Genomic DNA, 52,409 nt, shown 5'->3' with positions numbered 1-52,409 from the left:
GAGCTCACCACCGGGGCTGTACTGATAGCGCCGATGGATCAGGGTGGACGGATGCTCCGGCGAACCCAGCAGCCGGCTGCCCTGCTCCTGCAACTCAGCCAACGCCTCGTGTGGCAAGCGGACCGCCCCTTGCCACTGCTTGCGACCGATGGCGTCATAACCGAAGCGGCTGGTGAGCGCACCTTGGCTGCGCAGGGTTTCCCGGTGCAACGCGTCGCGTTCGAAGTCGCTGACCAGCAGGCCATCCAGGTTGATCTGGTGCAGGTGACCGCTGCCGTAGTACAGGTGATTGAGCTGGCGGCCGTCGGGCAAGGTCAGGGTGGTCAGGTTGCCCAACGCGTCGTACTGGTAGCCGAGTATGCCTTGCGCACTGTGCTCTTCGGTCAGGCGACCGCTTGCGTCATAAGCAAACGCCAGGCGCTCGGGCTCGATGCCCAAAGCTTTGCCGGCCGTGCTGGGCCGGCGCTCGATGGCCGTGAGGCGATCGGCTTCGTCGTAGTGATACGCCAGATGGCTGTCCGCCGTGGTGCGGCTCACCAGGCGACCGACCGCGTCATGCTCGAACTGCTGGGTTCGACTGAGCGCTTGCAGGCCCTGCTCGGCAGTTTCCTCCAGTTCGGCCAGGGTACCGCTGACGCTATAGCGGTAACGAAGGCGCAGGCCATCGACGCGCACTTCTTCCTGCAAGCGGTCACTGGCGTCGTAGCTGAAGCGATAGGCAGCCTGGTTCTCGTTGACCAGCCGTATCAGGCGCTGGGCGTCGTCATACTGGTAGTGCACCTGCTGCCCGCGTGCATCCTTGCGCCGTTTCGGCAGGCCGCGGGCGGTACGCTCCAGGTATGTGGTGCGGCCATCGCCATTGGTATGGCTGGTGACCTGGCCCAGGGCATTGTAGCCATAGACATCGCAGCTGCCATCGGGCTGTTCGATGCGCAGAATCTCACCGCCGGGCTGGCGAATCAGGCGCAGGGTCTGCTCCAGGGCATCGGTGATGCCGACCAGATGCAGGCGCTCATCGTAGTCGTAGCGCGTGCGCTGTCCGGAACAATCCTGATGCTGTAGCACCTGGCCCAACGCGCTCCAGGTCAGGTGCGTGATGTTGCCTTGGGGGTCGTAACGGGTGTGCGGCAGGCCGTCGTCGGTATTGAGGTAGCGGGTGGTCTGGCCCAGCGGATCGATGCTTTCCAATAAAATGCCGCTACGGTCGTAGATCCATTGCTCGCGGCTGCCGTCCGGGCGCTCGATGGCGGTCAACAGGCTGGTATCAAGGTGATAGGCGTAGCGTGTGGAACGGCCCAACGGATCGGTTTCTTCCACCAGGCGGGACAGGTCGTCATAGACCAGCTTGAGTGTATTGCCATCGGGCAACGTCACCCCGGTCGTGTTCCCCGCGTCGTCCAGTTCGGTCCGATAGTGCTCGCCACCGAAGTCTTGACTGGCGATAACGCGACGCTGGTCGTTGTAGTGAACCTTCGCGCGCCGGCCGAGGGCATCGACGATGGTGGTTTCGCGCTTTTCGAGATCATAGAAAAAGCGGTAGCGCTCGCCGTCGCTGGTCCAGTGCTCAGCCACACGCAGAACACCGTCGGATAACGTCGCCCAGCGGTACTCGCAGGTTAGGCCCAAGGCGTTCTCATGAGCGGTCATCACCCCCTGTTGGTAGGTGAAGCGCCGGATGTGTGCGCCATTGCGGTCGGTAACCTGCGCCAGTTGGCCATGGCCGTCGTACCGATAATGCACCAAGGTCTCCACCGGGGAGTTGGCCACCACCCGTTCGACACGGCTCAGACGGTCGTCGCGGTGGTCGTAGCACAGGTGCAGGCGAATGCCGCCCGTGGCGCAGATGTCATTCAAGCGCTGTTGGCGGTCGTAACAAAAATTGAGGTAGTGGCCTAGAGCGTTTTCCACCCGACGCAACGGCGCAGGGTCGCCGTCTACAGGCACTTCGCCAAAGTAGAAGAAATGGTTGTCCAGGGTTTGCAGCAGGAAATGGCCACCCTCCGTGCACACCAGGAAGAACTGCTGATCGGTGAGGTACAGGCGCTCGCCCGGCGCAAGGGTTGGCAGCGGCAGTTCGCGGCCCTGGTTGTCGCGCAGCAGCAGTTGCTCACCCTCCAGGCGCAGGCTTTGCTCCCAAGGCAAGACCCAACCGCGACCGAGTAGGCCTTCGTGGTTCAGGTCGCTGGCGTAGAAACGCGACCACACCACCGGCATCAGCCCCGGCAGGGTGAAGTCGGTTTCGTTTTCTTCCAGCAGCAGCTTGCGCCCGCTCACCGCATCGACCGGGTTGCCGAACAAGCCGCCAAAGGCACGACTGATTGCTGGGCCGACGACAAAGCGACCCGCCACTTCGCCAGCGGCAAACCCGGCAGCGAACTTCAAGGCACAGGGCGTGAACACCTTGAGGCCGGACTTACCAGCCATCAATGCCAGCTTGGCTATTCCCACGGCAGATCCCGCCAGCGCCATGAGGATGTCCACCGTGGTGCGCAGCCATTCCGGCACCTCGTCCTGGATCTCGAGATATTGCTCGCGCTCTGCGCCAATGAAGGTGTTTGCCGAACCGCTGTCGATGACCCCGCCACAGGTCAGCTTGTCGCCCTTACGGGCAGCCGGCAGACCGTTATAGAACACCTTTGCCGAACCTTCGGCCACCAGCGGCCTGGGGTTCGGGTGCTTTTTGCAATCAGCCTCGCTGCCCTCGACTTGTGCGGCTTTAAAACCATTGATGAAGACGTTGGGTGAGCCTGTCTCGATACCACCGGCGGGCGTGCTGAACATCTTGCCTGCGGCTTCGCCGAAGGAGGTCAGTACCATCCCCCCTACCCCGGCCAACAGCCCTGCGATCAACGCCACGCCCAAGCCACAGGTGGCCGTGGCGAATGCCACCGCGACGATCAGTGCCAACCCAAGTGCCGCGCCTACCAGAAAGCCTGCCAAGGCGCTGGTGTGAGCAATTTCATCGTGCAGCCGCGCCGCTTCGAACATGCGAACGCCTCCCTGTGCGTCTGCCACGCGGGACAGTTGAGTTTCCTTTAGGGTGTGGTCGGTGCCGACGAGTGCGGCTGAAAGCTGGCCAACACATCTGCCCAAAGCTGGTTCAGTTGATCGTCAAACGGGCTTTTGCTGGTACCGGAAAACACCAGGGCCCGATCCGTCGATATCAGGAACACTGCCTGGCGTTGGTAGATGGTCTGGCCATCGCTCTGGTAGTGGGCATCAACCTGCAGACCGGGCAGTGCTGATTGCGCACCCAACAGGGCGTCGCGGGTACTTTGCCGCTTGAACTTGCGCAACTTGGCGGCGATCAGACCGACCTGGCGGTCGATGTAGTCAGACAGCACTTCACCTGGCAGGGTCGTGTCACGCGCAACGGTCAGGCTGAATGAGGCAGGCACGGTGCTACCAGGGATGAACATATTGACGCTGCGGTCTTGAAAAGTGGCCGGCAGGGTGACCCGGCCTTCCTGGAGTAGGTAGTCCATAACAAATGAATTTCCTGGGGTGTTTACGTTTCTAGTCAGGTTGCCGGCTTGGGCGGATCGGTGAAGATGGCGTTGACGTTGGACTCTATGGTGCCCTTGATGCCGTCTGCTCCCGGCGCGGTGGCTGCGGCACCGCCGGGCATGTTGAGATTCAGATCACCGCCGGTATTGATCTCGCCATCGCCGCTGACGGTGAGGTTGAACTGAACGCCAGAGAGATTGATGCGGCCGTCAGCATGCATTTCCAGAACGCTCTGCCCGCAAACCAGCCTAATCTGCTCGCCGGCTTCCATGAGATAGCCGGTACCAACGCTATCGAGCTTGGCGCCACCAACACGCAAGGTGTCATCTACCTTCACCGCACATGCGCGGTTCTGGCCGATCATGATGGTTTCGTCCTGGCCTATGTTGTGCAGGCGGTTCACGCCAACGCAGTGAGTCTCGTTGTTCTCGACCACACAGTCCTGATCGCGCTGGGCATGGATGTAGATTTGCTCCTGGCCGGCGCGATCCTCGATGCGCAGTTCGTTGAAACCGCCCCCGCCTGGCGTGCTGCTGGTCTTGAACACCGTGCGGGTCTTGTTGGCAGGCAGGTCATAGGGCACGAGGTGCTCGGCATGATGCAGGCAGCCGCTAATGATGGGCTGGTCTGGATCGCCCTCGAGAAAGCTGACGACCACTTCCATTCCCACTCGGGGGACAGCGATAGCCCCATAGCGGCTACCAGCCCAGGAGGAGGCAACACGGACCCAACAACTGCTGTTGTCGTTGTACTGGTCACTGCGATCCCAGAAGAACTGCACCTTCACCCGCCCATACTGGTCGCAATAGATTTCTTCCCCTGGCGGGCCAGTGACCACGGCGGTCTGTGTTGCCAGGGCCAAGGGTTTGCGATGACAAGCCGGTGGTCGATAGAACACATCCCAGGGTGTGGCAGTGAACCAGTTGCGGTAACCCTGCTGGAAGCCGTCACCCACCTCGACCTGGCTGCTGATGGACTCTTCGAGCACTTGCGGCTGCCGCCCTTCATGGCGAACGCTGCCAAGCAGCCACAGATCGTTCCACTCCTGCCGAGGGTGATCGGACAGCTCCAAGAAATAGCCGCTGCGCAAGGTCGGCTGATCGCCATCGCCTTCTGCCAAGGCGTAATCGGCTCGGTCTCGTTCCAGGATGCGCTTGGACAGGTGCTTGCCGCGAAGTCGATCAGCGAACCGTCCTGGGTACTCATAACGCTCCAGAACTGCAGCTGCTTCGCTGCCGGTCTGCGCTTGCATCTGTAAACGCGGCTTCTCGAAGTTGTAATCCCTGTGAGCCACATGGCTGATGCGTGCTGCTATGCGCTTGCCGAAGCGTTTGATGACTGGCTCGTCGGCTACCAACCCGGTGTCCTGGGCGTAAGCCGTTGGCCGGCCGAGCTTGGTGAAGACGGTCTGGTCATCGCCGAAAATCAGATGATGGCCATCTGCATGGTGCTGGAAATGGTAATGGATGCCTTCCTCTTCGCAGAGGCGATGCAGGAAGTGCAGATCGGACTCTCCGTACTGCACACAGTAATTCCGCTCAGGGTAAGGGGTCGGCCCAAAGTGGAAATGGCAAACATCAGCGAGAATGCCATGCTCCTTCAGCACCTGCACAATGATCTGCTGCACCGTCATCGCCTGGAAAATCCGGTGATTAGTGCGCAAATCCAGATAGGCAATACAGGGCACTAGGGTCAATGAATAGCGCGTCAGCCGCTTACCGGATTCACCCTGGCCTACCTGATGAATCAATCCGTGAATCCCTTCACCAGCGAACCCGAAGCTCAGGAAAGCCGGCTGATCGAGCAGAGCCTCCAAATCCAGATCTGCACGTCGGCTGACGCAATCGACGTGGAAACTGTACGGCGTACTGATTGCCTCCTCACCGGTGAAGGCCAGCACCTGCAGGTCATGGCTGGCAGCAGGAATAGTCAAGGTGAACTGAGCGGCGTTGGCAGGCTTGAACATCCACTGTCCTCGAACGGAAGCTTTGAGGTCGCGGACTCTAACCCGATTTCTACTGCGCAAAAATTTGCTCACTCGACCTACAGGCCTTACGCCGTAAGGGGTGAAGCCATATTGTAAGAATTTATCTCGAAGCCGCCGGCGCCGTCAGTTTGATTGAAAACACACCTTTTGCCACTGTTTAAGATCAGTTACGTCTGGGCGCTGCGCGGCCTTTGCGCATGTCTGACTCACTGGGCCTGTCCCGTGACAAGGGACGCCAAGAAGCGATACTTACATCGCTATCTTGCAGGTTGCCATGTACCCGACCACTCGCCGCAACTACACCGATGAGTTCAAGAGCCGTTCGATCGGCTCCAGCGTGCTTTGCCGCCCCCGTTTGAGGCTCAATGCCCTCAAGGCTCCCAGTCGTTGAAAACAGAACGAAAGGAGTTCTCGGACGCCGAACAGGCAGCCAGGCGAGCCTCACGGGGTCGGCGCGAGGATCGACACCCGGGGAAACCAGCGCACGCGCTTGGTCCTGCGCCTCCCTCGCCTCCTTGAGGCTGAAGGCTGGATAGACGCCCATTGATATCCGGGCTTGCTTGCCCGACCAATAGAAACGGAAGTGCCACTGCTTGGCACCTATGGCACCGACGAACAGTGCACGGCCAGCAGTGTCTTTGAGGGTGAAGTTCTTGCCGGTCGGCTTTGCTTGGCGGACGGCAGTGTCGGACAAGGGCATGTGTACATCTCCCGGTCTCGTAAGGTCGAGGAGATGTATATCGATGCCCAAGCCCCAGCTCAGCCATCAACCCGCCACGCCAACTACCCGGAATCGCTGTACTTAAAAATGTACTGGAATTTCGTGGCTGCTGGTGGATTCAGGCAGACTGCGCTGGAACGAAAAAAGGCCCCGAAGGGCCTTTTTTCAACGATTTACAGAGTTCGAGTTAAACCTGTAGATCTTTATTTGGAGCGGGAAACGAGACTCGAACTCGCGACCCCGACCTTGGCAAGGTCGTGCTCTACCAACTGAGCTATTCCCGCGTCGTGATGGGTGCCATTCTAGCGATTTCTAAAACAGCGTCAACCCCTTGATTCAAAAAAAGTTTATTTCTGTTCAGAGCCTTCGCGCAGGTGCGGCCAGGCGGCCAACAGGTAGTGCACCATCGACCACAGCGTCAGCCCCGCAGCCACCAGCAGCAGCCCGTAGCCCAGGATTACCCAGAAGGTCACCGCCGGCGGGTTGCCCAGCAGGATCACCAGCGCCAGCATCTGCGCCGCAGTCTTCCACTTACCGAGGTTGGACACCGCCACATGCGCCCGCGCGCCCAGCTCGGCCATCCACTCGCGCAACGCCGACACCACGATTTCGCGGCCGATGATGACCGCCGCCGGCAGGGTCAGCCAGAAATTGGCGTGGGTCTGCACCAGCAGCACCAGGGCGACCGCCACCATCAGCTTGTCGGCCACCGGGTCCAGGAAGGCGCCGAACGGCGTGCTCTGCTGCAGGCGTCGCGCCAGGTAGCCGTCCAGCCAGTCGGTGGCGGCGGCAACGGCAAACACGCTGCTGGCGGCCATGTAGCTCCACTGATAGGGCATATAGAACAGCAGAATGAAGCACGGAATGAGCAGGACGCGTAGAACGGTGAGCAGGTTTGGAATATTCATCGGTACGACTGGCTGCAAGTTGAGCCCGGCATTCTACTCGCTATGCAGGCTGGCATAAATCGACTCGGCAAGCTTTTTACTGATGCCGGGGGCTTTGGCGATTTCATCGATACTGGCGCGGTTGAGCTCCTGCAGGCCGCCGAAATGTTTCAGCAGGTCGCGCCGACGCTTGGGCCCGACCCCGGCCACATCCTCCAGGCTGGACACCCGGCGGGCCTTGCCGCGACGAGCGCGGTGCCCGGTAATGGCAAATCGGTGGGCTTCGTCGCGGATCTGCTGAATCAGGTGCAGGGCCGGTGAATCACCTTTCAGTGTGAACTCGTGGTGCACGTCATTCAGGTACAGGGTTTCAAAGCCGGCCTTGCGGGTCACACCCTTGGCCACGCCAAGCAGGGTCAGGTCGGTGAAGCCCAGTTCCTGCATCACATCGCGGGCCATGTTCAGCTGCCCCTTGCCGCCGTCCACCAGCAACACGTCGGGCAGCTTGCCCTCACCGTCCTTGATACGCCCGTACCGGCGGGTCAGGGCCTGGTGCATGGCGGCGTAGTCATCGCCGGCTGTGACACCTTCGATGTTGAAGCGGCGATAGTCGGACTTCAGCGCGCCTTCAGGGCCGAATACCACGCAACTGGCCACGGTGGCTTCGCCACTGGAATGACTGATGTCATAGCATTCAAGCCGCTGCGGCACCTCGTCCAGGCCCAGCACTTCGGCCAAAGCCTCGAAACGCGCGGCCATGTGCTGGCGGTTGGCCAGGCGCGCATTCAACGCCTGCTCGGCATTGGTCACTGCCAACTGCTGCCAGCGGGCGCGTGTACCACGTACCCGGTGGCTGATGGTCAGCTCACGGCCACGCAGCGTGTGCAGCGCTTCGGTAATGGCATCGAAGTCTTCGTGAACGACGTTGACGATCAACTCGCCGGGCAGTTCGCGTTCTGCGTTACCCAGGTAGTACTGGGAAAGGAATGCGGCCATCACCTCGGCCACCTCCTCCTCGATGCCCACCTGCGGGAAGAAGTTCTTGCTGCCCAGCACCCGGCCGCCGCGCACGCTGATCAGGTGCACGCAGGCACCACCTGGGTTGACGAAGGCGGCGATGACATCGACCTCACCACTGCCGCCCTCGATGTACTGCTGGTCCTGCACGCGGCGCAACAAGGCGATCTGGTCGCGCAACTCGGCTGCCTTTTCGAAGTTGAGGGCCATGGCGGCCTTCTCCATTTCGGCGTTCAACTCGTTGCCCAATTGCTGGCTGCGGCCTTCGAGGAACATGACCGAGTGGCGCACGTCGTCGGCGTATTCTTCGGCGGTGACCAGGTCGGTGCACGGCCCTTTGCAGCGTTTGATCTGGTACTGCAGGCACGGCCGGGTGCGGTTGGCGTAGTAGCTGTCTTCGCACTGGCGCACCGAGAAGGCCTTTTGCAGCAAGCTGAGGCTTTCGCGGATGGCCCCGGCGCTGGGGTAAGGGCCAAAGTAGCGGCCCTTGGCCTTCTTCGCCCCACGGTGAATGCCCAGCCGCGGGAACTCGCCATCGGACAGGAACACATAGGGGTAAGATTTATCGTCGCGCAGCAGGATGTTGTAGGGTGGCCGCCATTCCTTGATCAGGTTCTGCTCCAGCAGCAACGCCTCGGTTTCGTTGGCGGTGATGGTGGTTTCGACCTGGGCGATACGCGCTACCAACGCAGCGGTCTTGGGCGCCAGGCCAGTCTTGCGGAAATAACTGGCCAGGCGTTTCTTCAGGTTCTTGGCCTTGCCCACATAAAGCAGCCGGGCTTCGGCGTCGAACATCCGGTAAACGCCCGGGCGACCGCTGCAGGTCGCCAGGAATGCGCTGGCATCAAAGACTTGGGACATGAGGTTTTACAGGCTTGCGTCAACCATACCGTGGCGAACGGCCAGCAACGTCAGTTCAACGTCGCTGGTGACCGAGAGTTTTTCAAAGATCCGATAACGGTAAGTATTGACGGTCTTGGGCGAGAGGCACAACTTGTCGGAGATGATCTGCACTTTCTGGCAGCCGACAATCATCAGGGCAATCTGGATTTCCCGCTCGGACAGCGCGTCGAACGGCGAGCCCTGTGGCTGGAACGGTTTCAGCGCCAGCTGCTGGGCAATCTGCGGGCTGATGTAGCGCTGGCCGGCAAACGCCAGGCGGATGGCCTGGACCATTTCATCGAGGCCTGCGCCCTTGGTCAGGTAGCCGGCAGCGCCGGCCTGCAACAAGCGGGTGGGGAATGGGTCTTCCTCGCACACAGTCACGGCGACCACCTTGATGTCCGGATGGCTGCGCAGCAGTTTGCGGGTGGCCTCCAGGCCGCCGATGCCGGGCATTTTCACGTCCATCAGCACCACATCCGGCTTCAGCTCGCGGGCCAGCTTCAGTGCCGACTCGCCTGAATCACCCTCACCCACCACCTGCAGGCCATCAATGTCGGCCAGCATGCGGGTAATACCGGTTCGTACCAGATCGTGATCGTCGACCACTAAGACCCTAATCAAGCACACACCTCGTCAGCAGGGCGATTGGATCCCGCCACCTTAACAAAATTTTTCACAGTGGGCCTAACGCATTACTTCCGTAAGAAAGGTCTTACGCTCCACGGCGAGGGGCCGCACTGTTTGCCGGTGGTTATCACGGCCAGCCAGGCGCCGCAGCAAGTGCCAGAGCGCCGCCTGGTCGTCAGGCGACAATTGCCGGAATGCCCCAAGCAAACCGGACTCATCCGTATTCGAGCCTTCGACCGGTACCGGGGTGCGGATACCGCTGAGCACGTACAGCGCATCTACGCCCTTGGCCGCCAGGGCTGCCAGGTAATCAGCCCGCGGCGTGCGCTCGCCACTTTCGTATTTACCTTGTGCGTTGGGTTCTACACCACCGATATCGCCAAACACACGCTGAGTCATGCCCAGCCGCTCACGCTCTTCCCGCAGCCGCGGACCGATTCCATTCATGGGGGCTTCTCCTCTACCCTGATATCCCTCAGGCACGGGTTGGCACCTTGCCGCCAGCCGGAGCATATGGATCCACTATGCCCATGCGCAAAAGCCGGGGCAAGCCACTATTTAGCCATTATTGATCACGCGCTGCATCCGCACAAAGCAATCGTCTTCGCCCATTTCGACGAAGCTGTGGCGCTGATACAGCAGGCGTGCCGGGTTGCTGCGAAATACCATCAGCCTCAGCAACGGCAACCGCCGCTGCCCCGCCCACAGCGCCAACGTTTCCAATACCCAGCTGCCGACACCGCGCCCGCGATGCTCGGGCAACAGGTGCAACTCGCGGATAAACAGCGCCTCACGATCCTGGCTGAGGCTGCAGAAACCCAGCAGGCTATCGCCTTCGCAGATCAACCACTGCTCGCGCCACGCCCAGGCCTGGTCGAATGCCTCTTCGATCCAGAGCAGATCATATTCCCGGTAGTACGGCAGCATGGCGCGCCGGGTAAGGTCGCGGGCAAACGTACGGTGGCTGTCGTTGGCGGCAATCAGTTGCAGGGGCATCAGCACGCTACTCACTGCAGACGGCACAAGTCATTCGAGGGTGCCACTTCGCGCAACCACTGCCCTTGCGAGTTTTCGTTGTGGAGTTGTGCGGCCACAGGCGGTCTACCAGCACACGCTGGCCATCATCGTCGGTGACCGTAAGGTAGACACGCTTGCAGCGGATCATGGCTTTCTCCTGCATATACCGTCCGTCTTGAGCCTAGATAATTCATTGATCGAGGTCACGGTCGGGCGCCGAATTGTTCCTATGCTCAAGGCCTTCGGCAACTCGCCCAATGCCCACCGGAGCCATCATGGCAACCCCGCTACTGGCCCGCCAGCCGCACCTGGCGCAACGCGACGCCCGACCGCAGCTTGCCCACAAGCCCGGGTGGGCCACCCTCGTGTTGTTCTGCGGCCTGCTGCTGGCGGGTATCGCCTACACCGCCTGGAGCCTGAAACAGGATGTCAGCGCCAGCGGCACGGTGATCACCACGGTCACGCCGTTTCTGCTGCTGGGCCTGGCACTGTTGATTGCCTTGGGCTTCGAATTCGTCAATGGCTTCCACGACACCGCCAACGCGGTGGCTACCGTGATCTACACCCATGCGCTGCCGGCACCGGTCGCGGTGGTGTGGTCCGGGCTGTGCAACTTCCTGGGTGTGCTGCTTTCCAGTGGCGCAGTGGCTTTCGGCATCATCGCCCTGCTGCCGGTGGAACTGATTCTACAGGTAGGTTCCTCGGCCGGCTTCGCGATGGTTTTTGCCCTGCTGTTGGCGGCGATCATCTGGAACCTCGGCACCTGGTGGCTGGGGCTGCCGGCGTCATCCTCGCACACCCTGATCGGTTCGATCATCGGTGTGGGTGTGGCCAATGCCCTGATGCATGGCCGTGACGGCACCAGCGGCGTGGACTGGGCCCAGGCCAGCAAGGTGGGTTACGCCCTGTTGCTCTCCCCGCTGATCGGCTTTGCCTGCGCCGCCCTGTTGCTGCTCGCCTTGCGTGCGCTGGTCAAGCGTCAGGCTTTGTATCAGGCGCCACAAGGCCAGACACCGCCGCCTTGGTGGATTCGTGGCGTACTGATCCTCACGTGTACCGGGGTGTCGTTCGCCCACGGCTCCAACGATGGCCAGAAAGGCATGGGCCTGATCATGTTGATTCTGGTCGGCACCCTGCCAATGGCGTATGCGCTGAACAAGACCATGCCCAACGAGCAAGCTTTGCAGTTTTCCGCCGTCGCCGAAGTGACCCGCCAGGCACTGGTGCGCAGCGACCCGCAAGCGGCCCTGGGCGATCCGCGCCAGACCCTGACTGCGTTCATTGGCGAGCCCAAGGCCGGCCCGCAATTGGTACCGGCGCTGGCGGCGCTGACCGGGATGATCGGTGCAGAGGTCAAAGGCTACGGCTCGCTCAAGCGCATACCGGCAGAAGCCATGGCCAACGTGCGCAATGACATGTACCTGACCAGCGAAGCCATTCGCCTGATCGAGAAGTACCGCTTGGTGGCATTCGATGCCGACACCCGCAGCCATGTGCAGCTGTTCAAGGCTCAGCTGGACGACGCCACCCGCTATATTCCGCTGTGGGTGAAGGTGGCGGTAGCCATCGCGCTCGGGCTGGGGACCATGGTTGGCTGGCGGCGTATTGTGGTCACCGTTGGCGAGAAGATCGGCAAGACCCACCTCAGCTATGCACAGGGCGCATCAGCCGAAGTGGTGGCGATGTGCACCATCGGCGCGGCGGATATGTTCGGGCTGCCGGTCTCGACCACCCACGTGCTGAGCTCGGGGGTGGCCGGGACCATGGTGGCCAATGGCTCGGGTATTCAGACGCGTACTTTGTTCAACCTGCTGATGGCCTGGGTGCTGACCTTGCCGGCAGCGATGCTGTTGGCCGGCAGCCTGTACTGGTTGCTGAACCACATCTTCTGAACCCGTACCCCGTCTTGATCAGCCCGGGATTTTCAGGCCACGCTGCACGGCTGGCCGCTCGAGGAAATTCGCCAAAACCCGCTGCACTTCCTTGAACTGGTCGAAGCCCACCAGTTCACGGGCGTTGTAGCGCTCGACCAGGTTACGCACCCACGGGAAGATGGCGATGTCGGCGATGCTGTATTCCTCTGCCATCCACTGCCGACCTTTCAAATGCCGATCCAGCACACCCAGCAGCCGTTTGGACTCGTTGACATAGCGGTCGCGCGGGCGCTTGTCTTCATATTCCTTGCCAGCAAAGAAATGGAAAAACCCGACCTGGCCGAACATCGGCCCGATGCCGCCCATCTGGAACATCAGCCACTGCAGCGTCTGGTAACGCTGGGCAGGGTCCTGGCTGAGCAGCTGTCCACTTTTTTCGGCCAGGTACTGCAAGATCGCCCCTGATTCGAACAGCGGCAACGGCTGGCCGCCCGGGCCGTCTGGGTCGAGGATTGCGGGGATCTTGTTGTTGGCGCTGAGCGAAATGAACTCGGGGCTCAACTGGTCATCGTTGTCGAAGCTGACCTTGTGTGCCTCGTAGGCCAGGCCGATTTCTTCGAGCATGATCGACACCTTGACGCCGTTGGGCGTCGGCAACGAATACAGTTGCAGGCGTTCAGGGTGTTTGGCGGGCCACTTGCGGGTAACAGGGAAAGCGCTGAGATCGGTCATGTTCAACCTTGCCTGGGGAATGAACCTGTCACTCTAGAGACATCCCCGGCCGCTGACCATCACCGACCACTTATCAGCGCTGGCAACTCAAGCCTGGCCGTGGGCCTTGAGCTTGAGCTTTTCGGTATCGACACGGACGAACACGGAGTCGGCGGTCACGGTCAGCACATCCTCGGCCCAGACTTCGCAAATCACCCGGCTCTTGCGCCCCACTTCCCCTTCCACGCGGGCTTTGAGCAAAAGCTCGACACCCATTGGCGTAGGCTTGAGGTAGGTCAAGTTGAGTGTGCCGGTCACGCAATCGATACGCGGCAGGCTGCCCGGCTCGCGTCCTTCGTTGCGGTAGTGGTAGGCCATGGCCGTCCAATTGGAATGGCAATCCACCAACATCGCCAGCAGGCCGCCGTAGACCAGGCCCGGCCAGCCGATGAAGGTGGCGTCGGGGGCGTGCCGGCATACCAGGTGGATGCCGTCGGTGTCCCAGTGACTTTGCAGGTGCAGGCCACTGGGGTGGGAGCAGCCGCAGCCGTAGCAGGTGCCTTCAGGCGCCGCCAGGGCCTGAAGCGAAAGTGGGTGATCAGTCATACGCTTCCTGTACTTGTTGAAATGGGGGCGCGCAACGCCCCCATTAAAGCAGATACGTCAGGCCGGCTGGGCAACTGCCTTGGCACGGCGCTGGGTCAGCGAAACCAGCAGGATGAACGTGGTCACCCCAGCGGTCATAAGGGTTTCATAGCGGTAGGCATCGCTGAACAGCATGTAGCCCAGGACCATGACGATGGTGCCGATGACCAGCCAGGTGAGCCACGGGAACAGCCACATCTTCAGCTCCAGCGGCCGCCCTTCACGTTCGGCGCGGGCCCGCATGCGCAGCTGGGACACGGCGATCACCAGATACACCAGCAAGGCAATGGCGCCGGTGGTAGACAGCAAGAAGCCGAAGACCTTACCCGGGAACGCATAGTTGACCAGACACCCGGCAAAACCGGCCAGCGTCGAGAAAATGACCGCCACAGTCGGCACACCCGAGCCGGAGATACGCTTGGTCACGCTCAGGGCCTGGCCGCGAGCGCCCAGCGAGTAGAGCATGCGCGACGCGGTATACAGGCCCGAGTTCATGCAACTGGTCACTGCCACCAGTACCACCAGGTCGACCAGCAACTTGGCGCCTGGCACGTTCAGTACTTCCAGCACGCGCTGGAACGAACCGACGGCTTTCAGCCCGGGGTCGTTCCAGGCCACCAGCGATACCACCAGGAAGATCGACGCCAGGTAGAAGATGGCGATGCGGTACACCACCAGGTTGGTCGCACGGCGAATCTTGTCTTTCGGGTTTGCAGTTTCGTCAGCGGCAATGGTGACGATTTCGGCGCCGAAGAACGAGAAGATCGTGATCAGCACGCCACCGAGCACAGTGCCAAAACCGTTGGGCATGAAGCCGCCGCTGTCCCACAGCCGGGTGACCCCGGACACTTCGGCCAGCGGCCAGAAGCCGAATACCGCCAGGCTGCAGACCACGATGAAGGCAATGATCGCCACCACCTTGACCAGTGCGAACCAGTACTCGAAGGCGCCAAAGTTCTTCACGCTGATCAGGTTGGTACCCGACAGCACCAGCATGATCAGGAAGGCGAACAACCAGGACGGTATCCCAGGGAAGTAAGCATGCAGGATGTCGGCGCCAGCAATGGCCTCGACCGGAATGATCAGCACCCAGAACCACCAGTACAACCAGCCGATGGTGAAGCCCGCCCACGGGCCGATGGCCTCGGAGGCATAGGTGGAGAACGAGCCGCTGTTAGGGTTGGCGATGGCCATTTCGCCCAGCATGCGCATCACCAGCAATACCAGCAGGCCGGTCATGGCGTAGGAAATGAGAATGGCCGGGCCGGCGGTGGCGATGGCGTTTGACGAACCGATGAACAAGCCCGCGCCTATGATGCCGGCAATGGAGATCATCGAAACCTGACGGGAGGTCAGGCCGTGCTGCAGGGAACGCTGTTTCTTGTTGTCTTGGGAAGCCATGAATAACCCTCGAATGGGTCGGCCGCTTTGAGGCGGCTGAAGGTCGGAGCAGAATTCTTGTAAATTTCTGATAGTCGTTGTTGTTGTTTTGCAGATGCTGGAAGCGGCTACTGACCTCCTCTTCACATGACCGGTTGTAATCGTTGATCCAGGTCAGTATTAATCTATAGGCGGGGGTCAACAAACGACCTTTTCGAACCACATGATTCCACTTTGGAATGAACTTCATCTTTTTTTTGCTCGGTATTCGCCCGTCATGTCCAAACGCCTGATGCCTTCGACCACCGCCCTTCAGTGCTTCGAAGCGGCCGCCCGCCACCTCAGCTTCACCCGCGCGGCACAGGAACTGCACCTGACCCAGAGCGCCGTCAGCAAGCAGGTGGCGCAGCTCGAAGACATGCTTTCGCACTCGCTGTTCCAGCGTATTCGTCGGCGCCTGCACCTGACCCCGGCCGGCGCGCTGTACCTCACCGAAGTGAACAAGATCCTTACCCAGATCGACATTTCCAGCCGCTACATCCTCAGTTACGGCGACGAAACCGAAGTGCTGCGCATCGCCACCCAGCCGACCTTCGGCGCGCGCTGGCTAGTGCCGAAACTCAAGGGTTTCGGCGACCGTTACCCACGCATTCACCTGGACGTGCGCAACGAACTGGAGCCATTCGACCTGGTGCAGGCCAAGGCCGACGTGGCCTTTTTCTTCGGCCAGGGCACATGGCCTGGGGCAACCTGCATCGAGCTGTTCAGCGAAGAAGTGGTACCGGTGTGCAGCCCGCAGTTGCTGGCCAACCACCCTTTCCACAGCGCCCAGGCGCTGACCGAGCACCGCCTGCTGCAGTGCGTGTCGCGGCCGGAGGCCTGGCATGAATGGTTCCTGGGGCTGGGGCTGCACAGCCAGAACAGCTACCACGGGCCGCGTTTCGACACGTTCTACCTGTGCATTCGAGCAGCCATCGCCGGCTGCGGTATTGCCCTGATTCCGCGCTACCTGGTGGCCGAGGAGCTGAGCGAAGGCAAGCTGGTGGTGGCCTGGGACCACCCGGTGGCGAGCAATGGCAAGCACTTCATCGCGCATGCCGAGCATGCGGCCGAAGTACCCAAAATCAGGGCCTTCGTGCAGTGGATTCGGGAGCGGGTGGCTGAGGGGGACTGATTTGGCCTATACCGGCCAAGATCACGAATTCAGGGAATGACCGCAATCGAATAATTCGTTTGCGGAATAACCCCCCAACACGCTTGGATAATAAGAAACTTGAACAAGGTCCCGCGTGCCCATGAACCAGGAAAGTATCAGCCAATCCATTGCCATCGTTCACCCGATCACACTTTCCCATGGCCGTAATGCCGAAGTCTGGGACACCGACGGCAAACGTTACATCGACTTTGTCGGCGGTATCGGCGTGCTCAACCTGGGCCACTGCAACCCCGCCGTGGTCGAAGCGATACAGGCTCAAGCCACCCGTTTGACCCACTATGCCTTCAACGCCGCGCCCCACGGCCCGTACATGGCGTTGATGGACCAGTTGAGCCAGTTCGTACCGGTCAGCTACCCGTTGGCCGGCATGCTCACCAACAGCGGCGCAGAAGCGGCAGAAAACGCCCTTAAAGTAGCCCGCGGTGCGACAGGCAAGCGCGCCATCATCGCCTTCGATGGGGCCTTCCACGGCCGCACGCTGGCCACCCTGAACCTGAACGGCAAAGTGGCCCCTTACAAGCAACGGGTCGGCGAGTTGCCCGGGCCGGTGTATCACCTGCCCTACCCTAGCGTGGATACCGGGGTTACCTGCGAGCAGGCGCTCAAGGCCATGGAGCGCCTGTTCAGCGTGGAACTGGCCGTGGAAGATGTGGCGGCGTTCATCCTTGAACCGGTGCAGGGCGAAGGCGGCTTCCTTGCCCTCGACCCGGTTTTCGCCCAAGCCCTGCGCCGCTTCTGCGACGAACACGGGATCCTGATCATCATCGACGAGATCCAGTCCGGCTTCGGCCGTACGGGCCAGCGCTTCGCTTTCCCGCGCCTTGGCATCGAGCCCGACCTGCTGCTGCTGGCCAAGAGCATCGCTGGCGGCATGCCGCTGGGGGCGGTGGTAGGGCGCAAGGCATTGATGGCAGCGCTGCCCAAGGGCGGCTTGGGTGGCACCTATTCAGGCAACCCGATTGCCTGTGCGGCGGCTTTGGCCAGCCTGGCGCAGATGACCGACCACAACGTCGCCACCTGGGGGGAGCGCCAGGAACAGGCAATCGTCAGCCGCTACGAGCGCTGGAAGGCCTCTGGCCTGAGCCCGTACATCGGCCGCCTGACTGGCGTGGGTGCCATGCGCGGTATCGAATTCGTCAATGACGACGGCAGCCCGGCACCGGCGCAGTTGGCCAAGGTGATGGAGACGGCACGGGCCAAGGGGTTGCTGCTGATGCCCAGTGGCAAGGCGCGGCACATCATTCGCCTGCTGGCTCCGTTGACCATCGAGGCCGAGGTGCTCGAGGAAGGGCTGGATATCCTCGAGCAGTGCCTGGCAGAACTCAACTGAGGCTTACAGGCCGAGTTCTTCCGGGGTAAGCATGTCGGACTCGAAGGCGATCCAGCCGCCTTCCAGTTCGGCATGGCCGTTGACGATAGGGCCGTAATAGGTCAGGCCGTTCTCCAGGGTCACGCAAATGTGCGTGGCCGGTTTTTCAGGCGCCGCGAGCGTACCGACGAAATGCACCTTCTTCAGGGTTTCGGTCACCGCTTCCAGACCCACGCGCATGCTGGGGTTTTCCGAAGCCTCGGTATCTCCGCCGCGGTCTTCAGCGCTGATGGTCACGGTGGCGGTGTACGGGTACTTGGTGCTCAAACGGGGTTACCTCGGTGGGTGTGTGGGCGTACGGGCGCGTAGAGTACGGCAGGCCGTCTCAGTTGTCTCTACTGGCCGCTTCGCGGGCCTGCAACAGGTGATCTGAATGCCCCGATCTGTTAGGGTGCCCGCCGATGCACGCCACACCACACGAGGATCCCGAGTGAGCGCCGAAGAACCCCTGATCGCCGACCTGTTCGATGTCGACAAACGCCTGTCCCTCAAGCCCGTCGTGGACTTCAACAGCTACCTGCGCAACGCCTTCGGCGAAGGCCCGTGCCGCTGCCACCGCTGTGCCGAAGGCGCCGAGCAAAGCAGCTACAGCCACGCACACAATTTCACCTTCGAGGGCCGCGAGTGGCACCGCCGCTTCGCCAGCACCGCCGGCAGCGATGTCGCACAGGTGCTGAAGAAAGCGTGGCTGTCGTACACCAAGGCCGACCTGAACCTGATCGGCGCACTGGACCTGGCCACCGCCAAGACCTTCACCGAAGCCGACCTGCACCCGCGCCTGCTGGCCCTGCTGGCGGCCAGTGGTCTGGCCCGTGAAGTGGATGGCCAATGGATGCTGCAAGCCCAGGCCGACTGACGGCCCGGCGGCAGGGCAGGATTCTACCGGTCTGCTAACGTGGTGGAATCCGTCCATCCGCAGGTAGTCCGCCATGGCCCGTACAACCCCCATCGAGCTATACCGCAATATCGGCATCGTCGCCCACGTGGACGCCGGCAAGACGACCACTACCGAGCGGATCCTGTTCTACACCGGGGTCAATCACAAGATGGGCGAGGTTCACGACGGCGCCGCGACCATGGACTGGATGGCCCAGGAGCAGGAACGCGGCATTACCATTACGTCGGCGGCGACCACGGCATTCTGGCAAGGCTCGACCAAACAGTTCGCGCACAAATACCGCTTCAACATCATCGACACCCCGGGCCACGTCGATTTCACCATCGAGGTGGAGCGTTCGCTGCGCGTGCTCGATGGCGCGGTGGTGGTGTTCAGCGGTGCTGACGGGGTAGAACCGCAGTCCGAGACGGTCTGGCGCCAGGCCAACAAGTACCATGTGCCACGCCTGGCCTACATCAACAAGATGGACCGCCAGGGTGCCGACTTCCTGCGTGTGGTCAAGCAGATCGACCAGCGCCTGGGGCACCACCCGGTGCCGATTCAGCTGGCCATCGGCAGCGAAGAGCACTTCATCGGCCAGATCGATCTGGTGAAGATGAAGGCCATCTATTGGAACGACGCCGACCAAGGCACCAGCTACCGCGAAGAAGACATACCCGCCGAGCTGCAGGAGCTTGCCGACGAATGGCGCGCGCACATGATAGAAGCAGCCGCCGAGGCCAATGACGAACTGCTCAACAAGTTTCTCGAAGGCGAAGAGCTGAGCATCGAAGAGATCAAGGCCGGACTGCGCAAACGCACCATCGCTAACGAAATCGTGCCGACCATCCTCGGCTCCTCTTTCAAGAACAAGGGCGTACCGCTGATGCTCGATGCGGTAATCGATTACCTGCCCGCCCCCTCGGAAATTCCTGCCATCCGCGGCACCGACCCGGACGATGAAGACAAGCACCTGGAGCGGCACGCCGACGACAAAGAGCCGTTCTCGGCACTGGCGTTCAAGATCGCCACCGACCCGTTCGTCGGCACCCTCACCTTCGCCCGCGTTTATTCCGGCGTGCTCAGTTCAGGCAATGCGGTACTCAACTCGGTCAAAGGCAAGAAGGAACGCATCGGCCGCATGGTGCAGATGCATGCCAACCAGCGTGCCGAAATCAAGGACGTGTGCGCAGGCGACATCGCCGCACTGATCGGCATGAAGGACGTGACCACCGGCGATACCCTGTGCGACATGGACAAACCGATCATCCTCGAACGCATGGACTTCCCTGACCCGGTGATTTCCGTGGCCGTGGAGCCGAAGACCAAAGCCGACCAGGAAAAAATGGGCATCGCCCTTGGCAAGCTGGCCCAGGAGGATCCGTCATTCCGCGTGCGTACCGACGAAGAGACCGGCCAGACCATCATCTCGGGCATGGGCGAGTTGCACCTGGACATCATCGTCGACCGCATGCGCCGCGAGTTCAACGTCGAGGCCAACATTGGCAAGCCGCAGGTGGCCTACCGGGAAAAAATCCGCAATACCTGCGAGATCGAGGGGCGTTTCGTACGCCAGTCCGGCGGCCGTGGCCAATACGGCCATTGCTGGATCCGTTTCGCCCCCGGCGACGAAGGCAAGGAAGGCCTGGAGTTCATCAACGAGATCGTTGGCGGCGTTGTACCCCGCGAGTACATCCCGGCGATCCAGAAGGGTATCGAAGAGCAGATGAAGAACGGCGTGCTTGCCGGCTACCCGCTGATCAACCTCAAGGCCGCCGTGTTCGACGGTTCGTACCACGATGTCGACTCCAACGAGATGGCCTACAAGATCGCGGCTTCAATGGCCACCAAGCAGCTGTCGCAGAAAGGCGGTGCAGTGTTGCTGGAACCGGTGATGAAGGTAGAGGTGGTGACGCCGGAGGAATATCAGGGTGACATTCTGGGCGACCTCAGCCGGCGCCGCGGGATGATCCAGGACGGTGACGAAACACCCGCCGGCAAGGTGATCCGTGCCGAAGTGCCGCTGGGCGAAATGTTCGGCTACGCCACCTCGATGCGGTCGATGACCCAGGGCCGGGCCAGCTTCTCGATGGAGTTCACCCGCTATGCCGAGGCCCCGGCGAGCATTGCCGATGGCATCGTCAAGAAGAACCGGGGAGAGTAAGCGCCTGACTCGTACCAGCCCTTCCCGGCTACAGCCATTCCCACAAGGGATCGCATACCCCTGTGGGAGCGGCTGTAGCCGCGAAGCGGCCGGTACAGGCCGCCACAATGTTCAATGTTGCTCGCCTGCCCGCTTCAACAGTTTCTTGCACCGTTCTGACAAATGCACCACGCGCAAATGCTTGCCCGCCTTGGCATACCGCTCGCGCAGGGTCTTGAGCGCTGCAATTGCCGAATAATCCACAAAGCTCAAATGCTGGCAATCCAGCGTGACCTCTGCCGGGTCGTGGGCCGGGTCGAACTGATTGAGGAACGAGGCGGTCGAGGCAAAGAACAGCGTGCCATGAACCTGGTAACGCTTGCCGCCTCCGGCGTCCTCCTGGCTGTCGGCATACAGCTCCCGCGCATGCTGCCAGGCAAAGTTGAGCGCCGCGATGATGATGCCGAACAGCACCGCCATGGCCAGGTCGGTAAACACCGTTACAACGGTCACCGCAATGATCGCCAGCACATCGTTCACCGGCACCTTGTGCAGCACCCGCAGCGACGCCCAGGCGAAGGTCTGCTGGGCCACCACGAACATCACCCCGACCAGCGCCGCCAGCGGTATCCGTTCGATCAGCGGCGACAGGAACAACACGAACAGCAAAATCATTACCCCGGCGACCACCCCGGACAGCCGGCCGCGGCCATTGGAGCTGAGGTTGATCACTGTCTGGCCGATCATCGCGCAACCGCCCATCCCCCCACACAGGCCCGACACCATGTTCGCCGCACCCAGCGCCACGCACTCGCGGTCCGGGAAGCCCCGGCTCTCGGTGACTTCATCGGTCAGGTTGAGGGTGAGCAAGGTTTCCAGCAGGCCGACCATGGCCATCAGCACCGCGTAGGGGGCAATGATCTTCAGGGTTTCCAGGTTCCAGGGTACATCCGGCAGCGCCAGCACCGGCAGGCCGCCGGCGATGTGCGCCATGTCGCCCAAGGTGCGAGTGGGCAGGCCGAGCAGGTACACCAGCAGGCCAACGCCCAGGATCGCCACCAGCGCCGGCGGAACCGCACGGGTCAGTTTCGGCAGCACATAGACCACCGCCATGGTCAGTGCCACCAAGCCGATCATCAGGTACAGCGGCGCACCGCTGAGCCATTGCTCACCCGCCTTGAAGTGCTCGAGCTGCGCCATGGCGATGACGATAGCCAGGCCGTTGACGAAGCCGAGCATGACCGGGTACGGCACCAGGCGCACCAGCTTGCCCAGGCGCAACAGGCCGAACAGGATCATGACCACGCCACCCAGCAGCACCGTGGCCAGCAGATACTGCGCGCCGTGCTGTACCACCAGCGCGACGATCACCACTGCCATCGAGCCGGCAGCGCCGGAAATCATCCCCGGCCGACCGCCAAACAGTGCGGTAAGGGTACAAATGATGAAAGCGCCATACAGGCCCATCAGCGGGTTGAGGTGAGCCACCAGGGCAAAGGCGATGCACTCGGGCACCAGGGCGAACGAGGTGGTCAGGCCGGCGAGCAGGTCGGCGCGTAGTCGGGCGGGCTTCATGGGCTTCCTGTGGTGCAGTCCGGACGGACGTTACAAAAAACGAGGGGCGCGATGTTACGGAATTTGTCTGGCAGCGGCCACCGTTCAGCGCACCCGCTCCCGGCTTTGCACTGCCAGGTCCAGCGCGCGCTGCATGTCCAGGCGCGCCGAGCGCCCCAGGTCGGGGTGGTCAAGGCGCCCACCACGCTCCGATGGCAGGATCGGCGCCGTCAGGTCTTCGGCATCCATCGCCTCGAAATCCTGCTCGGTGCCCATGGTCAAGGCACTGCGCCGCAACAGCATGCGCACCTGTTCCGGGGTAAGGGCCGGGTTGATCGACAGCATCGCTGCCACGGTGGCGGCCACCAGGGGGGTGGCGTACGATGTACCACAATGCGCAGCAGCGGCAGCCGCTGGGCGTATGCAGGCAGCGGCACTCACATCCACCCGCATGTCGATGTTCGAACTGTGGCGCTTGCGCACATGATCGGGGGCTTCGACCGCCGTCACCTTGTCGCTGCGCTGGTGCCCGCCCACCACCAGCAGCTGCTCGGTAATGAACGACGACGGCAGGCGATATTCATCGGTGCCTGACCAGGATGCACCGTTACCCGCCGAATTCACCACCACCACATCAGGGTGCTCTTGGCGCAGCCAGAGGAAGAACTCCTCGAGCAACTCCTCGTAGCCACTCATCGCCAGCCCGGAACGCACCAGCGAATCGACCTCATCACCGTTGACATCGCGCGCGCCGACCCGGTGGATGCCCCAGCTCCAGTTCAGCACCCGCACGCCATCCTCGACCAGGTTCACCGATGCAGCGATGTTGGCGGTGATCCCCGCATCCGAGTTGCGCTCCACAATCACATCGAAGCCAGGGCTATGCTTGCCCAGCCCCGGTAAAAATCCCTCACCCTGCGCCGCGAGAATGCCGGCGACATGGCTGCCGTGGCTGGACGGGCGATCGCCGTCGCGAGCGTACAGGCACGTCTGGCCCGCCTCGCAGCCGCCTCGGTATTGACTGAGCCCTGGGGCATCGAAGTCCACTTCACGCTCGATTACCCCAACCCGAACCGGCTGCACTGGCAAGTGCGAAGCGGCAATCCGTCGCTGGTAGAAATACAGCGCGTCCATGAAACGATTGGCGGCCCATTCGTCCGCCTGGTCGATCGCCCCGGTGTCGCGGCCACTGCCCTCCTCCCCACGCTCCGGGGCGGACTCCTCGACAACCACGGCATCCACGCTGACTTCACTGCCCATGCGCAGGATCATCGCGTCACGCTGCACCAGGTCGGCTACCGGCAGGCGCAGCTGGTAGACATTCAGCGGCGGTATCGCACCGACAACCTTGGCGCCGTATTTATCGGCGATGCGCCGGGCCTCGCCACGGCCGTCGTATTTCTCTTCGATCAACACGCTGACCAGGTCGACGTAGGTGGTCAGGCCATCCATGTTCTTCGCCACTTCATCAGGCCTTGCGGCGACCACATGACTGCCCTGGTGGGTCAGCCATACAGGGTTGCTGGTACTCCCGCCATATTCCAGCCAAAGCGGCGCGCTGCGCTGGGCTTGCTTGGCCAGTTTCAGCGTGAGGCGGTCACCCTGACGCTCGATATCGCCTGTTGGCAGCTGCGCACCGCCCAGCCAGACCTTTGGCACACCTGCCCCCAGCCCCTCGGCACGCAGGCACCATTGCTGCCCACCTTCGCCGAGCAGGTCGCCACAACGCTGCAGTTGCTTGATGCGCAGCGCGTCCGCTGCAGCCTGTGCACCAAGGCTGCAAAGCCACAACAGCAGGATCAGACCACCCTTCATGCAATCACCCCACGCGTTCCCTGTGAGTGCGACTGGCGGGACAACTCAAAGGTTCATCTACGGCCAGCAACTGCCTTGTCGCGGGCAAGCCATTCAGCCATGGAAGCATCCTCCAGCGCGTACTCACCACGATTGGCCTTCCATACCAGCTCCTTGTCGCGCAGGGCATCGAGGGCCTTCTGCACGTTAGGCGTATTGGCGTTGACTTCTGCCTGGGCCTGCTCCAGCTTGCGTCTGATGTCGATCAAGGTCTGCTCTGTGAACGGCGAAAACGGATGTCGGCCCAGCGTGCGCTCGGCCATTACCTCAAGCACCGCCTGCTGCAACGGCGAAAGCTCGTTCCAGGCACTTTCGTAGTCACTCCACACACCAGCCTGATGGTTGAGTGCGCCAGTGCGCAGCAGATCGCCCAAGTTGCCCGCCTCACCCAGGCCGACGCTGACTTCGGCCAACAGCTTGTTGAGCATTTCCGGGCGACGGCCGACCAGATCGAAAGCATACGCCAGGTCCTCTACCTTGAACTGATTGCTATCGGCCAGGCGCTGGTTCCACAAGCCCGTGATAAATTCGACATATTCACGCCCCAGTAACGGGAATGGCGTGATGGTGGCCCCAAAAAACGGCTGCTTGCTCTTGAGTACCAGGTTGGCCAGCTTGTCGCGGCTGGAGCCTGTGAACACCAGGCGCAAGCCGTCCGGACGGTCGCCACGGTTGAGATGGTCACGCGCTGCTTTCAGCGCGAACATCGCATTGAGGCCATCTTCGCTGTTAAGGGCGTGCTGAGCCTCGTCGATGATCAGCACTACCATCTGCCCTGACACTTGATGCAACACGGAAAGTGCCTGCGCCAAGGTAGTACCCGCGGGCAGTTGCGGGCGGGTGAAATCCCAGCTCAGGGTGCGCAGCAGGTTTATTTTTTCGATACCGGCTTTTTTCGCAGTCCTGGCCAGCGCACCTTCGAAACTGGCCAGCGCAGTGCCGATGGCGCCGCTGATGAGCTGCGCCGGGGCGGCGTCGCGGTCCGACCACAGATCCACGTAAACCGGTCGCCAGCCGCGCCGTATGCATTCCGGTATCAAGTCGTTGTTGAGGAAGGTGCTCTTGCCCGTGCGCCGGGGCGCGGCCAGGAACATGCCAGCGCTGTAATCGATCAGCGACTCGCCTGCCAGGTCCTGGGCTAGCGCGTTGGCCAGTTGATCACGGCGAAGAAGCGGGCGAACGGGAGCCATCTTATTATCCTGGATTATCCTGCATACTATAATTTATAGCCTAAAGGATAAATTAGGATAATACGACCCTCTGAACACCGCCGGCGTGATCCAGACCCGGCAGGAAGCCGGCAAATTTGCCATCATGTTCATTCCACCTGCGGAGATCATGGACATGCCGCTACGCCCCCTTTTCGCTTCTTTGCTGCTGGTTGCCAGCCTCGCCGCCCAGGCCGCTACCGAAGTGGTGCCGCTGCAGCACCGCACCAGTGCCGAATTACTGCCCGCCGCACAGGCCTTCATCGGCAAGGACGGCACGGTCAGCGCCTTCGAGAACAAACTGATCGTCAACGCCAGCCCCGAACGCATCGGCGACCTGCGCGCCTTGCTGCAACAGCTGGACACCGCACCCAAGCGCCTGCTGATCAGCGTTGACAACAACGACAGCAACTTCCAGGACAACCGCGGCAACGCACGCGTCATCCGCTACGGCACCAGCAACCGTGAGGGCGGCATGCAGCAGGTTCAGGCCAGCGAGGGCCAGCCTGCGCTCATTCAGGTTGGCCAGAGCATCCCGATTACCAGCACCAGTACCGACGGCTATGGGCGCATACAGAGCAACACCGAATACCGCAATGTCACCCAGGGTTTCTATGTCACGCCAAGCTTGAGCGGTGACAGGGTTCGTCTGCAAATCAGCACCAATAATGACCGTATCAGCCAGGAACGTGCGGATGTAGTGAAAGTGCAAAGCACCGACACGACAGTCACCGGCAAGCTCGGCGAATGGATCACTTTGGCAGGCCACAACCAGCAGAGCCAAGCCGACGGCAGCACGTCAAGCCGTACTTACAGCACCCAGCGCGGTGAAAACATGACTTTGCGTGTAAAAGTCGACCTCCTCGACTGATCCCAGGCAATTCAAGGCCTCGACCAAAGGCCTTGAAACTGACTGACAGGTCGCATTAGACCAAAGATGTAGTAAGCACAAAAATCCACTACAAAACATTTGACAGGGTCTTTTTCCCAAGGGCATGATGGCCTCGCTCCCGCTAATCAGGGGCCCTGGCAAGGGCCTTCGAGGCGTACTCCTCCCACCCCTGGAGGCGCCTCGTGTCTATACGGCCCACAAGGCGGTTCGACGGGATTGCGACTGCAACGAAGAAGTTGTCCCGAGGGACGGAAGCGCATCACCGCAGCACTGGCAATCGCGTAGCACCGCAGCAAGGCAACCACGAGCCGACCTGCCGGAGCACACCTTCGCCTGGCCTGCCCCCCTTCCCCTTCGAGCCTTCGCGTTCGCCGCCGCATTCCTGCGAACAGGACAGCCGCCAGGCACCCTGATCTGCTCCGAGCATCAGCACAATTAACCCAAGATCGATGCGACGAGGTTTATTTCCATGGCACTGACACGCGAACAGCAAATTGCAGCCCTCGAGAAAGACTGGGCCGAAAACCCGCGCTGGAAAGGCGTGACCCGTACCTACACCGCCGCTGATGTCGTTCGCCTGCGTGGCTCCGTGCAACCTGAGCACACCTTTGCCCGCCAGGGTGCAGAGAAACTGTGGAAGCTGGTCACCGAGGGTGCCCACCCATCCTTCCGCCCAGAAAAAGATTTCGTCAACTGCATGGGCGCCCTGACCGGCGGCCAGGCAGTGCAGCAGGTAAAAGCGGGCATCCAGGCCATTTACCTGTCCGGCTGGCAGGTTGCCGCCGACAACAACTCGGCCGAGTCCATGTACCCTGACCAGTCGCTGTACCCGGTCGACTCGGTACCCACCGTGGTCAAACGCATCAACAACGCCTTCCGCCGCGCCGACCAGATCCAGTGGAAAGCTGGCAAGAACCCGGGCGACGACGGCTACATCGACTACTTCGCGCCCATCGTGGCTGACGCCGAGGCCGGTTTCGGCGGCGTGCTGAACGCCTACGAGCTGATGAAGAACATGATCGAGGCGGGCGCCGCTGGCGTGCACTTCGAAGACCAGCTGGCCTCGGTGAAAAAATGCGGCCACATGGGCGGCAAGGTGCTGGTGCCGACTCAGGAAGCCGTACAGAAGCTGGTAGCAGCGCGCCTGGCAGCTGACGTGTCGGGTGTACCGACCATCATTCTGGCCCGTACCGATGCCAACGCCGCCGACCTGCTGACCAGCGACTGCGACCCGTACGACCAACCATTCGTGATTGGCGAGCGCACCCGTGAAGGCTTCTACAAGGTACGCGCCGGCCTCGACCAGGCCATTGCCCGCGGCCTGGCGTACGCCCCTTACGCCGACCTGATCTGGTGCGAAACCGCCAAGCCGGACCTGGACGAAGCCCGCCGCTTTGCCGAAGCGATCAAGAAGGAGTACCCGGACCAGATCCTGTCGTACAACTGCTCGCCTTCCTTCAACTGGAAGAAGAACCTGGACGACGCCACCATCGCCAAGTTCCAGCGCGAACTGTCGGCCATGGGCTACAAGCACCAGTTCATCACCCTGGCCGGTATTCACAACATGTGGCACGGCATGTTCAACCTGGCACACGACTATGCCCGCAACGACATGACTGCCTACGTGAAGCTGCAAGAGCAGGAGTTCGCTGACGCGAACAAGGGCTACACCTTTGTGGCGCACCAGCAGGAAGTGGGTACCGGTTACTTCGACGACATGACCACTGTGATCCAGGGTGGAGCTTCGTCGGTGACTGCACTGACCGGTTCGACTGAAGAAGAGCAGTTCCACTGATAGTGGGTTCTTGTTGAACGAAGGCCCGGGCTTGTGAAAGCTCAGGGCCTTTGTTTTGCCGATGTGAGCTGATACAAGCCGTATCGAACCCCACCACCGGGGCCATACGTGCTCTGCGATGAGCGCGGCAGACCGCCAAGAGCAATAGGCTTTTCACTGAAGCGCCTAGTAGACTTGCGAGTTATTCAACCCCACCCCTTCTGAGACCCTAGCGACTACCCCAACAAGGAGTCGCATCATGCAAACCCTCTTCAGCGCTGGTAAGTTAGACCCCGTGTATGCTTCGCAGGGCCGCTTTTCGCACCCCGAGTACGACCATCTGGGCCCGATTGCCATAATCGAATCAACTCAGAAAACCCTTGTCTCCTCAGCACCCAGGAACGCGCCAGCCATCAAGCTGCTACGCCTTGAGCCTGACGGTACGCTCGACCTCGAATTCGGCTCACAAGGTGTCGCGAAGGTCGAATATGAAGGTGCGCGGCGGGTGTTTCTGTCTGAGATCATTACGGACGAAGCTGGGCGAATATTTGTGCTAGGCGACTACAATTACGCCCCGGATTCGTATCACCCCATCGTCGTTCGCTTGCTCGCCAATGGCGAGCCCGACACCCATTTTGGCGAGGGTGGGAAGCCTTATCGGGTTTATCGCTCGGTCAGCTCCACAGTCAAAGCCCGATCGATTGATTCTGCATCGACTATGAAGCCCAGCACCTCGTCTGCGCACGGCAACGGCGGCGCGGGCATACGGAACGGAGTTCTCTACTTCCGTTCGCGCGAGCACATTGTTGCAATCGAACTGGAGGGGGATCTGGCCACCGATTTCAATGGCACAGGCTACTGGCGCGCTGCGCACGACAACGAGCCAGTACTGCTGGGGGCACTGTCGCTCAATGAACAGGGTATTTATGCGGCGTACGCACCCTTGCCTACTGAAGACGTTCAAAATCACGTGATCGTGACCCGCCTCAATGAGCACGCCAAGGTCGACAAGACATTTGCTGACGGTGGTTATCTGGAACTGCGCACGCCAGACCATACACTGCTTCCAGTGCTGCTCAAGCAGTCGGCCAGCAATCATCACTTCGTGCTGGCGTGCCGCACCGACATCAACACGTACGGTGAGGGTACCGCGCTGATGTCTTTCAACAGCGACGGCATGCTGAACGACGGCTTCAATGAAGGGAGACCCGTCATTGTCGACAAGGCCCCGTTGGCCATGGCTTCCGCGTTAGATCTGTCCTTTGACACAGGGTCCGGCGACGCCGAGAAAATTTACTTGGCCGTGCTTTATGAAAATGAAAAATTTGAGTCCCATTTTGTCACTTTGCGCTTCCACAGCAACGGCGAACCGGACCGTGATTATGGCGCTGATGGCCGGGCGTTCGTCGGGGAGCGCGGCATGGCCTCGTGGATCAGTTGCCAACGCAATGGCCAACCGCTTGTCGCTTGTAATCTCAGGCTTCCGACAGATACCAAAACCGGCCTCTATGTGGCTCGCCTTGGCGCGTAAGGCGCAGGTGGCACGGGGCGGCTAGGCGCCGCCCCGGTTTTTGCGGTGTTGCGCAGATCGAGCGCCGCGCGGGCGGCGCTCGATCTCATAGGCGCTGCATTCCTTTCGCCATGCCCATGCCACCCCTCACGCTGTCCACCGGCATCACCAGCAAAACCCTCAATCACGTCTATGCTTGAGGCCACAGCCGCTAGCACCGCCCATGCTTCAAAGTATTGATCCAGAGCGGTGCAAGCGGCGCTGAAAGCTGCTAGAACACGAGCCTTTCGCATTTGCAAGTAGGGGGAATCGCCAGATGAACTTTACAAGTCGCAGAACAGCCCAACTAATAGACGCCAGGTCAAATGATATTAATTATCATTACGCCAACTATGATTCGTTACCACTTGCAAGAAACATAATTAACAAAAGCGCACGCAATGCCCGAATATCAAGGCTTTCAGGCAGTTAGAAGCGGCTTTTGTACTTAATCCTACGAATAAATTTGCTACAGAAATTTTACTTGCACCAGGTTTACCCATAAAATCAGCGCGATTGATTCAGCTGCGACATTTGGTCACTGCACCTGCGACACCACGTCGCCGCTCTACACTTATTTCAGACTGCAGAGCTGGGTCTCTGTATAAGGATTTCTAGCATGTCCGATTCGGCAGGACTCATCGCCCACAACTGGGGCTTTGCCATCTTCCTCCTGGGTGTCGTCGGCCTGTGTGCCTTCATGCTCGGCCTGTCCAGCCTGCTCGGTAGCAAGGCCTGGGGCCGCGCCAAGAACGAACCCTTCGAATCCGGCATGCTGCCCGTCGGCAGCGCCCGCCTGCGCCTGTCCGCCAAATTCTATCTGGTCGCGATGCTGTTCGTGATCTTCGATATCGAAGCCCTCTTTCTCTTTGCATGGTCTGTGTCCGTCCGCGAAAGCGGCTGGACCGGATTCGTCGAAGCACTCGTTTTCATAGCAATTCTGTTGGCAGGTCTTGTCTACCTATGGCGCGTCGGGGCACTTGATTGGGCTCCCGAAGGTCGCCGCAAGCGGCAAGCGAAGCTGAAACAATGAGGCTTTGGCATGCAATACAATCTCACCAGAATCGATCCGGATGCGCCCAACGAGCAGTACCCGGTCGGTGAACGGGAAACCGTCACCGATCAGCTGCTAGAGGACCAGGTCCACAAGAACATCTTCATGGGCAAGCTCGAAGATGTGCTGCGTGGCGCGGTCAACTGGGGTCGCAAGAACTCCCTCTGGCCGTACAACTTCGGCCTGTCCTGCTGCTACGTGGAAATGACCACGGCATTCACGGCACCCCACGACATCGCCCGCTTCGGCGCCGAAGTCATCCGGGCCTCGCCGCGTCAGGCCGACTTCATGGTCATTGCCGGTACCTGCTTCGTGAAAATGGCGCCGATCATCCAGCGCCTGTACGAGCAGATGCTCGAACCAAAATGGGTTATCTCCATGGGTTCGTGCGCCAACTCCGGTGGCATGTACGACATCTACTCGGTCGTTCAGGGGGTCGACAAGTTCCTCCCCGTGGACGTCTATGTGCCTGGCTGCCCGCCACGCCCTGAGGCTTTCCTGCAAGGCTTGATGCTGCTGCAGGAGTCGATCGGCCAAGAACGACGCCCGCTTTCCTGGGTTGTTGGTGATCAAGGTATTTACCGTGCCGAGATGCCAGCCCAGAAAGACCTGCGTCGTGAGCAGCGCATTGCCGTAACCAACCTGCGCAGCCCCGACGAAGTCTGATCCAGCGACCTGCCGCCCGCTCCCCTGGGAGCTGGCGGCCTGGCTTCATTCTTAACGTTGACCCAAAGCGACCGAGACCATGACAGCGGACAACGCTATTTTCATTCCGCCCTACAAGGCTGACGACCAGGATGTGGTCGTCGAACTGCATAACCGTTTTGGCGCCGAAGCATTCGTCGCCCAGGAAACCCGCACCGGCATGCCCGTGCTGTGGGTCAAGCGCGCCCAGCTCAAAGAGGTGCTCAGCTTCCTGCGCGGTGTAGCCAAGCCATACAGCATGCTGTACGACCTGCACGGCGTCGACGAACGCCTGCGCACCCAGCGCCGCGGCCTGCCTGCCGCCGACTTCAGCGTGTTCTACCACCTGCTGTCGGTCGAGCGTAACAGTGACGTGATGATCAAGGTCTCCCTCAGCGAAGGCGACCTGAACCTGCCATCGGTGACCGGTATCTGGCCGAACGCCAACTGGTACGAGCGCGAAGTCTGGGACATGTTCGGCATCGACTTTGCCGGCCACCCGCACCTCAGCCGCATCATGATGCCGCCGACCTGGGAAGGTCACCCGCTGCGTAAGGACTACCCGGCCCGTGCCACCGAGTTCGACCCCTACAGCCTGACCCTGGCCAAGCAACAGCTTGAAGAAGAGTCGGCGCGGTTCAACCCGGAAGCCTGGGGCATGAAACGCCAGGGCGCGAACGAGGACTACATGTTCCTCAACCTCGGCCCCAACCACCCTTCGGCGCACGGTGCGTTCCGGATCGTCCTGCAGTTGGACGGTGAAGAGATCGTCGACTGCGTACCGGACATCGGCTACCACCACCGTGGTGCCGAGAAAATGGCCGAGCGCCAGTCCTGGCACAGCTTCATCCCCTACACCGACCGTATCGACTACCTCGGCGGGGTAATGAACAACCTGCCGTACGTGCTCGCGGTCGAGAAGCTGGCGGGCATCAAGGTGCCGCAGAAGGTCGACGTGATCCGCATCATGCTGGCCGAGTTCTTCCGCATCACCAGCCACCTGCTGTTCCTGGGTACGTATATCCAGGACGTTGGCGCCATGACCCCGGTGTTCTTCACCTTCACCGACCGCCAGCGCGCCTACACCGTGATCGAGGCCATCACCGGTTTCCGCCTGCACCCGGCCTGGTACCGCATCGGTGGCGTCGCCCACGACCTGCCACGCGGCTGGGACAAGCTGGTCAAGGACTTCGTCGAATGGCTGCCCAAGCGCCTTGACGAATACACCAAGGCCGCCCTGCAGAACAGTATCCTCAAGGGCCGTACCATCGGCGTTGCCGCGTACAACACCAAGGACGCCCTGGCCTGGGGTACCACCGGTGCCGGCCTGCGTTCCACCGGTTGCGACTTCGACCTGCGCAAGGCGCGCCCCTACTCCGGCTACGAGAACTTCGAGTTCGAAGTACCGCTGGCCCACAACGGCGATGCCTACGATCGCTGCATGGTCCGTGTCGAGGAGATGCGCCAGAGTATCCGCATCATCGACCAGTGCCTGCGCAACATGCCGGAAGGCCCGTACAAGGCGGATCACCCGCTGACCACGCCGCCGCCGAAAGAGCGCACCCTGCAGCACATCGAAACCCTGATCACGCACTTCCTGCAAGTCTCGTGGGGCCCGGTCATGCCGGCCAACGAGTCGTTCCAGATGATCGAGGCGACCAAGGGCATCAACAGTTACTACCTGACGAGCGATGGCGGCACCATGAGCTACCGCACCCGGATCCGTACTCCGAGCTACCCGCACCTGCAGCAGATCCCTTCGGTGATCAAAGGCAGCATGGTCGCCGACCTCATTGCGTATCTGGGCAGTATCGACTTCGTTATGGCTGACGTGGACCGCTAAGCATGAACAGCACGCTTATCCAGACAGACCGTTTCGCCCTGAGCGAAACCGAACGCTCGGCCATCGAGCACGAGATGCATCACTACGAAGACCCGCGCGCGGCGTCCATCGAAGCCCTGAAGATCGTCCAGAAGGAACGTGGCTGGGTGCCGGACGGCGCCATCCACGCCATCGGCGAAGTGCTGGGCATCCCGGCCAGCGATGTCGAGGGTGTGGCCACCTTCTACAGCCAGATCTTCCGTCAGCCTGTCGGCCGCCACATCATCCGCGTGTGCGACAGCATGGTCTGCTACATCGGCGGCCACGAATCGGTGGTCAGCCAGATCCAGAGCGAGCTGGGCATCGGCCTCGGCCAGACCACCGCCGACGGCCGTTTCACCCTGCTGCCGGTGTGCTGCCTGGGCAACTGCGACAAGGCCCCGGCGCTGATGATCGACGACGACACCTTCGGTGACGTGCAGCCGGCTGGCGTTTCCAAATTGCTGGAGGGTTACGTATGACCATTACTTCCTTCGGCCCGGCCAACCGCATTGCGCGCACGGCCGAAACCCACCCGCTGACCTGGCGCCTGCGCGACGACGGCGAGCCAGTATGGCTGGCCGAGTACGAATCGAAGAACGGCTACGCCGCTGCCCGCAAGGCGCTGGCGCAAATGTCCGCCGACGACATCGTGCAAAGCGTCAAGGACTCGGGCCTCAAGGGCCGTGGCGGCGCTGGCTTCCCCACTGGCGTGAAGTGGGGCCTGATGCCCAAAGACGAATCCATGAACATCCGCTACCTGCTGTGCAACGCGGACGAAATGGAGCCGAACACCTGGAAGGACCGCATGCTGATGGAGCAACAGCCCCATCTGCTGGTCGAGGGCATGCTGATCAGCGCCCGCGCCCTGAAGGCCTACCGTGGCTACATCTTCCTGCGTGGCGAATACACCACCGCGGCGAAAAACCTCAACCGTGCCATCGATGAAGCCAAGGCCGCTGGCCTGCTGGGCAAGAACATTCTCGGCAGCGGTTTCGATTTCGAGCTGTTCGTGCATACCGGTGCCGGCCGCTACATCTGCGGTGAAGAAACCGCACTGATCAATTCCCTGGAAGGCCGCCGCGCCAACCCGCGCTCCAAGCCGCCCTTCCCTGCCGCAGTTGGCGTGTGGGGCAAGCCGACGTGCGTGAACAACGTCGAAACCCTGTGCAACGTGCCGGCCATCGTTGCCAACGGCAACGACTGGTACAAGTCGCTGGCCCGTGAAGGCAGCGAGGACCACGGCACCAAACTGATGGGCTTCTCCGGCAAGGTGAAGAACCCAGGCCTGTGGGAACTACCATTTGGCGTTACCGCCCGCGAGCTGTTCGAAGACTATGCCGGTGGCATGCGTGATGGCTTCAAGCTCAAGTGCTGGCAGCCAGGCGGCGCCGGTACCGGCTTCCTGCTGCCCGAGCACCTCGACGCGCAGATGTACGCCGGCGGGATCGCCAAGGTCGGCACCCGTATGGGCACCGGCCTGGCCATGGCGGTCGACGACAGCGTCAACATGGTGTCGCTGCTGCGCAACATGGAAGAGTTCTTTGCCCGCGAATCGTGCGGCTGGTGCACCCCATGCCGTGACGGCCTGCCGTGGAGCGTGAAGATGCTGCGCGCACTGGAAAACGGCCAAGGCCGTGCCGAAGACATCGAGACGCTGCTGGGGCTGGTCAACTTCCTCGGCCCGGGCCGTACCTTCTGTGCTCACGCACCGGGGGCGGTGGAGCCGTTGGGCAGTGCCATCAAATACTTCCGCTCGGAGTTCGAGGCCGGTGTAGCACCGGAAAGCGCTGGCACCCTGCGCCCGAACCTGGCGAAGCCCATTGTGGTAGGCGCATAACAAGATAGAACGCGGGTGGTCCGTGCCACCCGCCAGCCTGTCGGCCGGCCCGCATGAAGTGTGGCGTGCCGCAGGCTCACAGATTTCCATTAGCCACGCCCGCTCACGCGGGCCAACGAAGAACTTTGAACAATGGCCACTATCCACGTAGACGGCAAAGCGCTCGAAGTCAACGGTGCGGACAACCTGTTACAGGCGTGTCTGTCGCTCGGCCTCGATATCCCTTATTTCTGCTGGCACCCGGCGCTCGGTAGCGTCGGCGCCTGCCGGCAATGTGCGGTCAAGCAGTACACCGACGAGAACGACACCCGTGGTCGTATCGTCATGTCCTGCATGACCCCCGCCTCCGACGGCACCTGGATCTCCATCGACGATGACGAGTCCAAGGCGTTCCGCGCCAGCGTCGTCGAATGGCTGATGACCAACCACCCGCACGACTGCCCGGTCTGCGAGGAAGGCGGTCACTGCCACCTGCAGGACATGACGGTAATGACCGGCCACAACGAGCGCCGCTACCGTTTCACCAAGCGTACCCACCAGAACCAGGACCTCGGCCCGTTCATCGCCCATGAGATGAACCGCTGCATCGCCTGCTACCGTTGCGTGCGCTACTACAAGGACTACGCCGGTGGTACCGACCTGGGCGTCTACGGCGCCCACGACAACGTGTACTTCGGCCGCGTCGAAGACGGCGTGCTGGAAAGCGAGTTCTCCGGCAACCTGACCGAGGTCTGCCCGACCGGCGTGTTCACCGACAAGACCCACTCCGAGCGCTACAACCGCAAGTGGGACATGCAGTTCGCCCCAAGCATCTGCCACGGCTGCTCCAGCGGCTGCAACATCAGCCCGGGTGAGCGTTACGGCGAGCTGCGCCGCATCGAAAACCGCTTCAACGGCTCGGTCAACCAGTACTTCCTGTGCGACCGCGGCCGCTTCGGCTACGGCTACGTCAACCGCAAGGACCGCCCACGCCAGCCACAGCTGGCCGACGGCACCAAGCTGGGCCTGGACGCCGCCCTGGACAAGGCAGCCGACCTGCTGCGCGGTCGTACCATCGTCGGTATCGGCTCGCCACGCGCCAGCCTCGAAAGCAACTACGGCCTGCGTGAGCTGGTCGGTGCCGAGTACTTCTACTCGGGCATGGAAGCTGGCGAACTGGCGCGCGTACGCCTGGCCCTGAACGTGCTGAACAACAGCCCGCTGCCAGTACCGACCCTGCGCGACATCGAAGACCACGACGCCGTGTTCGTCCTCGGCGAAGACCTGACCCAGACCGCTGCCCGCGTCGCCCTGGCCGTCCGCCAGGCCACCAAGGGCAAGGCCGAGGCCATGGCCGAAGCGATGAAAGTGCAGCCATGGCTCGACGCCGCCGTGAAGAACATCGGTCAGCACGCGCTGTACCCGCTGTTCATCGCCTCGCTGGCTGAAACCAAGCTGGATGACGTTGCCGAAGAATGCGTGCACGCCGCGCCGGCCGACCTGGCCCGCATCGGTTTCGCAGTGGCCCACGCCATCGACCCGAGCGCCCCAGCGGTCGCCGGCCTGGACGACGAAGCCAAGGCCCTGGCCCAACGCATCGCCGACGCCCTGGTCGCCGCCAAGCGTCCACTGGTCGTTGCCGGTACGTCGCTGGCCGACCCAGCGCTGATCGAAGCCGCCGCCAACATCGCCAAAGCCCTGAAGCTGCGCGAGAAGGACGGTTCGCTGAGCCTGGTAGTGCCTGAGGCCAACAGCATCGGCCTGGCCATGCTCGGCGGCGAGTCCGTCGATGCCGCGCTGGACGCCGTCATCAGCGGCAAGGCCGACGCCATCGTGGTGCTGGAAAACGACCTGTACGCCCGCGTACCGGCGGCCAAGGTCGACGCAGCCCTGGCGGCGGCCAAGGTAGTGATCGTTGCCGACCACTCGAAAACCCCGACGGTCGACCGCGCCCACCTGGTACTGCCAGCCGCCTCGTTCGCCGAAGGCGACGGCACCCTGGTCAGCCAGGAAGGCCGTGCCCAGCGCTTCTTCCAGGTGTTCGACCCGCAGTACCTGGACAGCAGCATCCAGATCCACGAAGGCTGGCGCTGGATGCACGCCCTGCGTGCCACCCTGCTGAACAAGCCGGTCGACTGGACCCAGCTGGACCACGTCACCAGCGCCTGCGCCGAAGCCGCCCCGCAACTGGCCGGCATCGTCAACGCCGCGCCGAGCGCTGCGTTCCGCATCAAGGGCATGAAGCTGGCCCGTGAGCCGCTGCGCTACTCCGGCCGTACCGCCATGCGCGCCAACATCAGCGTGCACGAGCCACGCACCCCGCAAGACAAGGACACCGCGTTCGCCTTCTCCATGGAAGGCTACTCGGGCTCGGCCGAACCGCGCCAGCAGGTGCCGTTCGCCTGGTCGCCGGGCTGGAACTCGCCACAAGCCTGGAACAAGTTTCAGGACGAGGTCGGTGGCCACCTGCGTGCCGGTGACCCAGGCGTGCGCCTGATCGAGTCGCAAGGCGACCGCCTGAACTGGTTCAACGCCATTCCGGGCGCCTTCAACCCGGCCCGTGGCACCTGGACTGCCGTGCCGTTCTTCCACCTGTTCGGCAGCGAAGAAAGCTCCTCGCGCGCCGCCCCGGTGCAACAGCGCATCCCGGCTGCCTACGTGGCCCTGGCCAAGTCCGAAGCCGACCGCCTGGGCGTCAACGAGGGTGCCCTGCTGAGCCTGAACGTCGCCGGTGTGGCCCTGCGCCTGCCGCTGCGTATCAATGAAGAGCTGGGCGCTGGCCTGGTCGCGTTGCCGAAAGGCCTGGCCGGCATCCCGCCTGCCATCTTCGGTGCATCCGTCGAAGGTCTGCAGGAGGCAGCACAATGAGCTGGTTCACCCCCGAAGTGATCGACGTGATCATCCAGGTCGTCAAGGCTATCGTGGTCCTGCTGGCCGTGGTGGTCTGCGGCGCCCTGCTCAGCTTCGTCGAGCGCCGCCTGCTGGGCTGGTGGCAGGACCGCTACGGTCCGAACCGTGTTGGCCCGTTCGGCATGTTCCAGATCGCCGCCGACATGCTGAAGATGTTCTTCAAGGAAGACTGGAACCCGCCCTTCGTCGACAAGATGATCTTCACCCTGGCACCGGTCGTGGCCATGAGCGCCCTGCTGATCGGCTTCTCGATCATCCCGATCACACCGGGCTGGGGCGTTGCCGACCTGAACATCGGCCTGCTGTTCTTCTTCGCCATGGCCGGCCTGTCGGTCTACGCGGTGCTGTTCGCCGGCTGGTCGTCGAACAACAAGTACGCCCTGCTGGGCAGCTTGCGTGCTTCGGCACAGACTGTGTCGTACGAAGTGTTCCTGGGCCTGGCGCTGATGGGCGTGGTGGTACAGGTGGGCTCGTTCAACATGCGCGACATCGTTGAGTACCAGGCCCAGAACCTGTGGTTCATCATTCCGCAGTTCTTCGGCTTCTGCACCTTCTTCATCGCTGGCGTCGCCGTGACTCACCGTCACCCGTTCGACCAGCCAGAAGCGGAACAGGAACTGGCCGACGGCTACCACATCGAGTATGCCGGCATGAAGTGGGGCATGTTCTTCGTCGGTGAATACATCGGCATCATCCTCATCTCGGCGCTGCTGGTGACCTTGTTCTTCGGCGGCTGGCACGGCCCGTTCGGCATCCTGCCGCAACTGCCGTTCCTGTGGTTCGCCCTGAAGACCGCGTTCTTCATCATGCTGTTCATCCTGCTGCGCGCCTCGATCCCGCGCCCACGCTATGACCAGGTGATGGACTTCAGCTGGAAGTTCTGCCTGCCGCTGACCCTGATCAATTTGCTGGTGACCGCTGCGCTCGTGCTCTACAACACGCCAGCCGTCGCGGCCCAGTGAGGATTTGACCCATGTTCAAGTATATCGGCGACATCGTTAAGGGCACCGGCACTCAGCTGCGCAGCCTGGCCATGGTGTTCTCCCACGGGTTCCGCAAGCGCGATACCCTGCAGTACCCAGAAGAACCCGTGTACCTGCCGCCGCGCTACCGCGGCCGCATCGTCCTCACCCGCGACCCCGATGGCGAGGAGCGCTGCGTAGCGTGCAACCTCTGCGCGGTGGCTTGCCCGGTTGGCTGCATCTCGCTGCAGAAGGCCGAGACCGAGGACGGTCGCTGGTACCCGGAGTTCTTCCGCATCAACTTCTCGCGCTGCATCTTCTGCGGCCTGTGTGAAGAAGCGTGCCCGACCACCGCGATCCAGCTGACTCCGGATTTCGAAATGGCCGAGTTCAAGCGTCAGGACCTGGTGTACGAGAAAGAAGATCTGCTGATCTCCGGCCCCGGCAAAAACCCTGACTACAACTTCTACCGTGTTGCGGGTATGGCAATCGCTGGCAAGCCAAAGGGCTCTGCACAGAACGAAGCCGAGCCGATCAACGTGAAGAGCTTGCTCCCATAAGGACAGAAAGATGGAATTCGCTTTCTACTTCGCATCCGGGATCGCCGTGGTCTCCACCCTTCGGGTGGTGACCGGCACCAACCCCGTGCACGCCTTGCTTTACCTGATCATTTCGCTGATTTCCGTGGCCATGATCTTCTTCTCCCTGGGTGCGCCGTTCGCCGGCGCCCTGGAAGTGATCGCCTACGCCGGCGCCATCATGGTGCTGTTCGTGTTCGTGGTGATGATGCTCAACCTCGGGCCGGCCTCGGTCGCCCAGGAACGCGGCTGGCTCAAGCCCGGCATCTGGGCCGGGCCGGTAATCCTCGGCGCCCTGCTGCTGGCTGAGCTGCTGTACGTGCTGTTCGTCACCCCGAGTGGCGCAGGCATCAGCGGTACCACCGTGGGCCCGAAAGCAGTCGGTATCAGCCTGTTCGGCCCGTACCTGCTGGTGGTCGAACTGGCGTCGATGCTGCTGCTGGCTGCAGCCGTCACTGCCTTCCACCTGGGCCGCAACGAGGCGAAGGAGTAAATCATGGGTGCTATCCCTCTCGAGCATGGTCTGGCAGTCGCCGGCATCCTGTTCTGCTTAGGTCTGGTTGGCCTGATGGTCCGCCGCAACATCCTCTTCGTGCTCATGAGCCTGGAAGTCATGATGAACGCCTCTGCCCTGGCGTTCGTCGTCGCCGGTGCCCGCTGGGTCCAGCCCGACGGCCAGGTGATGTTCATTCTGGTGATCAGCCTGGCAGCTGCCGAGGCCAGCATTGGCCTGGCCATCCTGCTGCAGCTGTATCGCCGCTTCCACACTCTCGACATCGATGCTGCCAGTGAGATGCGCGGATGAACCTTCTCTTCCTGACTTTCGTCTTTCCCCTCATCGGCTTCCTGCTGCTGTCGTTCTCGCGCGGACGGTTCTCGGAGAACCTGTCCGCCCTGATCGGCGTCGGCTCGGTAGGCCTGTCGGCGGCAACGGCCGCGTACGTCATCTGGCAATTCAACGTCGCCCCGCCTGAAGGCGGCGCGTACAGCCAGCTGCTGTGGCAGTGGATGTCGGTAGACGGCTTCGCGCCGAACTTCACCCTGTACCTGGACGGCCTGTCGGTGACCATGCTTGGCGTGGTGACCGGTGTCGGCTTCCTGATCCACCTGTTCGCTTCCTGGTACATGCGTGGCGAAGCCGGCTACTCGCGCTTCTTCTCGTACACCAACCTGTTCATCGCCAGCATGCTGTTCCTGATCCTGGGCGATAACCTGCTGTTCATCTACTTCGGCTGGGAAGGCGTGGGCCTGTGCTCGTACCTGTTGATCGGTTTCTACTACAGCAACCGCAACAACGGTAACGCCGCACTCAAGGCGTTCATCGTCACCCGTATCGGCGACGTGTTCATGGCCATCGGCCTGTTCATCCTGTTCGCCCAGCTGGGTACCCTGAACGTGCAGGAGCTGCTGGTGCTGGCACCGCAGAAGTTCCAGGCGGGTGACACCTGGATGGTCCTGGCCACACTGATGCTGCTGGGTGGTGCCGTCGGTAAATCGGCGCAGCTGCCACTGCAAACCTGGCTGGCCGACGCGATGGCGGGCCCGACCCCGGTTTCGGCACTGATCCACGCCGCCACCATGGTGACTGCGGGCGTGTACCTGATTGCCCGTACCAACGGCCTGTTCCTGCTGGCGCCGGACATCCTGCACCTGGTAGGCGTGGTGGGTGGCGTGACCCTGGTACTGGCCGGCTTCGCCGCGCTGGTGCAGACCGACATCAAGCGTATCCTCGCCTACTCGACCATGAGCCAGATCGGCTACATGTTCCTGGCCCTGGGCGTAGGTGCCTGGGACGCGGCGATCTTCCACCTGATGACCCACGCCTTCTTCAAGGCCCTGCTGTTCCTCGCGTCGGGTGCGGTGATCGTTGCCTGCCACCACGAGCAGAACATCTTCAAGATGGGCGGCCTGTGGAAGAAACTGCCGCTGGCCTACGCCAGCTTCGTGGTCGGTGGTGCCGCCCTGGCCGCCCTGCCGATCGTGACCGTGGGCTTCTACTCCAAGGACGAGATCCTCTGGGAAGCGTTCGCCAGTGGCAACACCGGCCTGCTGTACGCCGGCCTGGTCGGTGCGTTCATGACCTCGCTGTACACCTTCCGCCTGATCTTCATCGCCTTCCACGGCGAAGCCAAGACCGAAGCCCATGCCGGCCACGGCATCAGCCACTGGCTGCCGCTGGGCGTGCTGATCGTGCTGTCGACCTTCGTCGGTGCCTGGATCACCCCACCGCTGGCAGGCGTGTTGCCTGAAAGCGCCGGCCATGCCGGTGGCGAAGCCAAACATGCGCTGGAGATCACCTCGGGTGCCATCGCCATCGCCGGTATCCTGCTGTCGGCCCTGCTGTTCCTGGGCAAGCGCAGCTTCGTCAGCGCCGTTGCCAACAGCGGCATCGGTCGTGTCCTGTCGGCCTGGTGGTTCGCTGCCTGGGGCTTCGACTGGATCTACGACAAGCTCTTCGTCAAACCGTACCTGCTGATCAGCCACATCCTGCGCAAGGACCCGGTTGACCGCACCATCGGCCTGATTCCGCGGATGGCGCGTGGCGGCCATGTCGCCATGAGCAAGACCGAGACTGGCCAGCTGCGCTGGTACACCGCCTCTATCGCCGTGGGTGCCGTGCTGGTACTCGGTGCCGTGGTAGTGGCTGCGGTATGACTATGAATCTTGCGACTTTGCCAAAGGAAACCAACCCGTCATGATTTTGCCTTGGCTGATCCTGATCCCCTTCATCGGCGGCTTCCTGTGCTGGCTGGGTGAGCGCTTCGGTGCCACCCTGCCGCGCTGGATCGCGCTGCTGACCATGTCCCTGCTGCTCGGCATTGGCTTGTACCTCTGGGGCACCGGCGACTACACGCTCGCTCCCGCTCCGGGCGCCGAACCGGCCTGGGCCGTGGAATACAAAGTCCAGTGGATCCAGCGCTTCGGCATCAGCATCCACCTGGCCCTCGACGGCCTGTCGCTGCTGATGATCCTGCTCACCGGCCTGCTCGGTGTGCTGTCGGTACTGTGTTCCTGGAAAGAAATCCAGCGTCACGTCGGCTTCTTCCACCTCAACCTGATGTGGATCCTCGGCGGCGTGGTCGGTGTGTTCCTGGCCCTGGACCTGTTCCTGTTCTTCTTCTTCTGGGAAATGATGCTGGTGCCGATGTACTTCCTCATCGCGCTCTGGGGTCACAGCTCGGCAGACGGCAAGAAGACCCGGATCTACGCGGCGACCAAGTTCTTCATCTTCACCCAGGCCAGCGGCCTGATCATGCTGGTGGCGATCCTGGGCCTGGTACTGGTCAACTACAACACCACCGGCGTGCTCACCTTCAACTACAGCGACCTGCTCAAGGCCGAGCTGCCAGCGGGCGTGGAATACGTGCTGATGCTGGGCTTCTTCATCGCCTTCGCGGTGAAGCTGCCGGTAGTGCCGTTCCACTCCTGGCTGCCTGACGCTCATGCTCAGGCACCCACCGCAGGCTCCGTGGACCTGGCCGGTATCTTGCTGAAGACTGCAGCCTACGGCCTGCTGCGCTTCGCCCTCCCGCTGTTCCCGAACGCCTCGGCCGAGTTCGCGCCAATTGCCATGACCCTGGGCCTGATCGGTATCTTCTATGGTGCCTTCCTGGCCTTCGCGCAGACCGACATCAAGCGCCTGATCGCCTTCTCCAGCGTCTCGCACATGGGCTTCGTGCTGATCGGTATCTACTCCGGCAGCCAGCAGGCTCTGCAAGGCGCGGTGATTCAGATGCTGGCCCACGGCCTGTCGGCTGCCGCGCTGTTCATCCTGTCCGGCCAGTTGTACGAACGCCTGCACACCCGTGACATGCGCCAGATGGGTGGCCTGTGGCACCGCATCGCCTACCTGCCCGCCATCAGCCTGTTCTTCGCCGCTGCATCGCTGGGCCTGCCAGGCACCGGCAACTTCGTCGGCGAGTTCCTGATCCTGCTCGGCAGCTTCGTGCATGTACCGTGGATCACCGTGATTGCCACCACCGGCCTGGTGTTCGGTTCGGTGTACTCGCTGATCATGATCCACCGCGCCTACTTCGGCCCGGCCAAGACCGACACCGTGCTGGCCGGCATGGACGGACGCGAACTGATCATGGTGCTGGGCCTGGCGGTATTGCTGATCCTGCTGGGCGTGTATCCGCAGCCGTTCCTCGACACCTCTGCCGCCACCATGAGTGGTGTGCAGCAGTGGCTCGGTTCCGCTTTCACTCAACTCGCTTCGGCCCGGTAAGAGCGCTATGGAATTCACCACTCAACACTTCATCGCATTGGCGCCGATGCTGATCACCACCATCACCACGGTGGTGGTGATGCTGGCGATCGCCTGGAAGCGCAACCACTCGCAGACCTTCCTGCTGTCCACCGTGGGCCTGAACCTGGCCCTGCTGTCGATCCTGCCGGCGCTGAAGGTCGCGCCGCTGGCGGTCACCCCGCTGCTCACCATCGACAAGTTCGCCTGCCTGTACATGGCGATTGTCCTGGTGGCAACGCTGGCCTGCGTCACCCTCGCCCACGCCTACCTTGGCGAAGGCTCCAAGGGTTTCCCGGGCAACCGTGAAGAACTCTACCTGCTGCTGCTCATGTCGGCCCTTGGTGGTCTGGTGCTGGTCAGCGCCAACCACCTGGCTGGTCTGTTCATCGGCCTGGAGCTGCTGTCGGTGCCGGTCTACGGCCTGGTGGCGTACGCGTTCTTCAACAAGCGTTCGCTGGAAGCCGGCATCAAGTACATGGTGTTGTCGGCCGCAGGCTCGGCCTTCCTGCTGTTCGGCATGGCCCTGCTGTACGCCGACGCTGGCAGCCTGAGCTTCGACCAGATCGGCAAGGCCCTGGCCGCCACCAGCATGCCAAGCCTGGTGGCCCAGCTGGGCCTGGGCATGATGCTGGTCGGCCTGGCCTTCAAGCTGTCGCTGGTACCCTTCCACCTGTGGACCCCGGACGTGTACGAAGGCGCTCCGGCACCGGTCGCCGCGTTCCTGGCCACCGCCAGCAAGGTCGCGGTGTTCGCTGTGGTCGTGCGCCTGTTCATGCTCTCCCCTGCCGCCAGCAGCGGCGTGCTGAGCACCGTACTGGCAGTCATTGCGGTCGCCTCGATCCTGGTCGGTAACCTGCTGGCGCTGACCCAGAGCAACCTCAAGCGCCTGCTCGGTTACTCGTCGATCGCCCACTTTGGCTACCTGCTCATCGCCCTGGTAGCCAGCAAGGGCCTGGCCCTGGAAGCCATGGGCGTGTACCTGGTCACCTACGTGATCACCAGCCTGGGCGCCTTCGGTGTCATCACCTTGATGTCCTCGCCTTACGCCGGCCGTGACGCCGATGCGCTGTACGAGTACCGCGGCCTGTTCTGGCGCCGTCCGTACCTGACTGCCGTACTGACCGTGATGATGCTGTCGCTGGCGGGCATCCCGCTGACTGCCGGCTTCATCGGCAAGTTCTACATCATCGCCACCGGTGTCGAGTCGCACCTGTGGTGGCTGGTCGGTGCCCTGGTGATCGGCAGCGCCATCGGCGTGTACTACTACCTGCGCGTCATGGTCACCCTGTACCTGGTCGAACCGAACCTGCGTCGCCACGACGCTCCACTGAAGTGGGAACAGCGCACCGGTGGTGTCATGCTGCTGGCCATCGCCATTCTTGCCTTCGTGCTCGGTGTCTACCCACAACCACTGCTGGAACTGGTCCAGCAGGCAGGCCTGCAACTGATCGGCTGATTGCCCCGGCAATACAAGACACCCCGCTTATGCGGGGTGTTTTTTTTTGCGCCAGTTGCTGGCTCACTCACCAGGGCTACCGTGCCCTGCTCCCGGCAACGCGGCCTTGCGCAAATCACCATTGGCCGAAGGCAGGTAGACTTCTGGGTTGGGCATGCCACTGGGAGAGAGCTCATGGGTCATTTCGAACTCGGCACGCACCGACCAGCCGCATGCCTCGGTTGTGCATTGCAAATAAGCGATGCGCAGGAAAATATGTCGCCCTTCGCTGGTGCGTATGCGCATCCGGCTATGGCAATGCGGGCAAACCAGCTTGTAAGTACTCACGGCAAGTACCTGCAAGCACTGTTCAGCTTCATCTTCTGTGAGAATGCTCGCTTGGCTGTGTCAGTATTAGCTGCAAAGCTAGGTCTATTCTTCAGTTTGATGTTTCTCATTGCAGATATGCTCCTTAAAACGCAGGGCTGTATTCATAACGAGTAGTTTAAGCCCATGGAATATCAATAAACCAGTCATGGATATTTGTTATGAGTACTCACGTACTTGCTGCGGTGCTCACGCGCCTTAAATTGCTGACCGGCTCGCAGTCTGATGCCGAGCTGTCCCGTGCACTGTCGGTGAGCCCGCAAACCTTGAGTAGCTGGAAGGTGCGCGACAGCATTCCGTACTCACTTTGCATAGATATTGCCAGGCAACATGATTGCTCCCTGGACTGGCTGTTGTTGGGACAGCCCGAGCAGCACCCCGCAGGCCCTGATGAAACAGGTTGGGAATGCGACATGCTTGAGCGCCTGCGTACGCTATCGCCCAGTGATCGACAGGCCATCCTGTTGTTCATCAAGGACAAGCAGCGTATCCAGCAACTGGAACAGCAGTTGAGTGAGCTTGTTGGCTAACCCCGCCGGCGCCAGCGCTGGAGCAGTTCACGCGGGTCGAGCGTGTCCACCAGCACCATGACCTTCAGGCTGATGGGGATCACCACCACGGCAGCCACGAATGCCGCCATGCCACGGGTCAACAGTGGCAACAGTGACGAAACCAGTGGCTCGAACAGGTGCCCCACACCCACGGTGACGAACACCAACAGCAATTTCTTGCTCAGTGTCAGGCGCTTGTCTGTATTGGTGATCAATCGATCGCGCGCCGCGCTGACCAACAATGCCCCCAGCAGCGCAGCGAACAGTACATTGCCGTCCTCACCCAGCAGCGCCATCACGGCCGCGGCCAGTTCATCCAGAAGCGACTGCTCAGGCATTGGGCTTTCCTCCTCTTGGAACCGGCTGGCAGGCCGCCGAACGCAGGCTGTACATCACCGCTGCTTCGACGAACCGGATGTAGCACACCCGCAAGGCACGCCCATGGTCGTGCCCGGCGACATCTTCGAGGCGCTTGTAGCCCTGATCTCGCAAGACTGCCCGCCAGCGAGCGAATTCACGAGCTGCGTCGATGGCCGCACAGCGGGCCGCCACTTCCAGTGCAACCTCACTGACAGACTCTTGCAGTTGCAGGCGTTCACGTAGCCTGCCGAGGTCCACCCGCGGCCAGAACGGGTCGTGGCTATCGGCAAAGCGTGGCAGCCGAGGATCGTTACCCATGCATCACCCCCTCACTGCTCTGCCAGCATGCCGTAGCGGATGGCCTTGATCACTGCCGCCACCCGCGTAGGCACATCGAACTTGCGCAGGATGTTGGACACATGAAAGTTCACGGTCGACTCCTTGCACGCCAGGATCTGGCCTATCTCCCACGAGCTTTTGCCATAGGCACACCACAACAGCACCTGCTGTTCACGTGGCGTCAAGCGAACCGGAGCGTCCGCCGGGTGTTGCAGCGAGTGTCGAGCATTGTCAGTCATGATTGAACTCCGCAGGTGGTTGAGCGAGGCATCGCTGCCGATCTGCAGTCACCTTACGAAGCACAGGCCAGGGCCTTCCAGCGCAGCCGCTTGTAAAGAAGTTTCGTACAAAACCGTCTGACGAAGGCTGCACGAAATTTGCTGAATTCCTTCGTGCTTCAAGCGGCATTTCGCTCGTCTCAACGCCGTTGTCCATTCGCCTTTCGCCTGGAGTCGTACAATGCGTTGCGTTTTTCCCCTGTCTTCCTGCCTTGGCCTGCTGGCTGCCTTTGGCGCCACGCAGCCCGCCGTGGCGGCACCGTCGGTCGAGCTGGGCCAGGTGTTGATCACCGATGAAGAGCAGGACGAGCTGACGGCAGCCAGTGAGCGCCTGCGTGGAGTGCCAGGCGCCAGTAACCTGGTGGACATGCAGCGCGTCGGGCAAGGCCGGGTGGCCAGCAATCAGGACGTGCTGGCCTATCAGCCCGGGGTATTCGCGCAATCGGCAGGCAATGACGGCATCAAGCTGTCGATCCGCGGCTCGGGCATCAACCGTGCACCAGGCGCTCACGGCTCCGGCGTTTACACGATGTTCGACGGCCTGCCGCTGACCGGCCCTGGGGGTACCCCCTACGAGCTGTTCGAACCCTTGTGGCTGAGCCGTGCAGAGATACTGCGCGGCGCAAATGGCTTTGACCAGGGCTCGCTGGCCTTGGGCGGCGCGATCAACTATGTCACCCACACCGGCTACGACGCAGCCCCCCTGCAGGTGCGCTACGAAGTCGGCAGCCGCGGCTACCAGCACCGCCACATCAGCTCCGGCCAGGTACTGGGCAACCTCGACTATTACGTGGCCCTGACCGACTCGGAGTATGACGGCTACCAGAACCACAGCAGCGGCAGTGCCAAAGGCGTTGCCGCCAACGTCGGTTACCGCTTCAACCCAAACCTGGAAACCCGCTTTTACCTGCGCTACCGGGAGACCGAAAACGAACTCGCCGGGCGCCTGACCAAGGACCAGATCAAGCACCACCCGCGTGCGGCCAACCCGGCCTACCTGGCCCGGGACGACAGCCGCCCACAGCCTGGCAGCACCTGGGTCGGCAACAAGACCACCTTCTACCTCGACGACGATGCGCGCCTTGAGGCTGGCCTGGTCTACCACGACTACCCGATGGACCTGCGCGAAGGCCCGATGCGCCTGAAAGTGGCCTACACCGATGTCAGCGGCACGCTGAACTATTTCCGCCGCGACACCGTGTTCGGCCATGAAAGCAAGACCACCATCGGCTGGCGCACCACCAAGCACCTGCCCAACAGCGGCGCCTCGCAGTTCGCGCGCAATGGCGACGTGTTCGGTGCACGTACCCGCGACTTCACTTACCAGGGTTCAGATACCGTTGTGCATGCCGGCAACGACCTGGAGCTGGCGCCCAACCTGTGGCTGACCACCGGCCTGGCGATGATCTACACCCGCCGCGAAAGTGACGTCACCTACCCCGCCGAAGGGGGCAAAGTGAGCATGCATGACTGGGACTACGCGCCACGGGTTGGGCTGCGCTACGACATCCGCCCGGATCTGCAGGTGTACGGCAACCTCAGCCGCTCGGTCGAACCGCCCCACCCATGGTCACTGATCTGGAGCGCGCCAAGCACTGGCGGCAAGCAGATCCAGCCGATCGAAATGCAGAACCAGACTGCCACCACCCTGGAACTTGGCGCCCGTGGCGACTCGGCGGTCGGCCGCTGGGACCTGGCCTGGTACTACTCGCAGGTGCGCCACGAGCTGTTGGCGGTGGAGGTGGTGCCGAACTTCACCTCGGAGTTCAACGCCAGCGCCACCGTGCACCAAGGCGTCGAAGCTGGCCTCGACAGCACCCTGTGGGAGCGCGCCGGCACGGGCAAGCTGAGCTTGCGCCAGGCCTACACCTTCAGCGACTTCCATTACCGGGATGACGACACGTTCGGCGACAACCGCCTGCCCGGTATCCCCATGCATTACTACCAGGCTGAACTGCGCTACGACTGGCCGAGCGGTTTTTATGCCGGGTTGAATACGCAGATGGCCTCGAAGGTGCAGGTGGACTATGCCAACAGCTACCACGCTGACGAATATGCCTTGCTTGGGGCACGCGTTGGCTGGGATTCGCCGAAACAGGACTGGCAGACCTGGCTGGACCTGCGCAACCTGACCAACAAGCGCTATGCAGCGACGGTGACACCGGCCTACAACGATGCCGGCAACGACAACGCTCGCTCTACACCGGGCGAAGGCTTTGGTGTGTATGCCGGGGTTTCCTACAGCTTCCGCTAAACAGACGGGGCCGCTGTGCGGCCCCCATAAACGAACAGGCCTCAAACCGCCCGGTTCAACTTCACCCACGAAGCGAACTTGTCGACAAACGCCTGCAAGAACGGCCGGGTCTTGTCGTTGAGCTTGCCGGCGTCGTCGAACAGACTCGCTGCGCCACCTATATAGGCCTCGGGCATTTGCATGCAGGGCATGTCCAGAAACACCAGCGACTGACGCACGGCATGGTTGGCTCCAAACCCGCCAATAGCCCCCGGCGACACGCTCACCACCGCTGTCGGCTTGCCGCCCCAGGCACTCTGGCCATAAGGCCGTGAGCCCACATCAATGGCATTCTTCAGGCAGCCCGGCACCGAACGGTTGTATTCCGGCGTGACGAAAAGCACCGCATCACTGCGGCGGATCTCCTCGCGAAAGCGCTTCCAGGCTTCTGGCGCGCCTTCGGCTTCGACATCTTCGTTGTACAACGGCAAATCGCCAATCTCGACGATCTTCAGGGCAAGGCTGGACGGTGCCAGCTCCGAAAGTGCGCGGGCTACCTTGCGGTTGTAGGACTCCTTGCGCAAGCTACCGACGACAACCGCTACCGAATACACCTGGCTCATGGCAATTTCCAACCTTTGCGGGGTAAAAGGACGTTGTAGTTATAGATGACCGTTTCTCGCCGCTTTGGTTTTTTTTCACAAAACCGAAAACTTCCGGCGCTGTTCCACGGTCTATGCCTGCAGACATTTCCTACGTATTTCAGAGGTTTCCACCCAAATGGCAGCAGTAATGGTCGGCCAATTCCACGCCCGTGACGCCGAAGGCCGTATCTACCCCGTGCACGAGTTCCAGGAGTCGACCCTGCAACTTGACGGCAGCACGCTGGGCGCCCCCATCACCACCTACCGCCTGGCCATCGGCGACAAGGTCAACCACCTGGGTGAAAACCGTTTCGAACTGGCCCGCAGCGGCGTCGAGATCACCCGCATTCCGTGATGCAATCTACCGTGTAGCAGCCGTTTTCATTCTGCAGGCCGTGCACGTCGGCGACAAAACCGGGGAAGCCCTGGTTGAACGCCCGGGCGAACGCAAGGTAATCAAGGATCGAACGGGTTGCCTCGGTAAACCGCTCTCCCGGCATGATCAATGGAATGCCGGGTGGGTACGGTACCAGCATCACCGCCGCCACACGCCCTGGCAGTGCCTCGATCGGCACCGCCTCCACTTCGCCGCGGACCATCTGGTCATATGCCCGGGCCGGGCTCACGGCGACTTCCGGCAAGCGCGTGAACAGGCGCTTCAGCTGCTTGGCCGTGGCGTTGCCGCGGTAACAGTCATGCAGTTGGTCGCACAGGTCACGCAGGCCCATGCCCTGGTAGCGTGACGTATCAGCAGCCATCACGCTCGGCAGGCAGCTGCTCAGCGGAGTGTTGCCGTCATAGTGCCGCTTGAAGTCCAGCAACTCGGTGAGCAAGGTGCTCCACTTGCCTTTGGTGATCCCCATGGAAAACAGCACCAGAAAGCTGTACAGACCGGTTTTTTCCACTACCAATCCGCGCTCCCAGAGGAACTTGCTGACCACGGCGGCCGGGATCCCATGCGCGCCCAGCGCCCCGCCGGCATTCAGGCCAGGCATTACCAGGGTGACCTTCAGCGGGTCGAGCAGCACGTAGTCGTCTGCCACCTCACCAAACCCATGCCAGTCAGCTCCGGGCTGCAGCAGCCAGTCCTGTGCCGCCAGCCGCTGGATGCCTTCGGCAGTCGGCGGTTGCCAGATACTGAACCACCAGTCGTCAGCAGCGATGTGCTCGCGCAGGTTGGCCAAGGCACGCCGAAAGCTCAGCGCCTCGTCGAACATTTCCTGCAGCAGCGAGCGCCCGGCCGGCCCCTCCATCATGGTCGAGGCCACGTCCAGCGACGCGAGGATGCTGTACTGTGGCGAAGTCGAGATGTGCATCATGAACGCTTCGTTGAAACGGTCCCGGTCCAGCTGACGCCTGGCGCCGTCCTGCACGTGAATCATCGAAGCCTGGCTGAATGCGGCCAGCAGCTTGTGGGTGGAATGGGTGCTGAACACCAGCGGGCTTTCTGCCAAGCAGGTGGTGCCCATGGCGTAACGCCCGGCAAAAAAGTCATGGAACGCCGCATAGGCAAACCAGGCCTCGTCAAAGTGCAGGACCTCGACACTGCTACCCAAGGCTTGCTTGATCATTCCCGCGTGATAACACAGCCCGTCGTAGGTCGAGTTGGTCACCACCGCTAGCTTGATTCGCTGCCCACGGTCGCGAGCCAAGGGGTTGGCCTGGATCTTCGCCGCAATTGCCTCGGCGCTGAACTCACTGAGCGGGATCGGTCCGATGATGCCCAGTTCATTGCGCTCGGGGCACAGGTACAGGGGAATGGCGCCGGTCATGATGATCGCGTGCACCACCGACTTGTGACAGTTGCGGTCCACCAATACCAGGTCGTCACGACCGACCATGGCGTGCCAGACGATCTTGTTGGCGGTCGAGGTGCCATTGATGACGAAGAAGGTGTGGTCAGCGCCGAAGTTGCGTGCGGCCCTGGCCTCGGCTGCGGCCAGCGGGCCGGTATGGTCGAGCAGCGAGCCCAGTTCAGGGACCGAAACGGACAAGTCCGAGCGCAGGGTGTTCTCCCCGAAGAATTGGTGAAAGGCCTGGCCAACCGGGCTTTTGTGATAAGCCACGCCGCCGCCGTGCCCCGGGGTATGCCAGGAATAGTTGGACTGCGCGGTATGTTGCACCAACGCCTTGAAGAAAGGCGGCAGCAGGCCGTCGAGGTATGCGTGTGCAGCTCGCGCCACCTGGCGGGCGAGGAATGGTACGGTGTCTTCGAAGAGGTAGAGGATGCCCCTCAGCTGGTTGAGCTCGCTCATGGCCTCGGCGGGTGCGTTTTCCAAAGTGACCTGCTCGCCCAGGGCGAAGATCGGCAGGTTGGGTGCACGCAGGCGGGCCAAGCCGATCAGCTCGGCCATGTTCTGCAGCAGGTGGG

Annotated in this window: 47 protein-coding genes, 1 tRNA gene and 1 pseudogene (1 of these 49 only partly in view); 25 read left to right on the top strand and 24 right to left on the bottom strand. The window is 61.9% G+C overall.

The features are described 5' to 3' along the window. The 11 genes and pseudogenes from E8E68_RS16410 to E8E68_RS16360 all read right to left on the bottom strand — a co-directional run. The coding region (locus tag E8E68_RS16410; protein ID WP_280342900.1) for a DUF6531 domain-containing protein at window positions 1-2,988 on the bottom strand (2,988 nt) is incomplete at its 3' end. A 47-nt stretch (window positions 2,989-3,035) separates the two neighbouring features. Then, a complete protein-coding gene (locus E8E68_RS16405) occupies window positions 3,036-3,485 on the bottom strand; it encodes a DUF1795 domain-containing protein (protein WP_110744687.1) in 450 nt (149 codons plus the stop codon). A gap of 35 nt (window positions 3,486-3,520) precedes the next feature. Further along, window positions 3,521-5,473, bottom strand: a complete 1,953-nt coding sequence (locus E8E68_RS16400; protein ID WP_266032207.1) for a type VI secretion system tip protein VgrG — start codon at window positions 5,471-5,473, stop codon at window positions 3,521-3,523. 184 nt (window positions 5,474-5,657) lie between these two features. After that, the gene (locus E8E68_RS16395) at window positions 5,658-6,194 is read right to left on the bottom strand and encodes an Arm DNA-binding domain-containing protein (RefSeq protein WP_266032206.1); all 537 of its coding nucleotides are present in this window, start codon (window positions 6,192-6,194) and stop codon (window positions 5,658-5,660) included. 229 nt (window positions 6,195-6,423) lie between these two features. Beyond that, window positions 6,424-6,499, bottom strand: a tRNA-Gly gene (locus E8E68_RS16390). A 63-nt stretch (window positions 6,500-6,562) separates the two neighbouring features. Further along, window positions 6,563-7,123: a CDP-diacylglycerol--glycerol-3-phosphate 3-phosphatidyltransferase gene (gene pgsA, locus E8E68_RS16385; protein ID WP_016488197.1), complete on the bottom strand. Its 561-nt coding sequence runs from the start codon at window positions 7,121-7,123 to the stop codon at window positions 6,563-6,565. Window positions 7,124-7,156: 33 nt separating this feature from the next. Then, window positions 7,157-8,980: an excinuclease ABC subunit UvrC gene (gene uvrC / locus E8E68_RS16380; RefSeq protein WP_266032205.1), complete on the bottom strand. Its 1,824-nt coding sequence runs from the start codon at window positions 8,978-8,980 to the stop codon at window positions 7,157-7,159. 6 nt (window positions 8,981-8,986) lie between these two features. After that, entirely contained in the window at window positions 8,987-9,625 is a 639-nt protein-coding gene (gene uvrY, locus E8E68_RS16375) for a UvrY/SirA/GacA family response regulator transcription factor (RefSeq protein WP_003251380.1), read from the bottom strand. A 63-nt stretch (window positions 9,626-9,688) separates the two neighbouring features. Beyond that, window positions 9,689-10,078 (bottom strand): helix-turn-helix domain-containing protein, encoded by a 390-nt coding sequence (locus E8E68_RS16370; protein ID WP_266032204.1) that lies wholly within the window; start codon window positions 10,076-10,078, stop codon window positions 9,689-9,691. A gap of 111 nt (window positions 10,079-10,189) precedes the next feature. Further along, a complete protein-coding gene (locus E8E68_RS16365; RefSeq protein ID WP_266032203.1) occupies window positions 10,190-10,627 on the bottom strand; it encodes a GNAT family N-acetyltransferase in 438 nt (145 codons plus the stop codon). Between the two features lie 26 nt (window positions 10,628-10,653). Continuing rightward, window positions 10,654-10,796 (bottom strand): annotated as a pseudogene (locus tag E8E68_RS16360) (DUF488 family protein); the annotation flags it as partial. A gap of 127 nt (window positions 10,797-10,923) precedes the next feature. Here E8E68_RS16360 and E8E68_RS16355 point away from each other — a divergent pair. Further along, window positions 10,924-12,540: an inorganic phosphate transporter gene (locus E8E68_RS16355; RefSeq protein ID WP_266032202.1), complete on the top strand. Its 1,617-nt coding sequence runs from the start codon at window positions 10,924-10,926 to the stop codon at window positions 12,538-12,540. An 18-nt stretch (window positions 12,541-12,558) separates the two neighbouring features. Here E8E68_RS16355 and E8E68_RS16350 read toward each other — a convergent pair whose 3' ends face one another. From E8E68_RS16350 to E8E68_RS16340, 3 genes are all read right to left on the bottom strand, one after another. Beyond that, complete coding sequence (locus E8E68_RS16350; protein WP_110744695.1) at window positions 12,559-13,254, bottom strand: glutathione S-transferase N-terminal domain-containing protein; 696 nt, start codon at window positions 13,252-13,254, stop codon at window positions 12,559-12,561. Between the two features lie 87 nt (window positions 13,255-13,341). Continuing rightward, the gene (locus E8E68_RS16345; protein ID WP_266032201.1) at window positions 13,342-13,839 is read right to left on the bottom strand and encodes a PaaI family thioesterase; all 498 of its coding nucleotides are present in this window, start codon (window positions 13,837-13,839) and stop codon (window positions 13,342-13,344) included. Window positions 13,840-13,896: 57 nt separating this feature from the next. After that, window positions 13,897-15,279, bottom strand: a complete 1,383-nt coding sequence (locus tag E8E68_RS16340; RefSeq protein WP_110744697.1) for an amino acid permease — start codon at window positions 15,277-15,279, stop codon at window positions 13,897-13,899. Window positions 15,280-15,535: 256 nt separating this feature from the next. Between E8E68_RS16340 and gcvA the strand changes: the two genes are divergently transcribed. After that, on the top strand, window positions 15,536-16,432 hold the full coding sequence (gene gcvA / locus E8E68_RS16335; RefSeq protein WP_110744698.1) for a transcriptional regulator GcvA: 897 nt from the start codon (window positions 15,536-15,538) through the stop codon (window positions 16,430-16,432). Between the two features lie 121 nt (window positions 16,433-16,553). Next, window positions 16,554-17,804 carry an aspartate aminotransferase family protein gene (locus tag E8E68_RS16330; RefSeq protein WP_266032200.1) on the top strand — a complete coding sequence of 417 codons (1,251 nt, stop codon included), beginning with the start codon at window positions 16,554-16,556 and terminating at the stop codon, window positions 17,802-17,804. Window positions 17,805-17,807: 3 nt separating this feature from the next. Here E8E68_RS16330 and E8E68_RS16325 read toward each other — a convergent pair whose 3' ends face one another. Further along, the gene (locus E8E68_RS16325; RefSeq protein ID WP_266032199.1) at window positions 17,808-18,110 is read right to left on the bottom strand and encodes a hypothetical protein; all 303 of its coding nucleotides are present in this window, start codon (window positions 18,108-18,110) and stop codon (window positions 17,808-17,810) included. Between the two features lie 163 nt (window positions 18,111-18,273). Between E8E68_RS16325 and E8E68_RS16320 the strand changes: the two genes are divergently transcribed. Together E8E68_RS16320 and fusA are read left to right on the top strand one after the other, a co-directional pair. After that, complete coding sequence (locus E8E68_RS16320; protein WP_110744701.1) at window positions 18,274-18,699, top strand: hypothetical protein; 426 nt, start codon at window positions 18,274-18,276, stop codon at window positions 18,697-18,699. Window positions 18,700-18,772: 73 nt separating this feature from the next. Then, entirely contained in the window at window positions 18,773-20,884 is a 2,112-nt protein-coding gene (fusA, locus tag E8E68_RS16315; RefSeq protein WP_266032198.1) for an elongation factor G, read from the top strand. Window positions 20,885-20,995: 111 nt separating this feature from the next. Here fusA and E8E68_RS16310 read toward each other — a convergent pair whose 3' ends face one another. From E8E68_RS16310 to E8E68_RS16300, 3 genes are all read right to left on the bottom strand, one after another. Further along, window positions 20,996-22,438 (bottom strand): SulP family inorganic anion transporter, encoded by a 1,443-nt coding sequence (locus tag E8E68_RS16310; protein ID WP_110744703.1) that lies wholly within the window; start codon window positions 22,436-22,438, stop codon window positions 20,996-20,998. An 84-nt stretch (window positions 22,439-22,522) separates the two neighbouring features. Beyond that, on the bottom strand, window positions 22,523-24,232 hold the full coding sequence (locus tag E8E68_RS16305; RefSeq protein ID WP_266032197.1) for a S8/S53 family peptidase: 1,710 nt from the start codon (window positions 24,230-24,232) through the stop codon (window positions 22,523-22,525). Between the two features lie 53 nt (window positions 24,233-24,285). Further along, window positions 24,286-25,461 carry a hypothetical protein gene (locus E8E68_RS16300; RefSeq protein ID WP_266032196.1) on the bottom strand — a complete coding sequence of 392 codons (1,176 nt, stop codon included), beginning with the start codon at window positions 25,459-25,461 and terminating at the stop codon, window positions 24,286-24,288. A 124-nt stretch (window positions 25,462-25,585) separates the two neighbouring features. On the opposite strand from E8E68_RS16300, the gene E8E68_RS16295 reads away from it, so the two are divergent. The 16 genes from E8E68_RS16295 (at window position 25,586) to nuoN (ending at window position 45,267) form a co-directional block, all read left to right on the top strand. After that, entirely contained in the window at window positions 25,586-26,350 is a 765-nt protein-coding gene (locus E8E68_RS16295) for a secretin N-terminal domain-containing protein (protein ID WP_266032237.1), read from the top strand. A gap of 490 nt (window positions 26,351-26,840) precedes the next feature. After that, a complete protein-coding gene (gene aceA, locus E8E68_RS16290) occupies window positions 26,841-28,166 on the top strand; it encodes an isocitrate lyase (protein WP_110744706.1) in 1,326 nt (441 codons plus the stop codon). A gap of 238 nt (window positions 28,167-28,404) precedes the next feature. Further along, window positions 28,405-29,676, top strand: a complete 1,272-nt coding sequence (locus E8E68_RS16285; protein WP_280342886.1) for a delta-60 repeat domain-containing protein — start codon at window positions 28,405-28,407, stop codon at window positions 29,674-29,676. A gap of 637 nt (window positions 29,677-30,313) precedes the next feature. Then, window positions 30,314-30,727 carry an NADH-quinone oxidoreductase subunit A gene (locus tag E8E68_RS16280; protein ID WP_003251427.1) on the top strand — a complete coding sequence of 138 codons (414 nt, stop codon included), beginning with the start codon at window positions 30,314-30,316 and terminating at the stop codon, window positions 30,725-30,727. A gap of 9 nt (window positions 30,728-30,736) precedes the next feature. Continuing rightward, window positions 30,737-31,414: an NADH-quinone oxidoreductase subunit B gene (locus tag E8E68_RS16275; RefSeq protein ID WP_003251429.1), complete on the top strand. Its 678-nt coding sequence runs from the start codon at window positions 30,737-30,739 to the stop codon at window positions 31,412-31,414. A gap of 79 nt (window positions 31,415-31,493) precedes the next feature. Continuing rightward, entirely contained in the window at window positions 31,494-33,275 is a 1,782-nt protein-coding gene (gene nuoC / locus E8E68_RS16270) for an NADH-quinone oxidoreductase subunit C/D (RefSeq protein WP_110744707.1), read from the top strand. Window positions 33,276-33,277: 2 nt separating this feature from the next. Then, entirely contained in the window at window positions 33,278-33,775 is a 498-nt protein-coding gene (gene nuoE / locus E8E68_RS16265; RefSeq protein WP_003251433.1) for an NADH-quinone oxidoreductase subunit NuoE, read from the top strand. After that, window positions 33,772-35,133 (top strand): NADH-quinone oxidoreductase subunit NuoF, encoded by a 1,362-nt coding sequence (gene nuoF / locus E8E68_RS16260; RefSeq protein WP_110744708.1) that lies wholly within the window; start codon window positions 33,772-33,774, stop codon window positions 35,131-35,133. The genes nuoE and nuoF overlap by 4 nt, the downstream gene beginning before the upstream one ends. 132 nt (window positions 35,134-35,265) lie before the next feature. After that, window positions 35,266-37,980 (top strand): NADH-quinone oxidoreductase subunit NuoG, encoded by a 2,715-nt coding sequence (gene nuoG / locus E8E68_RS16255; protein WP_110744709.1) that lies wholly within the window; start codon window positions 35,266-35,268, stop codon window positions 37,978-37,980. Next, window positions 37,977-38,984: an NADH-quinone oxidoreductase subunit NuoH gene (nuoH, locus tag E8E68_RS16250; protein WP_029886631.1), complete on the top strand. Its 1,008-nt coding sequence runs from the start codon at window positions 37,977-37,979 to the stop codon at window positions 38,982-38,984. The genes nuoG and nuoH overlap by 4 nt, the downstream gene beginning before the upstream one ends. Window positions 38,985-38,995: 11 nt before the next feature. After that, window positions 38,996-39,544 carry an NADH-quinone oxidoreductase subunit NuoI gene (gene nuoI / locus E8E68_RS16245; protein ID WP_003251442.1) on the top strand — a complete coding sequence of 183 codons (549 nt, stop codon included), beginning with the start codon at window positions 38,996-38,998 and terminating at the stop codon, window positions 39,542-39,544. A 10-nt stretch (window positions 39,545-39,554) separates the two neighbouring features. Continuing rightward, entirely contained in the window at window positions 39,555-40,055 is a 501-nt protein-coding gene (gene nuoJ, locus E8E68_RS16240) for an NADH-quinone oxidoreductase subunit J (protein ID WP_085625351.1), read from the top strand. A gap of 3 nt (window positions 40,056-40,058) precedes the next feature. Further along, window positions 40,059-40,367 carry an NADH-quinone oxidoreductase subunit NuoK gene (gene nuoK, locus E8E68_RS16235; RefSeq protein WP_003251446.1) on the top strand — a complete coding sequence of 103 codons (309 nt, stop codon included), beginning with the start codon at window positions 40,059-40,061 and terminating at the stop codon, window positions 40,365-40,367. After that, window positions 40,364-42,217 (top strand): NADH-quinone oxidoreductase subunit L, encoded by a 1,854-nt coding sequence (gene nuoL, locus E8E68_RS16230; RefSeq protein WP_280342874.1) that lies wholly within the window; start codon window positions 40,364-40,366, stop codon window positions 42,215-42,217. Before nuoK ends, nuoL begins: the two co-directional genes overlap by 4 nt. Before the next feature lie 40 nt (window positions 42,218-42,257). Next, a complete protein-coding gene (gene nuoM / locus E8E68_RS16225) occupies window positions 42,258-43,790 on the top strand; it encodes an NADH-quinone oxidoreductase subunit M (protein WP_110744711.1) in 1,533 nt (510 codons plus the stop codon). 7 nt (window positions 43,791-43,797) lie between these two features. Then, on the top strand, window positions 43,798-45,267 hold the full coding sequence (gene nuoN / locus E8E68_RS16220; protein ID WP_110744712.1) for an NADH-quinone oxidoreductase subunit NuoN: 1,470 nt from the start codon (window positions 43,798-43,800) through the stop codon (window positions 45,265-45,267). Between the two features lie 63 nt (window positions 45,268-45,330). Here the strand turns inward: nuoN and E8E68_RS16215 are convergent, their stop codons facing one another. Then, window positions 45,331-45,516: a transcriptional regulator gene (locus E8E68_RS16215; RefSeq protein ID WP_266032236.1), complete on the bottom strand. Its 186-nt coding sequence runs from the start codon at window positions 45,514-45,516 to the stop codon at window positions 45,331-45,333. Here E8E68_RS16215 and E8E68_RS16210 point away from each other — a divergent pair. Next, on the top strand, window positions 45,442-45,750 hold the full coding sequence (locus E8E68_RS16210; protein ID WP_266032241.1) for a hypothetical protein: 309 nt from the start codon (window positions 45,442-45,444) through the stop codon (window positions 45,748-45,750). The genes E8E68_RS16215 and E8E68_RS16210 overlap by 75 nt on opposite strands. 44 nt (window positions 45,751-45,794) lie before the next feature. After that, window positions 45,795-46,163 carry a helix-turn-helix domain-containing protein gene (locus E8E68_RS16205; protein WP_266032194.1) on the top strand — a complete coding sequence of 123 codons (369 nt, stop codon included), beginning with the start codon at window positions 45,795-45,797 and terminating at the stop codon, window positions 46,161-46,163. On the opposite strand, the gene E8E68_RS16200 is transcribed toward E8E68_RS16205, so the two are convergent. The 3 genes from E8E68_RS16200 to E8E68_RS16190 are packed head-to-tail and all read right to left on the bottom strand — an operon-like array spanning window position 46,160 to window position 47,122. Then, window positions 46,160-46,522: a hypothetical protein gene (locus E8E68_RS16200; protein ID WP_266032193.1), complete on the bottom strand. Its 363-nt coding sequence runs from the start codon at window positions 46,520-46,522 to the stop codon at window positions 46,160-46,162. The two genes, E8E68_RS16205 and E8E68_RS16200, sit on opposite strands and share 4 nt — an antisense overlap. Continuing rightward, entirely contained in the window at window positions 46,515-46,862 is a 348-nt protein-coding gene (locus E8E68_RS16195; RefSeq protein WP_280342869.1) for a head completion/stabilization protein, read from the bottom strand. Before E8E68_RS16195 ends, E8E68_RS16200 begins: the two co-directional genes overlap by 8 nt. Window positions 46,863-46,873: 11 nt before the next feature. Continuing rightward, entirely contained in the window at window positions 46,874-47,122 is a 249-nt protein-coding gene (locus E8E68_RS16190; protein WP_110744717.1) for a helix-turn-helix transcriptional regulator, read from the bottom strand. Window positions 47,123-47,342: 220 nt separating this feature from the next. Between E8E68_RS16190 and E8E68_RS16185 the strand changes: the two genes are divergently transcribed. Continuing rightward, window positions 47,343-49,415, top strand: coding sequence for a TonB-dependent receptor (locus E8E68_RS16185; protein ID WP_280342865.1), 2,073 nt, complete (start codon window positions 47,343-47,345; stop codon window positions 49,413-49,415). 41 nt (window positions 49,416-49,456) lie between these two features. Here E8E68_RS16185 and chrR read toward each other — a convergent pair whose 3' ends face one another. Next, window positions 49,457-50,017: a class I chromate reductase ChrR gene (gene chrR / locus E8E68_RS16180; protein WP_266032190.1), complete on the bottom strand. Its 561-nt coding sequence runs from the start codon at window positions 50,015-50,017 to the stop codon at window positions 49,457-49,459. A 157-nt stretch (window positions 50,018-50,174) separates the two neighbouring features. On the opposite strand from chrR, the gene E8E68_RS16175 reads away from it, so the two are divergent. Then, window positions 50,175-50,393, top strand: a complete 219-nt coding sequence (locus E8E68_RS16175; protein WP_010954911.1) for a hypothetical protein — start codon at window positions 50,175-50,177, stop codon at window positions 50,391-50,393. Here the strand turns inward: E8E68_RS16175 and E8E68_RS16170 are convergent. Further along, window positions 50,377-52,409, bottom strand: partial view of an Orn/Lys/Arg decarboxylase N-terminal domain-containing protein gene (locus E8E68_RS16170; protein WP_280342905.1) — the 3' portion only. 217 nt of this gene lie beyond the right edge of the window; the window shows 2,033 of its 2,250 coding nt (coding positions 218-2,250); its start codon lies beyond the right edge, outside the window — the gene reads right to left on this strand; its stop codon occupies window positions 50,377-50,379. The genes E8E68_RS16175 and E8E68_RS16170 overlap by 17 nt on opposite strands.

Source organism: Pseudomonas sp. BN607 (assembly GCF_029871175.1).
Classification (GTDB): Bacteria; Pseudomonadota; Gammaproteobacteria; order Pseudomonadales; family Pseudomonadaceae; genus Aquipseudomonas.
This window is presented reverse-complemented; position numbering and strand designations above follow the sequence as displayed.

Bases quoted from the DNA above. Each gene is read 5' to 3' on its own strand.
- E8E68_RS16405 (WP_110744687.1), bottom strand. From the start codon at position 3,485: ATGGACTACCTACTCCAGGAAGGCCGGGTCACCCTGCCGGCCACTTTT.
- E8E68_RS16400 (WP_266032207.1), bottom strand. From the start codon at position 5,473: ATGTTCAAGCCTGCCAACGCCGCTCAGTTCACCTTGACTATTCCTGCT.
- E8E68_RS16395 (WP_266032206.1), bottom strand. From the start codon at position 6,194: ATGCCCTTGTCCGACACTGCCGTCCGCCAAGCAAAGCCGACCGGCAAG.
- pgsA (WP_016488197.1), bottom strand. From the start codon at position 7,123: ATGAATATTCCAAACCTGCTCACCGTTCTACGCGTCCTGCTCATTCCG.
- uvrC (WP_266032205.1), bottom strand. From the start codon at position 8,980: ATGTCCCAAGTCTTTGATGCCAGCGCATTCCTGGCGACCTGCAGCGGT.
- E8E68_RS16370 (WP_266032204.1), bottom strand. From the start codon at position 10,078: ATGAATGGAATCGGTCCGCGGCTGCGGGAAGAGCGTGAGCGGCTGGGC.
- E8E68_RS16365 (WP_266032203.1), bottom strand. From the start codon at position 10,627: ATGCCCCTGCAACTGATTGCCGCCAACGACAGCCACCGTACGTTTGCC.
- E8E68_RS16355 (WP_266032202.1), top strand. From the start codon at position 10,924: ATGGCAACCCCGCTACTGGCCCGCCAGCCGCACCTGGCGCAACGCGAC.
- E8E68_RS16350 (WP_110744695.1), bottom strand. From the start codon at position 13,254: ATGACCGATCTCAGCGCTTTCCCTGTTACCCGCAAGTGGCCCGCCAAA.
- E8E68_RS16345 (WP_266032201.1), bottom strand. From the start codon at position 13,839: ATGACTGATCACCCACTTTCGCTTCAGGCCCTGGCGGCGCCTGAAGGC.
- E8E68_RS16340 (WP_110744697.1), bottom strand. From the start codon at position 15,279: ATGGCTTCCCAAGACAACAAGAAACAGCGTTCCCTGCAGCACGGCCTG.
- gcvA (WP_110744698.1), top strand. From the start codon at position 15,536: ATGTCCAAACGCCTGATGCCTTCGACCACCGCCCTTCAGTGCTTCGAA.
- E8E68_RS16330 (WP_266032200.1), top strand. From the start codon at position 16,554: ATGAACCAGGAAAGTATCAGCCAATCCATTGCCATCGTTCACCCGATC.
- fusA (WP_266032198.1), top strand. From the start codon at position 18,773: ATGGCCCGTACAACCCCCATCGAGCTATACCGCAATATCGGCATCGTC.
- E8E68_RS16310 (WP_110744703.1), bottom strand. From the start codon at position 22,438: ATGAAGCCCGCCCGACTACGCGCCGACCTGCTCGCCGGCCTGACCACC.
- E8E68_RS16305 (WP_266032197.1), bottom strand. From the start codon at position 24,232: ATGAAGGGTGGTCTGATCCTGCTGTTGTGGCTTTGCAGCCTTGGTGCA.
- E8E68_RS16300 (WP_266032196.1), bottom strand. From the start codon at position 25,461: ATGGCTCCCGTTCGCCCGCTTCTTCGCCGTGATCAACTGGCCAACGCG.
- E8E68_RS16295 (WP_266032237.1), top strand. From the start codon at position 25,586: ATGTTCATTCCACCTGCGGAGATCATGGACATGCCGCTACGCCCCCTT.
- aceA (WP_110744706.1), top strand. From the start codon at position 26,841: ATGGCACTGACACGCGAACAGCAAATTGCAGCCCTCGAGAAAGACTGG.
- E8E68_RS16285 (WP_280342886.1), top strand. From the start codon at position 28,405: ATGCAAACCCTCTTCAGCGCTGGTAAGTTAGACCCCGTGTATGCTTCG.
- E8E68_RS16280 (WP_003251427.1), top strand. From the start codon at position 30,314: ATGTCCGATTCGGCAGGACTCATCGCCCACAACTGGGGCTTTGCCATC.
- E8E68_RS16275 (WP_003251429.1), top strand. From the start codon at position 30,737: ATGCAATACAATCTCACCAGAATCGATCCGGATGCGCCCAACGAGCAG.
- nuoC (WP_110744707.1), top strand. From the start codon at position 31,494: ATGACAGCGGACAACGCTATTTTCATTCCGCCCTACAAGGCTGACGAC.
- nuoE (WP_003251433.1), top strand. From the start codon at position 33,278: ATGAACAGCACGCTTATCCAGACAGACCGTTTCGCCCTGAGCGAAACC.
- nuoF (WP_110744708.1), top strand. From the start codon at position 33,772: ATGACCATTACTTCCTTCGGCCCGGCCAACCGCATTGCGCGCACGGCC.
- nuoG (WP_110744709.1), top strand. From the start codon at position 35,266: ATGGCCACTATCCACGTAGACGGCAAAGCGCTCGAAGTCAACGGTGCG.
- nuoH (WP_029886631.1), top strand. From the start codon at position 37,977: ATGAGCTGGTTCACCCCCGAAGTGATCGACGTGATCATCCAGGTCGTC.
- nuoI (WP_003251442.1), top strand. From the start codon at position 38,996: ATGTTCAAGTATATCGGCGACATCGTTAAGGGCACCGGCACTCAGCTG.
- nuoJ (WP_085625351.1), top strand. From the start codon at position 39,555: ATGGAATTCGCTTTCTACTTCGCATCCGGGATCGCCGTGGTCTCCACC.
- nuoK (WP_003251446.1), top strand. From the start codon at position 40,059: ATGGGTGCTATCCCTCTCGAGCATGGTCTGGCAGTCGCCGGCATCCTG.
- nuoL (WP_280342874.1), top strand. From the start codon at position 40,364: ATGAACCTTCTCTTCCTGACTTTCGTCTTTCCCCTCATCGGCTTCCTG.
- nuoM (WP_110744711.1), top strand. From the start codon at position 42,258: ATGATTTTGCCTTGGCTGATCCTGATCCCCTTCATCGGCGGCTTCCTG.
- nuoN (WP_110744712.1), top strand. From the start codon at position 43,798: ATGGAATTCACCACTCAACACTTCATCGCATTGGCGCCGATGCTGATC.
- E8E68_RS16210 (WP_266032241.1), top strand. From the start codon at position 45,442: ATGGGTCATTTCGAACTCGGCACGCACCGACCAGCCGCATGCCTCGGT.
- E8E68_RS16205 (WP_266032194.1), top strand. From the start codon at position 45,795: ATGAGTACTCACGTACTTGCTGCGGTGCTCACGCGCCTTAAATTGCTG.
- E8E68_RS16200 (WP_266032193.1), bottom strand. From the start codon at position 46,522: ATGCCTGAGCAGTCGCTTCTGGATGAACTGGCCGCGGCCGTGATGGCG.
- E8E68_RS16195 (WP_280342869.1), bottom strand. From the start codon at position 46,862: ATGGGTAACGATCCTCGGCTGCCACGCTTTGCCGATAGCCACGACCCG.
- E8E68_RS16190 (WP_110744717.1), bottom strand. From the start codon at position 47,122: ATGACTGACAATGCTCGACACTCGCTGCAACACCCGGCGGACGCTCCG.
- E8E68_RS16185 (WP_280342865.1), top strand. From the start codon at position 47,343: ATGCGTTGCGTTTTTCCCCTGTCTTCCTGCCTTGGCCTGCTGGCTGCC.
- chrR (WP_266032190.1), bottom strand. From the start codon at position 50,017: ATGAGCCAGGTGTATTCGGTAGCGGTTGTCGTCGGTAGCTTGCGCAAG.
- E8E68_RS16175 (WP_010954911.1), top strand. From the start codon at position 50,175: ATGGCAGCAGTAATGGTCGGCCAATTCCACGCCCGTGACGCCGAAGGC.